This is a genomic window from Methanothermobacter marburgensis str. Marburg (genome assembly GCF_000145295.1).
GTDB lineage: Archaea > Methanobacteriota > Methanobacteria > Methanobacteriales > Methanothermobacteraceae > Methanothermobacter > Methanothermobacter marburgensis.
In genome coordinates, this window is record NC_014408.1 from 1 (window position 1) to 56379 (window position 56379).

Genomic DNA, 56379 nt, shown 5'->3' on the forward strand with positions numbered 1-56379 from the left:
GGAAACCTCAAAAACCTGAAATGATTATCATTCCAGTTTTGAGGACTTCATAATAAATTCAAGCAGCAGTTTTCTCTAAAGCCTTATTTGAAGTGGTACTATGAACATTTTTGATGAGATAGGGGACAAAGAATCTGTTTTTAAGGATAAAAAATATCTTGACCACAGGTTTCTACCTGACAGGCTGCCTCACAGGGAGGAACAGATACGTTCAATAGCCAAGTACTGGGTTGAAGCACTGAATGGAGTCACACCACCGGACATCACAATATATGGAAAAACAGGGACAGGGAAAACTGCGGTTGCCAAATTCGCCATGAAACAGCTCAAGGAGGCATCAAGGGACTGTGATGTTAACATAAGGACGGAGTACATCCGCTGCACAGATTACACAACAGAGTACCAGGTCATAGCAAGGCTCTGCCAGCAGCTTGGTCGTGATGTCCCCTACCGTGGCTGGACAAAGGCCGAGATAGTCAACACATTCAGGAACATGTTCAAGAAAAATGCCTTTGGCCAGGACATGATACTCCTTGTTGTCCTTGACGAGATAGACATACTCCTGAGGAATGATGGTGACGGCCTGCTCTACACCCTCACAAGGACAGATAACGTCTCTATACTATCCATAAGTAACTATGTTGAATTTAAAAAGTTCATAAAACCACGCGTGAGGAGCAGTCTGAGGGACAGGGAGATAATCTTTCCACCCTACGGCGCCCAGCAACTTGTTGATATACTTGAGGAAAGATCCAGACTGTCCTTTAAGGAGGGTGCACTTGATGACGATGTAATACCCCTCTGCGCAGCACTTGCAGCCAAGGAGGAGGGTGACGCAAGGTATGCCCTTGACCTTCTCAGGACAGCAGGTGAAATTGCAGATGAAAGGGATTCTGATATGGTTAAGGGGGACTTTGTGAGGGAAGCCAAGGACTACATAGAGCACAACAAAATCACAGACATCATACTGACACTGCCCAGCCAGCAGCAGAGGGTCCTTGAGGCAATACTCTACCTCACAAAGAGAAAGGAGGAGATAACCTCAGGAAGGCTCTATGAGGTCTACAAGGAGATATCAAAGGGCGATTCAGTTTCATACAGAAGAATATTTGACTTCATAAATGAACTCGAAATGCTTGGACTCATATCAACCAACACCGTCTCCAGGGGAAGGGGAAAGGGACGCACCAATATCATAGACCTCCAGTGCGAAACTTCACTCCTGGAGGACTCACTCTGGGGAGTCTGATCTTTCTCTTATCAGCATCTTAAGAAGAGCCATTCTCACAGGCACACCGTAGAACGCCTGCCTGAAATACATCGCCTGTGGAAGCGAATCAACCTCAGGGGATATCTCATCTATCCTTGGAAGTGGGTGCATGACGATGAGATCCCTACCGGCGACCATGTCCCTGTCTATATGATAGGCCCCTCTGATCCTTGAATATTCCTCAGGGTCAGGAAAACGTTCCTTCTGTATTCTTGTAACATAGAGGACATCCACATCATCTATAACATCATCTAGCCTCTCGGTCTCTGTAACCTCGACACCACTACCTTCAAGGTCATGTATGACACTGTCGGGCATTCTGAGCTCGGGGGGCGATACAAAACTCATTTTCACACCGAAAACAGCAAGTGCATAGGCCAGTGAGTGCACTGTCCGGCCATACTTCAGGTCACCCACAAGTGCAACATTGAGGGATTCTATTTTACCAAAGAACCTCTTCATTGTGTAGAGGTCAAGGAGGGTCTGGGTGGGGTGCTGACCTGCCCCATCACCTGCGTTGATAACAGGGACATCCACAATGTCTGAGATGTAACGGGCAGCCCCCTCAAGGTTATGTCTTATAACAATTGCATCGGAGTAGCCTGCAAGCATCATTGCGGTGTCAGTTAGGCTTTCGCCCTTGGCAGCGGATGTCGCGCCTGTATCTGCAAATCCAACCACACTGCCACCCAGTCTCTTCATTGCAGTTTCAAATGAAAGTCGTGTCCTTGTTGATGGTTCATAGAACATCATCCCAAGTATCTTTCCTGTAAGAACGCTGGAGGGCCTTTCTCCAGAGGCAACTGGCTCCATATTTTCTGCTTCCCTCAGAATGAACTCTATATCATCCTTTCCAAAGTCCTTTATTGAGATAACATTTTCAAACATCAAATCCCTCTAGACCTTTCTCATGAATGTGAGGTATCCTGTGTGTCCAACCATTCTGGTCCTGGGGCGCGTACCCTGCCTCCTGACCTCAATTTCACGCTCAATTATTTCGGATGTCCTCATATCTGCAAATCCCAGCTTTGAGCCGACCCTGTGCAGAATTTTTACCTGTTCAATGTATGGGTTGTAGAAAACAGCCCACCCTCCTCTAATAAGGGATTCATGCAGATCCTCCATCAGCTCCCAGGGCTGGGGAAGATCAAGGAATACCAGGTCAAGGTCATCCTCATCTATACCCTCCTTTATGTCCCTGTTTTTTACCTCAATATTTTTAAATCCAAAGTCCCTGATGTTCCTTTCTGCAACCTCTGCAAAGTCCTGCCGTATCTCATAGGTTGTAACATGCCCTGATTCACCCACCACATTTGCCAGGTACATTGCAACTGTACCCGCACCGGTACCTGCATCAACAACCCTTGAGCCGTTCACTATTCCTGTGTATGCACAGATCATCCCTATGTCCTTGGGAAGGAGTATGGAGCACCTCCTCTCCATGAGTTCAAGGTAATCGGAGAGGCTGGGTTTAAGGACATAAACCTCCCTTCCAAGGTGGGTTCTGAGAACATCCCCTGGTCTGGCCTCCTCTATCATCCGGGACTGGATGATCCCCATGTCAGTCTGAAAGTCCTCCCCTGCCTTCAGGAGGTACTTTTTACCCCTTTCATCCATGATTATACGCAATTGATCACCCTCTCATTTTTTCTGAATCCCTGAATTCTGCTTCAATAACCTTTCTGATCTCGGATGCTATCCTTTTACCGATTCCCTCCACTTCCATGAGCTCCTTCTCTGATGCGTTCATAACAGCTTCAACAGAACCGAAACTTTCAAGGAGCCTTCTGGCATACTTGGATCCAATGTAAGGAAGTGATTCCACAATGAAGAGCTGCTTTTCCTGGAGGGTGAGGGGTTTCTTGTCTGTCCTGATACGCATGTCAGGTTTTCCCTCCCTCTGTTCCCTAAGGGCTATCCTCCTTATCATTGCAGCCGTATCTGCAGGGGACCTTGTGGGGATTATGGGTATTCCAAAGTCCACCGCAACTGATGCAAGGGCACCCCTCACAGCATCGGGGTTCATGAAGCCCGAGTAGAGGTCCTCACCCTCTATTATCATCACAGGGTGCTTGAAGTTTTCCACCATATTCCTGGCCTGCCGGTAAAGTCTCTTATCCATAATTGACCCCAGGAAATCCTGGGTGGTTTTTCTTTCAATCACAGTGTCATCGCTGACCTGATAATCACCCACAGAGAGTGTTCTGAGTTCAAAGTCCACCCCCATCTTCCTGAGCTCCCGGAGAACCCTTGAGTTAACCTCACGTGAATCCACGTAGATGAATGGTCTTTCACCGTCAGTTTCAGGAAACCCAAGGGGCGTCAGTTCAATTTTCATGGAACCCCCCCTGAGGCTTTCCTTCATGGTTTTTTCCTTCCTGATACTTGAGTAATAGTAGGCCTCGTCCCGTGTCTTTTCTGTCATGAGGACCACCATTCTTCCTGATCTTCTTCTTCCTGTCCTTCCCCTCCTCTGTATCATCCTTATCTCTGATGGGACAGGCTCGTACATGACCACAAGGTCAACTGAGGGTATATCTATTCCCTCCTCTGCCACACTGGTTGATATGAGAACATCGTGGTTTCCCATCCTGAATGACTTGATTATATCCCGTTGCTGTTTCTGGGTGAGGCCCTTTTCACCGCTTCTACTGTTCTGCCCATAAAATTTAACGGCGTTTATCCCCTCACGTACACAGCGCTGGTATATTTCCTCAAGGGTGTCACGGAACTGGGTGAAAACTATTATTCTTGAGTCTCCCCCTTCAAGTTCCTTTCTGAGTATTTCAATGAGCCTGTCAAGTTTTGGGTGTTCAACCCCTGAAACAGAGGCCTTTCGGGTGAGGTACATGGCCCTTGTGAAGTCAGGGTCCATAATGAGGCTTCTGGCAGCCTTTGTGTTCTTCTTTTTAAGTCGGGTGAAGTATTTGTGAAGTGGATGGATCCCCTGGGTTTCAAGGAGTTCAAGGGCGTGCTCAACATTTATTGAGGCTGCTATGAGTGATATGGCCCTGTAACATGATTTTGGCGGATTTGATGAGCGCGCGATCCTGTTCTGAACACGGCCCCTGGCCTTCAGGAGGTCCCTTTTACCCACACTCACAGTCTCTATAACTCCAAGGTTCTTGAGCATCTTCAGTCGCGTCTTTAAAACCTTCTTCAGGAGGTCCCTTATCTCCTCAAGTTCAGGCTTCATCTTAACCCTGACCCATTCTATCCTGATGGGCTTGAGGTAGGGCCTGACGTCCGGGTCCTTTTCTGTCTTCACAACCACCTCGTTGAGGAAGAGGTTACTGCAGACGGTTTTTATTTTGTCCTCATCTGCACCGGGGGAGGCTGTCAATCCAAGTATAAGGGGATTTTTCGCGGTCTGCATGTAACTGGATGCAAGGAAGACATAGGAGTATGAACCAACGGCACGGTGGCACTCATCGAATACAAGGAGTGAAACGTCGCCTAGGTCGTACCTCCCGGTCAGGATGTCTGATTCTATTGTCTGGGGTGTTGCAGATATGACTCTGGACTCATCCCAGCGCCTCACCCTTTCCTCAGGGTTTATACTCCCTGTGAGTGAGGTGCATGGTGCGAGGAGGAAGTCCCTGAAGCTCTCCTCATGCTGTATGGCCAGCGGTTTGCTGGGTGATAAAATGAGCACCCTGGACCCCCTGTATTTCTGCAGTCTCTCTGCAGCCACCAGAACGGCAACAATGGTTTTTCCAAGGGCCGTGGGAGCCACTATCATTGAGTTGCCCTTCCTTAGGACGTCTGCTGCCAGTAACTGCTGGTAGGTCCTTGCCTCGACTGTCCCTGGTTTTATCAGTGGGTGCTCTATGTACCTTGCCATGGTCTTCTATCTGGTGATCAATTTATTTAATGATTTAATCATGGCATCCGCTGTTAATGCATATGCTGGAGCGAGATGTAAAAGTAGAATTAAATTTCCGGTACCCACATGGGGAAATAAAAAATAGAAATTAGGAGACTTAAAGTTATGCAAGGACCGATGCAGCTGCAAGCACCGCCGCTGTGGTCATGGTGCTGAGATGGCATGCGTATAGGGGAGCGGTCTGGAAGTTATCCCTGAGTACCGGGAAAAACTGGGTGTAGGCTGATATACCCGCCAGGATCTGGAGGGCCACAGCAAGATACATTAGATTCCCACCACCCATCACAAGGTTCAGTCCTGTTGCAATGAGCGCAAGGATGAGGACCCCAAAGTGGGGTGCCATCCTCATCCCCATTATACGGAATGTTATGAAACCTGAGGGGATCCCTGCAAGTAGCAGAGCAAACACAATAACCTGATACATCCTATCACCTCTAGAAGTTCACTACGGCGTACCTGGGGTCGCTCAGGAGTGTTATGAATGTAGCAGCCCCGGCGATTTTACATCCTTCTGTTATTTTATCTTCTGTGAGCCCCCTGAACTGAGCGCTCATCTCGCAGACATAAACTTTAGCACCCATTTCAATTACCTCCTCCATGAGTTCATTGAGGGTCGGGAAGGCCGGGTGTTTAACCTTTGCTGCCGCGCCCCTCCTGGCAAGGCTCACACCATCCATCAGAAGGAACACAGTGACGTCCTTACCCATGCTCAGGGCAGCCTTTGAGAATATAAATGTGGCATAGGCCCTCTCCGCATTACCTGTTCCATTGCTCTGAACAACCAGGACCCTGTCCCTTCCTGTGAATTCCTTTTTCTCAGTTTTTTCTATTTTTTCAAGTATAAGGTGGGTTTTTGATTTTTCTATCACCCTGGCGTTCATTTCAGGGGCTGAAACCGCAAGGTCATCGATAACGTCCTGACTTTCGGACTTTATTTTTATTCTCATCCCCTGTTTCATTGATGATAGTTTTTCGCCCACGATTATAAGGGGTCCAGGACAGGTTTCACCGGTGACGTCCACCTCTTCAATCTCTCCACGTGAAATATCAACCACCACACCATCAGGTCCTTTTTTAGCAGAATAATTCATTCCGTAACTGGCTGCAACCTTTTGAATCTCTTCATAGTTCTCCCTGAGTATTAACTGGATGTTTTCCTGGCCATTCTTCAGGATGTTGTCTGTGATTATGGCTGCAGCGTACCTGTTTATTCCTCTGAGGTTGATCCTCATGGTTACCCCCATTTCTCCCTGAATTTTCTGAGGGCATCCACTATTCCCTCAAGTTCCTCTGCAGGGACTCCAACTGCGAGTTCCTCTGGCTTTATTCCAGCATATTTTCTTGACCCGTTGCATCCCATTGTAATGTTTGGAAGGCCTCTCTGGATGACCGCAGCAACTGCATCTGCGCAGAGTGACTGTATACCTGAGTAGTCCCCTGTGATTCTGCCACCCCTCTCGTGGAGGTATGCCTGGCTCAGTCTCAGTGCCTGGGCAGGTTTGAGTATCAGCACAACCACGTCGGGTTCAAAGTCAGCATCCTCAAGTGGAGCGTACTCTGAGGCATAATATTCTTCATCTAGCATTGGCACAGCCTTCACGGTTTCATGGGCCGCTTCAGGGGTGCTGTAGTTTCCGAGTTTGTGGTACATGCTCCCATCTGCAACAGGTGCTGGAAGGCTGCAGAGGCCCATGGCGGCGGCGCCACCCTTACAGAGGTGTTCCTCTGCTGTTGCATGGCCCTTTAGCCCATTTAATCTGGCCTCCTGTATGAATTCGCAGTGCCTCCTTTTTTCAAGTCGGGGACCTGATGTTTCTTCCTCCGCCTTAACAAGTTTGACAGCCACGGGGCTGCCCTCCATCTGCAGGAGTTCCCTGAGTTCACCTGCAATCTTACGGTAATCCATACAACCACCTCAACATTATAGTATAACTATACAATAAAGTATAAAAAACTCATATTTAAATATTTCTATAAAATTATAATTCATGGTTATACCATAGGTAAATGGGGTGAGGTCGTGGAGAACCTTTCTGAAACCGAGAAGCTGATAATGTCCTACCTTGAATCGAACCCGCCAGAGGAGTGCATGCTGGATAAGATAACCAGGGGAATAAACCGCAGCAGGGCCACCGTACTCAAATACCTCCACATCCTGGAGGCAAGGGGCCTTGTGACCTACAGGATGGTGGGCAGAAGTAAACTATGGATGCCAACAAGGGATGCAGATGTTAAGACAGTGGAGTACCGGGACGACACCTCAAGGAACCCGGAGATCATAAAGAATGCCTCGGAGATTCACCAGACACTTCTCAGGCTCCTGGAACTTGAAAGAAAAATAGATGACCCGGATAAACTGGTTTTCACAGTGAACACACTCCTTGACATAGTTGTCGCCAATGAATCATTCAGGAGAATGTTCCCTGGCGCCAGAAGCCTTGAGGATATCATGGACAGGGAAAGTATAATACTTCTTGAAAGCAGAATGCATGCTCCTGGTAAAATACAGGCGGATCTCAGGGGAAGAGATGGTATAAGGAGAACCTACAGCCTCTTTATAAGCCCTGTAAATAACTTCTGGGTGATTATCGCAAAGGATATGGCAAGCTCATCATTCTCAAAGAATGAACTTGAAGTCCTCCTCACAATCACAAGGCTCAGGACATCATCCGATAGCCTGGAGGACTTTCTTGGGTCTGCAAGGGAGGAACTGGCAGGAGTTCTGGATATCAAACAGATATCAGTGGTCCTGAGAGACGCATCAGGTTTAAACCGGGTCTATGACCACCCATCAGCAATTAAACTTGAAGAATTTGATTATTTCATATACAGAAGCATCGAAACACTTGAAACTGTCTCATGGAGCTCGAATAAGGGCCTCATGTTATCGGTTCCCCTCATAACAGATGAAAGGGCAAGGGGGGCCATGATACTTGAGGTACCCGATGACTCCATATCATCCAGGGCACTTGAAATCGTGGAAATGTTTGCCGATGAGGTCTCAGAGTACATTGAACTTGAGAGGCTCAGAAGGGAGAACGAGGAATTTATAAGAACACTCCTTGCAATGAACAGGGTTTCTGAGATTATAAACAGCGATGAGGAAGAGAACAGGATACTTGAGAAATCAATTGAAGCGGTTATAGATACCCTTGAATTTGAAATGGGATGCATCTACCTCATGGAAGAGGAAATGGAACTCAAACTCAGGGTCCAGAAGAACCTGCCCGAGACCCTCAGCCGTATGTGCATGGCCGGGGTATTCACGGACCTCTTCAGCAGATCAATTGAGGATGAGCGGGTAATATATATAACCGCTGAATCCCCCGAATACCGCATGATACACGATTCAATACGTAAAAATAATATAAGAACTATTTTAATGATTCCAATCAGGTTTTCAGGGGAAATAATCGGGATACTGAACCTTGCAAGTTACAGTGTGAAGCCCTATAACAGGATAAGCCTTGAAAATATCTCATCCATTGGGCTTCAGCTTGGAAGTGCCATCAGAAAAATAAAGGGTTAGAGTGCCGGGCAGTTATTCCAGGCAGTTTACAATTTAAGGAGATTCATCCAGTCATCATAGACCGCATCAAGGCCGCACATACCCGGGACATAGTTGGCTGCCTTTGCAGAGTCAACACCAAGGACCTCATAGCCCAGTTCCTCCACAGGAGCCACAACCATGCAAGTGTCGGATACTACCATCCCCCCGGCAGCCTCTATCACATCTGTGTAGCCCATACGGTCCGCAGCACTTTTTATGGCGGCAGATGTGCATACCCAGAGATCACAGTCAGCGCCCTTCTTACCCACAAAGGATGCTATCCTTCTTATCTCATCAAGGGAGCAGTGGGGGCATCCAAGGCAGATTAAATCAGGACTATCAGAGGTGGTGGAAAGTTCCTCACGGGCCTCTGATATGTCACCGGCATCCACCCTGATCCTTTCATCCACCTCCTCCAGGGAAGCATCCCTGTACTCAGGTGTTATGCCATCAACATGGTAGAGTGCAACAGCACCTGATGACGCCATGGCGGCTCCAAGGGCCTTCAGATCCTCGGGTGCTGGCAAACCCCTTAGTTTGAAGTAAGGGACACCCTCCCCCGCAATCCTCCCTGCAATGTAACCGAGGGCACCGTAGTCTGCACCTGAGAGGTCACACTCCACATCAACCAGAAGGGTGGCTTTTCTGTTTTCATCAAGGTGGTAACCGTATTCAGGTGTCCTTCCACATATTGCAGCTGCAAGGGCCCCCGGCCCGCCCTCCCTGTTTGTTCTGGCACCGAGAACCGAGTTTGCATAGGAGACCGCAGATGACTCTGACCATGCAATATGGGACCCCTTGAGGGGCACGTTCCCTATGAGGTAAGGGGTGCAGGTGCAGGTGTTCATAACATCCATTGATGAGTAGGCTTCCACTATTCTGAGCTGTCTCCTGGCAAATTCCTCTGAAAAACCCATCTCCCTCCATCTCTCCAGGTCCATGCCGGCAGGGTTTAGTGTACTCTGGACCCTGACCCTGGCACCACCCTCACTCAGGTCCTCCAGGTATTCAAGGCCTGCGTCTCCTATGGTCTTGTAGGACACACCTGAGATCTGGGCAGATGATATTTCAACCATCCTCTCAGCCCCGTAGATGTCACCCAGGGCCACCAGTACTTCCATACTCTTCTGGATGGTTTCACCGAATTCGCCGTCATACATCTTCTCTTCGATTCCATCAAGGTACATAATCAACACCAATGGCAGCACTCACGATTTAATCTGTGCACCTGTTATTTCATCCACCAGCTGGAGGAAACTCTCCATATCCCTGTAGGGTACCATGGCACCGGCCGCTATATCATGCCCGCCACCTGTACCACCAAAACTGGATGCTGCATCCCTGAGGGCGGCCCCGAGATTAACACCCCTCTCAACAGCCGGTCTCGTGGTCCTTGCAGATACCTTCACATGCTGGTCCATCCTTGAAAGACCAAGGAGTGGAATATCAGGGTTCAGCAGTTTCAGGGAGAGTGATATGCTTGCTATGGTCCCCATTATCCCCTTAAAGACCCTGTCCTCACTGTAAATGTACTGTATATTCTCCATTACAGTGGAGCCCTCTCTCCTGATCCATGCAAGGCCCCTTATGAGCTCTTCACGGTAGTTTTTCTGGAGTTCAAGGCCCACTTCAAGGGCACCTTCACCCTCACCAAGGCATAGACCTATTCCAATGCCGTATTTACGGTTCTTTCCACAGGCATCAAGAATCCCTGCAAAATCAGACAGGTCACCAACGGCTGGCTGAAACTCCCTTGAAGTGAAAACCTCACCGAATATATCGGGGTTTATCCTTGATAGCTCATCCCTGAGGATGTCCTTCTCCTCTGGTGAGATGTCAGCGTATTTTATCCCATAGGAGACTCCTATACGCTCAAGAAAACCTTTTGAAGCCTCAATGTCCCCTGTTAATCCGGGGAGAGGGGGATTGAATGTGTATGCAATGGAACGGTAAAGGGGCTCGGTGTATCTTGATGCCAGTTTGAGGTCGCTGTGAACCTGCAGGACCCCTGCTTCAATCGCCTCATCCATTATGAAACGGTTTGCACCTGTGAAACCATCACTGTACTGCATATCGCCCAGGGCTCCAACCAGGGCCAGCTGCCCCGTATTTCTGCTGATGTTCCTGGTTGCCAGGTAGGCTGCACCCGAGGCGCTGAGGTCCCTGCTCCCATCAAGGCCATGAAGGTGGGGGTTCACGTGTACAACGTTGGAATCGGCCTCAAATTCAGAGGGCTGGTGATGGTCGGCAACTATGATATCGGCCTTGAGCCTTGATATCTCCTCAAGGTAGGCGCTTCCCATGTCACAGAAAAAGAAGAGGGAGTACTTCTCCCTTCCAAGCTTTTTTATGAACTCCTTCCTGAGTCTTGAAAGGATGGAGATGTGGAACTGGCCGTTTCTTGATGAAATGGCCCGTGCAACAACTCCTGCGGCCGACAGGCCGTCGGCATCGTTGTGGGATATGACCCGTATTATGCTCCCCTTCTCCAGGTGCTCCTCAAGGAGTTTTGAGGCCTCTGACCCCCTCTTTAAAATTGAGTCGGGGAGTTTACTTAACGAGTAGGGCTGCTTTCTGTGGGTCATATCTCCATCCTTCAGGCAGGACACCTTCTCTCACATAGTACTTCACAAGGCGCCTTATCTTTGATTCAACAATCTGCAGACCCCTCCTTGTGTGGAGGTCCTTGGGGTGCTCCTTGAGGTGGTCCCTTATGTTGACAGCCTTTCTTATGAGGTTCATGAGATCCTCAGGGTATTCAGGATTCATACCATGTTTTTCCAGTATCTGGGTTATTTTGAGTCCGGTGACGGCCTTAACGCTTGGTATGCCGTGCTGGTCCCTAAGTATGATTCCTATCCTGCTTGTGGAGTTACCCTCCCTGTATAACTTTACTATGAGATCCTCGATTTCCTCGTTTGAGTATTCAACCCATTCAGGTTTTAGAGCCATTAAATCACCTCATAATTTTCAGTATACCACTGTGCAAATTTCTTAAGGGCCCTGCTCCTGTGTGAAAACCTGTTCTTTTCGATGGTACTGAGTTCTCCAAAGCTCCTATCCATACCTTCAGGATAAAACAGGGGGTCAAATGCGAATCCCCTGGTTCCACGTTCCTCAGTACCTATACGTCCTTTCACTACGCCTAGAAAAACCTCGGGTTCGGATTTGGGGGCGCAGAACCCAACAGCCGACCTGAACTCAGCGTAGCGGTCTTCAACATTTTCCATGAGCTTTAAGATACCTCTGTTTCCAATGGTATCCTGTACATAGGCAGAATAGGGTCCTGGAAACCATTTAAGGGCCCTTATAAATAGTCCTGCATCCTCTACAATAACAGGACCGTCCATGATCCTGGCTGCATGCTCTGCACCGTACCGGGCCACCTCTTCAAGGGTTCCCTGAAGTTCAGGGTAGCCCAGATCAGCATGCTCAAGTTCTATTCCAGTATCATGGAAGATCTTTTCTGCCTCAGATAATTTGTGTTTATTGCCTGTTATAAATGTTACCTTCAATGGGAATCACCTTCAGGTTTTCTCTTATTTTCTAAGACTCACCCATCCCTGTCCCTGGTTGTGTATCTACCCCTTGCCTCTATTTCGCCTATCTTTGATGAGATATCAGCGTCTGTGAACTTCCTGTAGCCATCAAGCACGCTCCTGAAACAGTCTGATGCAAGCTGGTAGTGTGTGCTCTCCAGGGATTTTTTCAGTACAAGGAGATCCACCCCCATGTCCTCAATTTCATCCGAGAACATGCCCAGGCCAAAGTCTATGAGGACCACCTCATCCCCCCTGAGGATTATGTTGGACCCTGTGAGGTCTCCATGTATTATACCTGCACGGTGCAGTTTTCCAGTAGCCTCACCGATTCTTGAACAGATTTCCTTATTTTCAACAGCGTCCCTGAACCTTGTACCCTCAATCTCCTCCATGATGATGGTTCCCTTTTCTGTATCCACGTCAAAGAGTATGGGTGTGCGTACACCTGCGCTCTTTGCCTGGTTGATGAGGCGGGCCTCCCTCCTTGTCCTGGATGATCTGAGTTTATGGTCGATTTCAGGGATCCTGTAACCCTTTGATATTCTTTCCTTAACAATACACGGCCTTCCCATCCATTCACCGCTGTAAATATTGGCTTCGGCACCCCTGGCCCTGAGGTTTCCCTGAAGTCTGACCACATGTTCTGACTCCCGCATCCAGGGGACATCCACCTCATCTGTCCTGTAGCGCTGCACAACAGATGTTTCCTCTATCCTCTGGGGGCCCTGATGTTTGTGGACAAGATGTCCCAGCCAGGCTATCATGGCCCCGTTGTCACCACAGTATTCAGGGGGTGGCATATGGAAGTCCACACCGTGCTCCCTGCACATGGTCTCCATCATTTCACGGAGCCTTCTGTTAACGGCAACACCCCCACAGAGAAGGACCTCGCCCTTTTCTGTGTAGGCAAGAGCACGCTCACTGACCTCAACGAGCATGGAGAAGGCTGTCTCCTGCAGACTGTACGCCAGGTTCTCAAGTTTTTCACCGGCCTCCAGTTTCCTTATGGCCGCCGTTAAAAGCCCTGAGAATGAGATGTCCATCCCCTTGACACTGTAGGGAAGCTCCACGTAATCTGATGCCTTGGCTGCAAGTCCCTCAATGACGGGACCCCCGGGGTGACCAAGGCCGGCCTCCCTTGCGAACTGGTCCAGCATGTTTCCCACCGCGATATCAAGGGTTTCACCGAACACCCTGTACCTGCCCTGGTTGAAGGCGATGACCTGGGTATTCCCACCACTCACATAGAGTGAAAGAGGGTCTGATGCACCTGTTGTTAGCCTACCTATCTCTATATGGCCTATACAGTGATTCACACCCACTATTGGTATTTTAAGTGAAATTGCCAGGGTTCTTGCGGCTGTTGCAACTGTTCTGAGGGCTGGCCCCAGACCAGGGCCTCTGGAGAATGATATGAGTCCTATTTCATCCATATCCACCCCGGCATCCTCCAGCGCTTCCTCCACAAGCACCGGTATCCACCGGGCGTGGTGTTCAGCGGCCTCCCTGGGATGTATGCCTCCCCTTTCAGGTATGAGTGGCCTGCCCCTGAGCGAGAGCACCCTTCCACTGTCGTCAACGATACCAACACCTGTCTTCTCTGCGGTTCCCTCTATACCTAGACACAACATTTTATTGATCACCACCGGTTGAGGTGCTTGGTCCAAAACTGTAACTACTTTATTTATTCACGGTTATAACTATTGTATCGGTGAAAAGGTGAATGGAAATGTTTGATGGACTTAGGATTTATGGATCAGGTGATTACCTGGAGGGGGTTCTTGACAGGGAATCTCTCTTCATATGTGCAGTTGCAACAACCGAGACATCAAGGATTCCGGGGATAACAGGGGCCGGGGCCGGACCAGACCTGACTGAGTACACCCCTGCGGCTGATGTTGAACTAATAGTACATGACGCCCCAAGGTGTCTTCCTGAGATACCCCAGACAATTGTGGAGGGTGAATCTGCACCCACACCTGCGGTTATAACAAAGGCCTCCCTTGAACTGGCTGAGGTACCCTTCATGGTTGCGGATGCAGGGGCATCGGTGAAACCCGACGTGCCCTATATAAACATCAACTCAGGGCATGGGGGGGATATAAGAACAGGAAGAGCCGTGGATAATCCTGAGAGAATATATGAGAGGGGGTTCATGGTTGGCAGTACGCTCTCGAAACTTACAGAACACCTTGTGGTTGGCGAAAGCACACCGGCCGGTACAACAACCGCCCTGGGGGTCCTGACGGCCCTTGGGTATGATGCTGATTTCAGGGTCAGCGCAAGTCTCCCTGAAAATCCCCATAATCTCAAGAGGGATGTTGTAATGGAGGGCCTAAGGAACGCAGGCCTTAAAAAGGGTGATTGCCGTGAAGATCCATTCAGGGCTGTTGCTGCAGTCGGTGACCCCATGATACCCGCCGTTGCAGGTATGTGCATGGGAAGCAGTGTCCCTGTAACACTGGCAGGGGGGACCCAGATGACCGCGGCATGCGCCCTCATGAAGGCAATTGATCCTGAATTCGACTTTTCAGACACAGCAATTGCAACAACCATATTCGTTGCAGAGGATGAAACCTCAGATATAAACAGGATCGCTGAACAGATAGGTGAAATCGATATCTACGCAGTTGACCCCGGCTTTGAGAGGGCATCCCACAGAGGTCTTCACGAGTACCTCAATGGTTCGGTCAAGGAGGGCGTGGGTGCTGGGGGTGCAATGCTCCTGGCACTTCTTCATGGAATATCTGTTGAGAGCATAAGGAACAGGGTTGAGAAGCTCTGCAACACAATACTCTGATTATGGGGTGATATTCTGCTGGCCATGAGCAGGGAGGGTCTGGATGGGATGATACCGGGCCCTGCAATCCTCATGGTAGCAGTGCTCCTTTATATTTCAGGTTTTTTTCTGGACGCTTCTGGCATGCCACCGCCATATGGGTTTCTCAACGGGAATATGGTGGTTCATTTTTCCTCTTTTCCTGGCTTCAGGGAGCAGTTCATTGACTATCTGGGCGCAACGGCTTTCTGGATATTCGTATCAAATATCACCCAGGTACTGGTTTTCATATTCACACTTGCAACCACCATTCAGGTTTTGAAGGTAATTGTTCTATCAGGGGCGCTCCTCCACAATCTCGTATCTACGTGGGGATTCAGGGGGTTTCTGATCTATGCAGGTACGGTGCACCTCCACCTTGAGGTTATGGGATGTATATTCTCACTGCAGGCCGCAAGGGTTTTTATTGCTTCGATACTGGAGTCCATATCAAGAGGATCCGCAGAACCACTGATAGGCGCCATAAAAGAAAGGCTCCTGTTCCTGATAGTACTGATCGCTATCATATTCGCAATGGCGGCCATTATTGAGGTTTTCTGGAGCACCTGGTGGGTCTATATATTCACAGAGAGACAGGTTTCATGGACCTATTTCCACAGCCATGTTGCCTCTGTGGAGCTGTGACTTTAATTAGATCTGAAACCCTGGATCAGGAGAAAGCCGTGACTTTAATGTATATGTGAAACTGGTTGGGCGTCTGTGATTTTTCGGGAAAAAACGAGGATAGGATGTCCTATAACTCAGAGAATTGACACCCCGAGGATCAGGAGACCCAATGCGAAGCAGTAGTAGGCGAAAACATAGAGATCCCTTTCCCTTATGAGCTTCAACAGGAACTTTATTGCAATGTAACCCGATACAGCGGATGCCACGAAACCTGCAATCATACTGGCACCCAGTAGGTCCATACCTGCGCTGATATCCTTCACCTGGATGATTGCAGCCCCCAGTATGGCGGGTATTGATAGAAGGAAGCTGTACCTTGCTGCAAGCTCCCTTTCAAATCCAAGGAAGAGACCTGCAGATATGGTTGCACCGGAACGGGATATGCCCGGGGCTATTGCCAGTGCCTGTGCACCCCCTATTATGAGGGAATCCCTGACACCCAGTTTTTCAACAGGAAGTTTTTCCCTTATCTTTGCACTGATCCTCTCTGAACTCCACAGGAGAAGACCCGTTACTATAAGGAAAAATCCAACGGCTGTTATGCTGCTGAACAGGGATTCGAAGAAGTCCTTGAATAGCACACCGGCAAGCCCGGCGGGGATGGTACCTATGAGGACCATCCAGGCCAGCCTCTTATATGGATCCTCATCTATCCCATTCCTGAAATTGCCTCCGGGAATATCTGTAAGACTTGAGATGAATGACCTTATCATGTGGACTATATCACTCCAGAAGTAGGTGACAACAGCCACCAGGGTTCCCACATGGAGCAGGGTGTCAAATGCAAGGCTGGATTTAACACCCATTATTTCAGGTACGAGCACAAGGTGACCTGAGCTGCTTATTGGGAGGAACTCTGTGAGCCCCTGAACAATTCCGATTATTATTGCCTGAAGAACATCCATGGAAATCACTTATAACTTTTAACTTATAACTTCCAAGTTTTCACTTATAATGCTGAAATACTAGAGGTAGGTTAACCAGCCGAAGCTGTCCTCTGATTCGGCCCTGATTATCCTGAAGAACTCATTCTGCAGCATCTCTGTCACAGGCCCCCGTCGACCTGAACCTATCTCTATACCATCAACGGACCTCACAGGGGTTATCTCTGCGGCTGTACCTGTGAAGAAGATTTCATCTGCAAGGTAAAGCATCTCCCTTGTAATAGGTTCTTCACGGACAGGGACACCCTCAGCCCTGGCTATCTTCATCACAGAATCCCTTGTTATCCCCTTAAGGAGGGATGAGGATACAGGTGGGGTCTGAAGTTCACCGTCAGTTACGATGAATATGTTCTCGCCACTGCCCTCACTGACATAGCCATGGTAGTCCAGCATTATTGCCTCGTCATAGCCATGTCTAACAGCCTCCATCTTGGCCAGCTGGGAGTTCAGATAGTTTCCACCGGCCTTTGCAAGGTTTGGCATGGTGTTTGGGGCCATCCTCCGCCAGGTTGAAACACCCACATCAACACCCACCTCAAGGGCCTCTGCCCCCAGGTAGGCCCCCCACTCCCAGGCAGCTATGGCAACCTCAACAGGGCAGTTAACCGGGTTAACGCCCATCTCTCCGTACCCTCTGTAGACAACTGGCCTTATGTAGCACTCATCGAGTCCGTTCTCCCGGACGGTCTCAGTTATTGCATCGCATATCTGCTCCTCTGTGTAGGGGATCTCCATCCTGTATATCTTTGCAGAATCAAAGAGCCTCCTTACATGCTCCCGCAAACGGAAAATGGCGGATCCTTTCCTGTTCCTGTAACACCTTATTCCCTCAAATACTGAGGATCCATAGTGCACGACATGTGAAAGTACATGTATAGTGGCGTCTTCCCAATCAACCATTTCACCGTTGAACCATATCTTTCCACTGGCTTCGCATGACATGAGAATAACCTCAGAATGATATTCACTACCTTAGTTATACTCCAAGGTTTATATATTACCCCCATAACCGGAAAACTTTATATAGGGTAAGAATTTAAAGTCACACTGAGGGCCGGTGGTCTAGGGGTATGATACCTCGCTTACAACGAGGTGGTCACGAGTTCGAATCTCGTCCGGCCCATCTGATTATTGAAGGATCCTGGGGGGCCGGTGGTCTAGGGGTATGATACCTCGCTCACACCGAGGTGGTCACGAGTTCGAATCTCGTCCGGCCCACTGGATTTATTTCATGAATGCAGCAGCTAATTTTCCATGAGTTTCAATGTTTTATCATATTAAAACCCACACCTGAAATTTTTTTCAGAACATTTATCACCGGTGAAAAACATAAAACAAATAGAGTGTCGAATTTCTTTTCTTTGTCGATGCTGAACTGAGGGGGGGGTGAGAATGCACAGATTTTTTGTCCTTGCTCTGCTATTCATGGCACTGGGGACTGTGAGTGCCCAGGAAACAGAGGACAATGTACAGATCGCATCGGATCTTGCAGTGGATGCAGAATACCTTGATCTTGATGAAAATATTATAAACAGCGCCTCTGTTGGAGATGAGGTCTTTGAGGGAGTGGCAGTCACAAACAATTTACCATCAACTGCAACCGGAGTGAAGGTCACCATCACAAGGAGCAGCAATTATCCCTTTGAATACCTTGAACATGAGGTATCCTGGGACAATGGGGGCACATGGATCTACAATGATCCATCATACAATCCTTCAACCAGTGAGTGGACTATAGGGAACCTGCCAGCTGGCGCAGTCTATAAACTCGTTGTACACCAGAGGGCCGTGGCAACTGGAACAGCGCAGTTCACTGCAACCATATCGGGTAATCTACCTGATATAAATGTCAGCAATAACCAGGATACGGCAACCATCGACGTTACGGAATCATCTGAAAGGCCTGAACAGGTAACAGGAGCAAAAATGGTTCCCATGCAGGAGACAGGTGCATCCGCAGGATTACTCGTGGCAGGGATATTCATCCTTGGCGCGGGGCTGGTTATCTCAAGAAGATAACCATTTATTTTTTTGGATCAGTCAGCTAATCTTATTATTCAGTTTTAAGTTGCAGAGGTCGCTTATTCAGATTACTAGATCAGTATCAGTATGACAAGGAGGAGGAGAGAACTGAAGAACACTATTGTCCCCTTTATCATTATAACAGCGCCATCATCCTCAACAAGGTAGGGTATACCATAGGAGAGGGCGGCGGCAATCATTATCTTCACGATACCCGTGATGCTTGTCCCCAGGCCCGCGGCAATCTGCAGTATGGTTGCAATCAGGAAGGAAACCGCCACAACGGTTATTATGAGTATGATGGTGTTCTGCAGAAGACCCCTTATGATGGGGGTAATGGGCTGGCGTCTTTCCCTCCTTGATAGAAGTCCCCGCTGGGACCCTGTGTGCCCTGTGTGAAATATGGTTGAGGGGGGACCGTATACCTCAACCTCCTCCTCGTAGTATTCATCCTCTTCCTCTTCTTCTTCAGGGACCTGAATTTTCTTTGAAAACTCCTCAGCAATTTTTATGAGGCCATTTCTGTCTATCAACTTCATGTTTCTCTTGATGGCATAGTTTCTGGCCTGGGATGAGAAATCAGATGTTGTAACAATCACGACTTTGGAGGCCTTCAGGGTCTTTGCAGCCATTTCCATTTCCTTTAAAACGTCCATACCAACCTTCCAGTTTTCATCATAGTTCTTACAGGCCACCACAACCCCTATATCCCCGAGGGTGGTGGGGAGAATACCATATATGTCCACTATGTGCTGGGAGGTTCTGAAATCCTTGTAAACCTTGAAACCAGAATCCTCCATGACTTTGGCGATGAAATCCACGAGTTTCTGCTTCTTCAATTCCTCCACCCTCCGGGGTTAGACTTAATAGAGCTATGTTATAAGATATACTTAAAATTTGATATAAATGCTATTAAAGGATAGAGATGGTTACCGATGAAGATTCTCATAACAAATGATGACGGAGTGAACTCATCCGGGATTCTGGCGGCCAGGAAGGCTGTTGAAAACCTTGGAGAGACCATTATAGTGGCTCCAGCCACCCAGCAGAGTGGCATAGGCCATGCCCTCACCCTCTTTGAACCCATAAGGGTTAGCGAGGTCACACTCAGGGACGGTTCAGAGGCCTACGCGGTTTCAGGGACACCAACAGACGCCGTGATAATAGGGATATTCGAACTGATGGATGAAAAACCTGACCTTGTAATATCCGGCATAAATATGGGGGAAAACCTCGGAAAATCTGAACTTACAACATCAGGGACAATAGGTGCCGCAATGGAGGCTGCGGTTCATGGTGTACCCTCCCTTGCAGTTTCACTCCAGGTGAGGAGGGGGGACATCAAGTTTCATGATGGCCATGTGGATGTGGACTTTTCACTGGCATCTGAGCTGACGGAAAGGGTTGCATCCAGGATACTCAGGAAGGGCTTACCTGATGGTGTTGATTTTCTCAATCTTAACATCCCATCACACCCCTCAGGAAATGATATACGTATCACAAGACTCGGGGACAGGATGTACAATGTCCACATCAAGAAGAGGCTGGATCCAAGGGGGAGGCCCTACTACTGGATTGATGGTGACCCTGCAGGGAGGGACGCCCCTGGAACAGATGTCCATACCCTGAAGGCTGAAAACACTGCAACCCTCACACCGGTATCCCTTGACTGCACCGCGCCCCTTGACTCAATGAGGGAATGGCTTGATTAGTGGCTGGGGATCCTCGATAACTCCCTTTGACCATACATCCACGCTTTTGATCTCTGAATATCTCCTGAGTTCTGGATCTAAGAATTTCTTTTTGTTTTTTTGTTGAGCTGGACGTAATTGGAAGGATTTCTTTTTACTTTGGTCTCCATGAATCTGGTGGAGATCTGGGTGTAAATTCGGAAAAATTTCTTTTAAGAGAAGGTCCAATTTTAAAATAAAAGATTGGAGGACCTTAAAATGGAATACACTATTTTTAACGTGACCCTTCCATTAATAGGGCTTTATATATTAACCTATACGCTTTACAGGAATGGTAGAATACGAAGAAGTTTTCATGTGAACCTCTGGAACCTGATCATACTCATTGCGTTTTTGATATCAGGAATTGGAGGTTTCGTCCTACTTTTTCTTCTGGAGAACGGTATAAGGTTTTCCCTGAACTCACAGCTTCTCTACTGGCATGTGGAGGCTGGCCTGGCACTGGTGGTTGTAACGGTTTTTCACTTCCACTGCTACACAGGCAGCTTAAACAGAATCCTGGGGGTTGGTAGATGAACCTGAGGAAAGGATTTAAGTTTCTGACTGGAATTTTACCCTTCGTAGCTGCAATATCCAATTCTGGCATTTCATGCGCCGCTTCATGTCCCTATGGTCTTATAAACGACCCCTACCCCGGGCAGTGCCCACGGTTCACGGACCTCAACGGTGACGGCATATGTGACCTCTCACAGACATCAGTCTCAAACGATTACGCAGCATCTGAGGATCGGGAAGCTTCTTCATCTGACCAGAAGGATTCTTCATCCAGTGGTAGCGATGATTACAGTCCACCAGAAACTTCTGAAATCAACAGGACACAGAATCAGGCCCCTGAACATAACGTGAGCGGAGATGTTTCAGGCGGTACCAGTGGAGAGTTCAGCGGCCATGAAACAGATTACCATTTAATACCTGTGAGCCTCATTATGGTGGGGGCGTATCTCCTAACGCTTTACCTCATGCGCAGCGGCTACATCAAGGGTTCAGTGTACAGAAGGCTGTGGAACGTGCTACTGACCGCGGGATATGCCGGGACAGGACTTACAGGCATACTCCTCCTCATATTCATACGCCTTGGTATAAAAACTGCCCTGAATCCATCTGTGACCTACTGGCATGCTGAACTGGCAATTCTGATGGTTATAGGTACCCTGATACATGCCCAAATCTACTGGAAGCCGTTAAAGGGCATGTTCAGACAGCTGGTGAGGGGCGCATCCTGATGGTGAAGCAAATCACCACTGCAGGATCCTGACGGACTTCAGAATTCCCACCCCCACCATTAAAATTTAGGCATCATGTGTGGACTCTCATGTATTCAAAGGTAAATCACTGGATGGATCAGTGCCAAAAAATTATCCATAGTTACCACCATAGGTATAAGCGTGGTTCCATGAAGAGGCTCCTGTGGTGGCTTATTGCAGCGACACGTGGGGGGGTGAACCGTGCAAGGATAATCCGAATGCTGCATGAGAGGCCATACAACACCAACCAGCTGGCAGAGGCCCTTGAACTGGATTATAAGACTGTTCAGCATCACTTAAGTGTTCTTGAGAAGAATAAAATCATAGTATCGTCAGGTGAGAGGTACGGAAAGATGTACTTTCTTTCAGATGCAATGGAGGAGAATTACGACTTATTTGAGGATATACTGGATAGGATGCAGGGGGTTGATGTATGAGAGAAGTTCATGACCGTAATTTCATGGCAGATCCCGGGCTCACATTCCTGGCGGTTGTGGTTGGGATTCTGAATGTGTTCGTCCTCCTCATCCTTCTTGGGGTCTATGTTTCAAGCTACAGGAAGATCCGGTCCAGTTTCACACTGGGACTTATCGGGTTTTCGCTGCTCCTGCTCCTGCAGAACATCATATTCATAATTTTCATGCTGACACGGGAGGGCTTCAGGGGACATGGACTGGGATTTCCTGTTCTCAGTGTTAACCTCTGCCAGCTTGGCGCGCTTCTGGTTCTCCTCAGGATAACCTGGGAGTAGCCCTGCACTTTAACTGAAGGATGAGGATATGTGAAGTATATATAGGCGAATCATTATAGCATTACTAAATCTTTAAGGGGATTCTGATGAAAGGCAATAATAAGGAGTTCAGGGTTAACAAGCAGTTCCTGAAGTTTAAAAACAGGAATGTTCTTCTAACACTTAAAAACAATGAAGAGGCAAGGGGAAAACTCATATCAATAGATAATTACCTCAACACAGTTCTTCAGACTGAGGATGGCATCAGGTTCATTAAGGGAACCAAGATAGCGTTCATTGCAATGGAATAATTAAATATCAACCTCTATCCCAAGAATATCTCTTTTACCCCCGTGTATATCACGCGCTATCTGGGCACTTCCCATGGAACCGGAGGTTGCATCCAGCCTCTTCACAGGGGCCAGTTCATTCACCATAGCTGCAAGTTTTCCGTGGAAATCGTAGGGTTCCCTCATGGCACCCATCGATCCCGTGAGAACAATTCCATCAACACGCTCTGAGATGCCTGCAAGCCCCCATATCTCCATGGCTATAGTCATTATCATGGTCTCAAGTGCAAGAGCAGCTTCCTTCCTCCCCTCAAGGTACATATCAAGGAGTTCATCCCTTGCACGGGACACCCTTGTCTCTATACCGGCTATCTTAACAGCCCCGGCATGTGAAAAACACTCGTTGGCTGTTTTTTCACCGTCATCTATTTTCCTGAGCATTTCAAGGTCAAGAGGTCCATGTATAACCCCCATGGCACCTATACAGGCATCCATAGCACCTCTTATCTTCCCGTCCTGTATGAGCATGGTTACCGTATTGGAACTTATATCGGAAACTATCATGTTCTCCCACCCGGTCTCCAGGTATGCGTTGTAGCATATGCTCACCTTCTCGGGACTTGCGTGGTGGGAGTAGGCTGCCCGGAACCTCTTATCAAGGCAGGGGGTGTTGCGGTGAAGGCCAGGTATCAGTACAGTGGGTATTCCAGAGGACTCTATTTCACTGTAAACGGCTGTCCCACCACCTGTGACCTTACCGGCCCCTCCAATGGAGATGATACCCCTGTTCTTCACACGATCAATGGGCTTTATCCTGTTTATACCATCACCCATTGCATAGGTTATTGCCATAAGTTCTATATCTTCAATGGACACCCTTCCTTCAAGCTCCTCAAGGGCGGAAACCCTTCCAGCGGAAAGTTCCTCCCTCCCTATTTTGAAGTGCTCGGCCCCATCCCCAAGGATTGTGAAGGACACTCCTGTTGTCCCATGGTCCATACCCACAAATACCAAGCCAATCACCTTTTAAAAGAAAAATATGGGATTTATCGGCGGAGTTTATTTTTCAAGGCCGCAGAGTTTCCTGAGCTTTGAGCCCACCTTCTCTATCTCCAGTTCTCCCTCAAGTGCCCTCATCCTTTTAAGCATTGGGGCACCGGCCCTGTTTTCAAGAGCCCATTCCTTGGCGAATTTACCGTTCTGGATTTCCTCCAGTATTTTCTGCATTTCCTTCTCTGTTTCCTCTGTTATAATCCTCTTTCTCCTTGTAAGGCCCCCGAACTCGGCGGTGTTACTCACATTGTGCCACATTCCCTGGAATCCCCTCTCATAGATGAGGTCCACTATCAGTTTGAGTTCATGGCATGTCTCAAAGTAGGCGATCTCTGGCTGATACCCGGCCTTCACAAGGGTCCTGAATGCGGTGTTTATGAGTTCTGTTACACCACCACAGAGGACGGCCTGTTCACCAAAGAGGTCTGTCTCTGTTTCCTCCTTGAAGGTGGTCTCAAGGACACCTGCACGTGCAAGTCCGCATGCCTTGGCCATTGCAAGGGCCTGTTCAAGGGCGTCTCCTGTTGCATCCACCTCAACAGCCACAAGACCAGGTATGCCGAAACCCTCAAGGTAGGTTCTCCTCACCATTGCACCGGGACCCTTAGGGGCCACCATGGTGACGTTTACCCCTTCAGGGGCCCTTATGTAGCCGTAGTGTATGTTGTAGCCATGTGAAAAGGATATTGTGTTGCCCTCCCTGAGGTAGGGTTTTATGGACTGCTCAAATACTGTCTCCTGTATTTCGTCGGGTATGAGTATGTGTACGATGTCGGCCTCCCTTGAGGCGTCCTCAACTGTCATGACGTTCATACCATCATCATGGGCCTTCTTCCAGGATGCTCCGCCCCTTCTGAGCCCAACTATAACATCAAGTCCGCTGTCGGCCATGTTCCTGGCCTGGGCTTCTCCCTGACTGCCGTAACCTATGACGGCTATCTTCTTATCTGCCAGTATCTCCATGTCAATGTCATTTTCATAGTAGATCTTCATGAAAAACCTCCTCATCTCTAATTAACAGGGTCATTAAAAATAAATATTTGTGTTCATCTGGATTCAGATGGTTCTGCCACCACGGGACATTGCAGTTGGCCCGGTCCTTGCAAGTTCCTTGATTCCAAAGACCCTCAGGAGCTCAAGGAAGGCGTCTATCTTCTCTGAGTCCCCGGTAACCTCAACTGTAAGCGCCTCACTGCTCACGTCCACTATCCTCCCCCTGAAGATGTTGGTGTACTGTATTATCTCTGACCTCTCCTTCTCTGATGGGGCGTGTACCTTAACCATGCAGAGCTCCCTCTTAACGGTGGATGATGGTTCAAGGTCACGGACCTTTATGACGTCTATCAGCTTATTGAGCTGCTTGGTTATCTGTTCAAGTACACGGTCGTCGCCCCTGGCTATTATGGTCATCCTGGCGATTCCAGGGGTTTCAGATTCCCCTACAGTGATGCTTTCGATGTTGAATCCACGCCTTGTGAACAGCCCTGCAACCCTCTGAAGGACACCTGGCCTGTGCTCAACAAGGGCACTGATGATGTGTGTATCTGGTTTCATCTTAATCACCGTCCGCCTTCACTCCAGAGTATCTTATTTCCTGGGGATCCTCCCTTTCAACCCTGTACTCCCCCACTATTTCGGTCAGACCGCAACCTGGCGGGACCATTGGGAGTATCTCATGGGGGTCTATAACTATATCCAGCAGGGCAGGTTCACCTGATCTTATGGCCCTTGAAAGGGCTTCAGATGTTTCGCCCGGTTTTTCGACCCTTTCAGCTTCAATTCCAAATGATTCAGCCAGTTTAACAAAATCCGGGACCTCACCGAGGTGTGTATGGGACATCCTCTCATCATAGAAGAGGCGCTGCCACTGGGCAACCATACCAAGGTGGCGGTTGTCCATGACACATATCACAACGGGGATGTCGTATTCCCTTATGGTTGCGAGGTCCTGGCAGACCATCAGGAATCCGCCGTCGCCACAGACAGCCACAACGTCATTCTCTGGAAGAGCAACCTTTGCCCCTATGGCGGCAGGGAAACCGAAACCCATGGTACCAAGGCCACCTGATGATATGAATTTTCTGGGGGCCCTTGATGTGTAGAAATGGGCCATCCACATCTGGTTCTGCCCAACGTCTGTTGTTACAACTGTTTCATCATCCAGAACCTGGCTTATCTCCTTTATAACCTGCTGGGGTTTCAGAGGGACTTCATCATAACTCATCCTTGGCATACACTCCGCCCTGAATTTTTGAACACCCTTCAGCCACTTATCATCTCTTTCACCGTGTTTTTTGAGTTTTTCTATAAGCTCCCTAAGGACATTCCTGGCGTCACCGACGATGGGGACATCAACGGTCACGTTTTTACCTATCTCGGCTGGATCGATGTCCACGTGTATTATTCTGGCATTGGGGGCGAATTCTGCGACATTACCGGTTGTGCGGTCTGAGAATCTGCATCCAACTGCTATGAGGCAGTCGCACTCATCCACTGTGAGGTTTGCAACCTTGCGGCCATGCATCCCCAGCATACCCATGGCCGAAGGATGGTCCTCAGGGAAAGAACCCTTACCGAGGAGCGTGGTGGTAACAGGGGCCTTTATGAGTTCTGATAACTCCATGATCTCCTTTGAGGCCCCGGATATTATCACCCCACCACCCGCCAGTATAACGGGCTTTTCTGATCTCCTTATGAGCTCTGCAGCCCTCTTTATCTGGAGCGGGTGGCCCCGGAGGGTTGGCCTGTAGCCCTGAAGGTCCAGCTCATCAAGCGGGTCCTGGACCTCCTGTTCCTGTATGTCCTTTGGAAGGTCTATGACAACGGGGCCAGGGCGACCTGTCTTTGCTATGTGAAAGCTTGCCCTTACCATTGCAGGGATTTCACTTGCATCCGCTGGCTGGAAGCTGTGCTTTGTGATGGGCATGGTTATGCCTATCATGTCCACCTCCTGGAAGGCATCATTCCCGATGAGGTGGGTGGGGACCTGACCTGCAATTGCAACTATGGGTGAGGAGTCCATGTAGGCTGTTGCGATACCGGTTACAAGGTTTGTGGCCCCTGGCCCTGAGGTTGCTATGCAGACCCCCACCCTGCCTGAGGCCCTTGCATATCCATCTGCGGCGTGGGCCGCGCACTGCTCATGTCTTACAAGGATGTGTTTGAGTTCGGAATCATAGAGCATGTCATAGAGTGGCAGTAACTGTCCACCGGGGTATCCGAATACGGTGTCTGCTCCCTGATCCAGAAGTGATCTGATTATTGCCTGGCCACCTTTCATTGGAAACACCTTGAAAATCTATCATTATTATTAATGACATATTTCTTATAAATACATAATAAAGGTAAGTGGTAAGGTTATATAAAACAATAGGGAGATTTAAGTTTATCAATTTCAGGGAGGATTATCCGATGAAAATACTTGTTGTGGGAACAGGAGCAAGGGAACATGCCATATGCAGTGCACTGGCAGATGAGGCAACGATATACTCTGTGATGGGTAACAGGAACCCCGGCATATCAAGGCTTGCCAGTGAATTCATGGTTGCTCCTGAGGTTGACACAGAAAGGGTGGTCAATTTCGCATCCAGTAAGGGCGTTGATATGGCATTCATAGGTCCTGAGGCACCCCTCGAGGCAGGGCTGGTCAATGCCCTTGAGGAAGCAGGCATACCATCGGTGGGGCCCACCAGGGAGGCTGCCAGAATTGAGACAGACAAGTCCTTCATGCGCAGACTCTTTGAAGGTTACAGTATCCCCGGGTCAATAACCTACCGTGTCTTTGATGACAGGGCTGAACTCAGGGAGTTCATGGATGACTTTGAGGGCGAGGCTGTGGTAAAGCCGGTGGGACTCACAGGCGGAAAGGGCGTTAAGATAGTCGGTGAACACCTCCAGGACAACTCAGAGGCAATCGAATACGCCTGCGAGGTAATAGATAATCGTATAGGTGGCCATGCAAGCGTTGTTATAGAGGAAAGGGTTGTCGGGGAGGAATTCACCGTCCAGGCCTTTTCTGACGGCGACCGTATTGTGCCAATGCCTGCAGTACAGGACCACCCCCACGCATATGAGGGGGACCAGGGCCCAATAACAGGAGGGATGGGTTCCTACTCAGACTCAGATGGTCTTTTACCGTTCCTGACACAGAAGGACTATGATGAAGCAGTTGAGATAATGCAGAAGACGATCGATGCAATTAAAAGTGAGGCAGGGCCCTATAAGGGAGTTCTTTATGGACAGTTCATGCTCACAGCCGACGGACCGAAACTCATAGAGTACAATGCACGTTTCGGGGACCCTGAGGCAATGAATGTACTCCCACTACTTGAGTCCAGCATGCTTGAGATCTGTGAGGGAATCGTGGACGGAAATCTCAGCGGGGCAAGGTTCAGGAACCTTGCAACGGTCTGCAAGTACCTTGTACCCGAGGGCTACCCTGATAAGGGGATTGTAGGCTCTGAAATAAGGGTCGAAGAGGATAAGATCGAGGATATGGGGGTTATAACGTACTATGCAGCGGTTAACCAGGAGAACAGCACCATATACACCTCTTCATCCAGGGCACTTGCACTGGTGGCCCTTGCAGAGGACATATACTCTGCAGAGGAGCTCTGTGAGAACGCCACAGGATACGTGAAGGGAAGGCTCTACCACCGGAGGGATATAGGTACCAGGGAGCTTGTTGAGAAGAGGGTGAAGCACATGGAGGACCTCCGGTCCTGAGGAGTGGGGCAGATGAGGCATCTTCTATCTGTATGCGACATGGACGACGTGGTGGCGCTCCTTGACCTTGCAGATGACTACAAGGCAGGGGAAATCCCAGGAAAGGTCCTTGAGGGTAAGACCCTTGCAATGATCTTTGAGAAATCATCAACAAGGACCAGGGTCTCCTTTGAGGTTGGGGCATCCCAGCTGGGTGCACAGCCCCTCTATCTGTCTGCATCAGACCTGCAGCTTGGAAGGGGGGAGCCAATAGCAGACACCGCAAGGACCCTCAGCAGATACGTTGACGGGATCATGATAAGGGCCATAAGGCACTCAGACGTGGTTGAACTTGCATCAGAGTCTTCTGTACCTGTTATAAATGGGCTTACAGATCTTGAACACCCATGTCAGGCGCTGGCTGACATGCAGACTGTAAGGGAGAAACTGGGGGACTTCAGTGGTAGACTGGTATTTGTGGGGGATGGTAACAACGTCTGCAACTCACTGCTCCTCATAACAGCAATGCTGGGGATGGACATGGACGTTGCCTGCCCACCGGGTTATGAACCCGACACAGAAATCACTGGAATGGCAGAAAAAATCGCCAGAAAAAGTGGTTCAGAGATAAGGGTGCTCCATGATCCTAGGGAAGCTGTCGATGGCGCGGATGTTGTCTACACCGACGTCTGGGTCAGCATGGGCTATGAGGAAGAGACCGAGGAACGCCTCAAGGTATTCAGGCCTTACCAGGTGAACTCAGAGCTCATGAAACTCGCATCCCCTGATGCCATATTCATGCACTGTCTTCCGGCTGTGAGGGGGCAGGAGACAACCTCTGAGGTCATCGACGGGCCGCAGTCAGTTGTCTGGGATCAGGCAGAAAACAGGCTACATGCACAGAAGGCGATAATGCACTGGCTCATGGGATGATTGAGGGTGTTGCCTGGGTGGTGATGGACTGCTCAGGCAGTTATGAACTGGAGTCCAAGGAGGGCCTCTCTGTTCATAGCATCCTTCTTTTATCCAACGCCGACTGAATGCCAGACTTCAATACATTATGTGGCACACGAATTTTCTGAATACCAGTTTAACCAAAAATTAAATTTACATGGTCTCCGGGGCATGTATACCCAGAAGACCCAGGGCATTCCTGATTACGATTCTAACAGAATCAACGAGCCTCAGCCTTGCACCCTCAAATTCAGACCCGATGACAGGGGTGGATCTGTAGAAACTGTTGAAGGCATTTGCAAGGTCCTGCACGTACTGTGCCACGGGGTGAACCCTCCTTGCCATGGCGGCCTCCTCAACAACCACAGGGAAACGGGCAAGGAGACGGACAAGTTCTTTTTCATCGTTTTCAGGTTTCCAGGTGTCTTCGATGTCCTCATCACCATTGAAGGATGCCTTCTTGAGGAGCTTGCACGCCCTTGCATGGGCGTACTGTATTGATGCACAGCCACGTTCAAAGCTGAGGGCCTCATCCCACCTGAACACGATGTGCTTCTCGGGGGAAAGGCGTGCTATATAGTACCTTATGGCCCCGTTGCCGATGGCCTCGGCGATTTCATCTGCAACGTCATCTGGAAGTTCTCTCCTTTTTTCAACCTCCTCAAGGGCCCTTTTATGGGCCTCATCCATCAGTTCATCCACCGATATGAAGACGCCCCTCCTTGTGGACATTGAGCCCTCGGGGAGTGTTATGAACTCATAGAATATGACCTCGGGTTTCTTACCACCCAGGAGATCCACGGCGATTCCCACCTGCTCTGCTGCAAGTTTATGGTCTGATCCAAGGACGTCGATGAGAATATCCCCTTCACGGGATTTCTGGAGATGGTAGGCTATGTCCCTTGTTGAGTAGAGGGAGGTTCCATCTGAACGGGTGAGCACAAGCTCCTTTTCAATGCCGAAATCCTCAAGGTCAAGGTAGAGGACCTCATTTTCCCTGGTGAGCCCCGTTTTTCTGAGGGATTCTATAACCTCACCAACCGTCCCATCCCTCACCAGTTCCCCCTCCCACACGAACCTGTCGTGGTGGACATGGAGCCTTTGCATGGTCTCCTTCATCCCATCAAGGCAGTACTCCACAACCTCCCTGAAGGTGTCCTCGTTCTCACCGGCCTCGTATTGCCTCAGAAGTTCATCCACCTCCTCCTTTATACCAGGATCCTCTTTGAGTTTCTGGTTAACCTCAAGGTAGAGCCTTCCAACCCGGTGGTCCCTCTTATCCCCGGGGTAATCATCCAGGTTTTTCTGGAGGTTCAGGAGGCCCCAGACTATCATGGCTATCTGGCGCCCCATGTCATTGACATAGTACTGGGTTTCAACCTGGTATCCTGCCTTTCTGAGTATCCTTGCAAGCGAGTCCCCGATGATGGCATTCCTTATATGCCCTATGTGCAGTGGACCGTTGGGGTTTGCAGAGGTGTGCTCAAGGATTATCCTCTCACCCCTCTCTGGATGGGACCCGTAGTCGTCATCAATGATTTCAAGGAGTTTCCCTGAGAGCTTCCCATAGTCAACAAAGAAGTTTATGTATGGCCCCTTTGATTCTACTGCCTCAAAGATCTCAGGAGTTTCAATCACCGACATTATATCTGAGGTTATCTCCATCGGCGGCCTTTTGAGTTCACCTGCAAGTTCAAAGGCCACCGTGCATGCAAGATCACCCAGCTGGGGGTTTGGTGGTTCCTCCAGTTTGATCTCTGAGGGTACCGGTAGCTGGAGCTTCTCAAGCGCTTCAGTTATTGAATCCCTTGCACTGTTTTCAATGTATCTGAACAATTTCCTCACCTGCCTTCAGAGTCCCTTAAGCCAGAGGGTTATGTAGCCCACCTTGGGTATCATCAGCGGATTTGAACCCACCGTTATGACCCTTGCCTCAACCTGTGATGGGTACACAGGTGCGGGGTCAGGTGATGGGTTGTTGTCACCCTTTGTGATGTAGTATTTTTGACCTGCTTTATCCTTTTCGACGGCTATAACCCGGTGTATAACCGGTTCAGGGAACCATGTGGCGTCATAGATTATTATGTCACCCTTCTGTACGTTTTCAGGGTTCAGTTCCTTTATTCCGAAAAAGTTGCTCTTTTCGATTATCACTATGTCTCCCCTGTAGAAGACGGGCTCCATGCTTCCTGATACAACCACATTCATGTGCTGTGATGCAACAACAGCAAGTAGGAGGAGGAGAATGTATGCTGCTGCCTCAACCCATTCCCTTTTATCATCACTCATGCTTACACCTATCTCAGAATGGCACCTGTATCTGCTGAACCTGCGAGTTTCCTGTAGCGTGCAAGCCATCCCTTAACGTGGCGTTCCGGTTTTTCTGCAGATTCAATCCTTCTTCTGATCTCATCTTCCGTCAGATCAACCTCAAGTTTTCTTGAGGGTATATCTATCCTTATTGTGTCCCCATCCCTCACAGCTGCTATGGGTCCATCCTCCATTGCCTCGGGGGAGACGTGTCCCACACAAGGCCCCCTGGTACCCCCTGAGAACCTTCCATCGGTTATGAGGGCCACCCTTTCAAGCCCCATACCCGCAATTGCAGAGGTGGGGTTCAGCATCTCCCTCATACCAGGGCCCCCCTTGGGTCCCTCGTATCTTATGACGATAACATCTCCCTCGGCTATCTCCCCACCGAATATTGCCTCAACACATTCGTCTTCACTCTCAAATACCCTGGCTGGGCCCTCATGGACCATCATATCCTCTGCAACGGCTCCCTGCTTCACCACGGAGCCCCGGGGTGCCAGGTTACCCCTGAGTATGGCGAGGCCACCCTCATGGTGGACCGGATCATCCAGGGGCCTTATAACTGTGGTGTCCATCACCCTGGCATCTTTCATGTTCTCAGCTACGGTTTTTCCTGTGCAGGTGATGCAGCTGGTATTGAGGTGATTCCTGAGAGTTTTCATGACAGCCTGTATTCCCCCGGCCCTGTCAAGGTCTATCATCATATGCTCACCTGCCGGTGATATTGATGCTATGTGGGGTATTCTGCGGCTCAGCTCATCAAAGACGTCAAGGTTGATGCCAAGGCCCTCTATCTCGGCTGCTATGGCCGGGATGTGGAGTGCACTGTTGGTTGACCCCCCAAGTGCAAGGTCCACCATCACCGCGTTCTCAAATGCCTCCCTGCTCATTATTTTCCTGGATTTAAGGTCTTCCTTCACCATTTCCACTATCCTCTGACCTGAGAGCCGTGCAATCTGCCTCTTTTTTGAGCTTACAGCATGGGCAGTTGCGCATCCAGGGAGGCTCATACCCAGGGCCTCTGTGAGGCAGGCCATGGTGTTGGCTGTGAAGAGTCCTGCACATGAACCTGGACCTGGACAGGCGCATCTTTCGAGTTCGGCGAGTTCATCCTCACTCATTTCACCTGCACTCACGGCACCCACACCCTCGTATACATTTATGAGGTCGACCTTCCTTCCCTGGAACTCTCCTGGCAGCATGGGGCCGCCGGTGACCACTATTGATGGTATGTCAAGTCTTGCAGCGGCCATCAGCATACCGGGGACTATCTTGTCACAGGTTGGAAGAAGGACAAGTCCGTCAAGGGCGTGGGCCATTGCCATGCTCTCCACGGTATCTGCGACTATTTCCCTTGATGCAAGGGAGTACTTCATGCCCTCATGGTTCATGGCTATCCCGTCGCATATGGCCATGGTGTTGAATTCAAATGCAACTCCACCTGCAGCGTTGATTCCAGCCCTGACCTCATCTGCAAGTTCTCGAAGGTGGAGGTGGCCTGGCACGATATCCGTGTAGCTGTTGGCTATCCCTATGAATGGCTTTTCAAAGTCCTGGTCTGTCAGGCCACATGCCCTGAGGAGGGAGCGGTGGGGCGCCCTCTGTATTCCCCTTTTTATGGTATCACTTTTCATAGAATCACCGTTATTATCATCACCCTGATTGTTATTAATTATCATGGAATAAATAATATTAATTTAACTGTCATATATTATAACATGGATTTCCCGGTAATTAAGTTTTTGATAGCCCTTGCCATAGGAGCCCTGGTGGGTATTGAGAGGGAAAGGCGGACCCAGGGGACTGAATTTGCGGGTATAAGGACCTTCATCCTGATATCACTCATGGGGGCCCTTTCAGCGTATCTATCAGGGATTTTCCCTCTGATGCTTCCTCTTGCCTTTCTGGGTCTGGTTGCCATAGTATCTGCAAGTTACATTGTGAGCACGAGGGATGATGGGGATATTGGAATAACAGGGGAGATCGCAGCGTTTATAACCTTCATGCTCGGGGCCATGTCTTTTTCAGGTGATTACAGGCTTGCAGCCATGCTTGCCATCATTGTAACGGCGCTCCTTGCCCTCAAAAGGTACATTCACATTGCCGTAAGGAGGATAAGTGAGAGGGAGATGATAGATACAATAAAATTCCTTGTAATAGCCTTTGTGATTCTCCCTCTTCTTCCGGATACATCACTTGGCCCCTGGGGGGTTTTCAACCCCTATCAGGTGTGGCTGATGGTTGTTTTCATATCAGCCATAAGCTATGCAGGTTACATTGCAATGAAGATAGCAGGGCCAGACAGGGGCCTTAGCGCCACCGGAATAATAGGGGGCCTGGTGTCAAGTACAGCTGTGGTTACGGCAATGGCAGGGCGCGTGAGGGAATCTGATGATCTCATAAGGCCGGCGGTGTTCGCGGCGGTTGTTTCAAGTTCAATGATGTTTTTCAGGATCCTGCTGGAGGTCTCCGTTATAAACCCCTCACTGATGGGGTACGTTGCACCCCCAATGCTTGCCATGGGGGTAACCGGCATGGCCCTGGGCGTTCTCTTCATGAGGTCACCATCAAAGATTGATCACGATATTAAAATTCAAAACCCATTCTCTGTTAAGCCCGCACTCATATTTGGGGCGCTTTTCCTGGCAATTCTGTTCCTATCCAAGGCAGCGAACGTCTACCTTGGTCGTGGAGGTGTTCTGGCAGCTGCTGTGATTTCTGGGGTTGCTGATGTGGATGCCATAACCGTGAGCATGTCTTTACTGGCAGCAGGGGGTTCTTTAAGTTCATCAACAGCTGCAGCTGCCATAACCCTCGCAGGAGTCTCAAACACAATTATAAAGGGAGGAATAGCCTTTGCACTTGGCACAAAAATGTTCGGGAAAAGGGTGGGGACCCTCTTCCTTGTCATTGTGCTCACGGGCCTCGTGGCGGTTGGCCTTATGGGAATCTAGTTTTTCTTCTGGATGGGTTTTTTTGGCGATATAGATACTCTTGGGGATCTGGTTCCTCTGGATTTTTTAGGCTTTAGGATGTTGGTACTGTCTTAATCAACCGCAAACTCATGACCTTATCATGGTGAGGAGCATCTTGAAGGGTTCCACAGCCATCACCGCATGGGGCTCATTGGCCGGCATTATTATCATCTCCCCTGCGGCCACACGGTTCTTCTCTCCACTTATTGTAATTTCCGCCTCACCCTCAATCACCTGGACCATGGCATCAAAGGGCGCGGTGTGTTCACTGAGACCCTGACCACTGTCAAAGGCAAAGAGGGTCACCGTACCGGTGTCCTTTCTGATGATCTCCCTGCTCACCACTGAATCGTCCTGGTAGTCAATCAGTTCATTCAGTTTCAGAACCTTTCCCTTAATCTCCATTTTTCATCACTCCATCATTTTCTTTATATCCTCTTCAGGGTCACCTATTGGTGTGAGTTCATATTTATCAACGAGCACATTTATGATGTCATCGTTGGCCCATCCAGGCAGTATGGGACCTATGTACATGCCCCTGAGGTTAAGTGATAGGAGGCTCCAGAGTATTGCAGCGGCCTTCTGCTCCATCCAGCTGAGGACTATGCTGAGGGGCAGCTCATTCACGTCCATACTGAAGAGGTTGCTCAGTGCCTCCACAAGCTCCACTGCCACTATGGAGTCGTTGCACTGGCCCAGGTCTATTAGCCGGGGAATTCCATCTATGTCACCCAGATCCATTGAGTTGAAACGGTACTTGCCGCAGGCCAGTGTGAGAACCACGGTATCCTCAGGGAGCTTCCTCACAAATTCGGTGTAGTACTTTGCCTGTGGCAGGGGTGAATCACAGCCACCAACAAGGAAGAACCTCCTGATTTTACCCTCCTCCACCAGTTCCTTTATTTTATCTGCAAGTGAGAGGATTGTTGAGAGCCCAAACCCTGTTGTTAGTGTCGCGGAGTCCTCCTCTTTAAGGGGTGGAAGCTCAAGGGCCTTCTCTATCACCGGGCTGAAGTCGTAGCCATCCACATGTTCAACCCCCGGGAGCCGGGCAACACCACAGGTGAACATCCTATCCCTGTAGCTGTCACGTGGAAGGAGCACACAGTTTGAGGTTCCAAGCACCGCGGCGCTGTAGCGTGAGAAGGTCTCCCTCTGGTCGAACCAGGGGCCGCCGAGCTGCCCGGCAAGGTGCGGGTACTTCCTGAGGCCAGGGTAACCATGGGCTGGGAGCAGCTCCGAGTGTGTGTACACATTCACACCGGAACCCTCAGTCTGCTTGAGCAGCTCTTCAAGCGCCTTCAGGCTGTGGCCTGTTGCTATTATGGCGGGACCATCAAGGGCCCCAACCCTAACCTCTGCGGGTTCAGGTTCCCCGTAGGTATCCATGTGGGCCTTCTTGAGGAGCTTCATGGTCCTCAGGTTCATCTCACCAGCCTCAAGGGCTAGGCTTACGAATTCCTCTGCATCGAAGTTCACGTTGGTGAGTGTTGAGTAGAATCCCCTCTCAAGGAAGGCATCCACAACTTCATCGGTGTATCCAAGTTCCCGGGCATGGTAGAGGTAGGCCGAGATACCCTTAATTGCAAATAAAAGGTTGTCCTGGAGTCTTGCAACGGTCGCTTCCTTTCCACAGACTCCCTTTACTGTGCAGGCCCTTCCACGGACGGTCTGGGAGCACTGGTAGCAGAACATGTCTATATCCTCTGGCCTCACGCGCCTCACCTCACCCCTGAGGGGCTCAAACTGGTCCTTCCCCACATTGCAGACCGGGCAGAGCCAGTCCTCTGGAAGTTCCTGGAAGGGCGTTCCAGGTTTTATACCTGATGTGGGGTCACCCACCTCAGGGTCGTATATGTAGTCACATACCTTGCAGCGGTACTTCATTTCAATCACCATATTAAAAACTGACAGCAAATTATATATAGATTTTGTCACTATTTGAGTATAAAATGTAACAAACAGGTGTCTGGATGGAACGGAAGGTAATGAAAGCACTTAGACTCATGGGACTTACAGACTATCAGGCGGCTGCATACACCGCAATGGTATCATTGGTATCTGCAGGGGCCTCCGATGTGGCCGAGGCATCAGGAATCCCAAGGTCAAGGATCTATGAGGTGCTGAGGCAGCTTTCAGACAGGGGATTTGTGGAGGTGGAGCGCGGCAAACCCCTCAGGTACCATGTGGTTCCCCCTGCAGAGGTTTTCAGGAGGGAAAAGAAGAGAATAATGAAGGAACTGGATGAGGCCATGAACCAGCTCAGGCGAACCTACGAGGACCAGGTTGCGAGGGTACCGGCCCCGGTATGGCTCATACACGGACAGGAGAAGATAATGAAGAAGGAAATCGAGATCATATCAAGGACCAGGTCCGAACTCAAAATGAGGATGGGTTTCATATTCCGGGATGAGCTGAGGGAGCTGCGCCCTGCAATTGAGAGGATAGTGGATAGAGGTGCTGATGTAAGGATAATGGCCCCTGAGGACCTTGATCTGCCATGTGAGGTGAGGGTCGTGAGCATGCCGCCTGTTCGAATGTTTGTGAGGGATTCAGGGGAGATGATGTGGATATTCTCCAGGTTCACACCTGAAGGGTCCCCGATACCTGAGACTGCAATGGGTATATGGAACCAGTACCCTGAGATAGCAGAGAACTACTCGAGGATATTTGACAGCATATGGTATGGTGAATCCTATGGGGGGGCAGGAGGTATCTAGCCACACCATTTACGCAGTAATCTGCCGGGTCTTAAGCACTTAATCCCTGGATACAGTGTTGTGGAGTCTTCTATCATTCCCCTTCACATAGGCAATATTTAAAAACCTTCGCCCTTAAAACAATAACATTATATTATTCTTACAAGGTGATGGCATGAGGATACTGTTAATTCACTCTGATTACCTGGAATACGAGACAAAGAACAAAACAGGGATAGCGGAGGAAATACCTGAAGATAAAATGAAGGGACACTTCACCGAGTCCCTTGTGGTCTTCACAGCGGTGGAGGCTGAGGATGAGGAGAACCCGGATTCAGTCATTGAAAATGCGGTAAATGAAATAGTAAGGGTTTTTGGCGACGTTAAGGCTGATAATGTGGTTATATATCCATATGCGCACCTCAGCTCCTCACTGAGCTCCCCAAAGACAGCCCGCAGGGTTCTTGAGGGAATGGAGGAGGCACTGAGGGAGCGGGGACTTGAGGTCTCAAGGGTCCCCTTCGGCTGGTACAAGGCGTTCAGAATATCCTGCAAGGGCCACCCGCTATCGGAGCTCTCAAGGACCATAAGGCCGGAGCCCCTCAAAGAGGAGGAGGAATCAGAGGAATCAGAGTGGTTCATACTCCATAGGGGCCAGAAAATCAGACCGGAGGAATTCGACTTCACCAGCAGGGACCTTGAAAACCTTGTGAAGTATGAACTGGGTGAGCTTGAATCATCCGGCGAGGAGCCACCACACGTTAGACTCATGAGGGAGAAGGGCCTGGCGGATTATGAGCCATCAGCCGATGTGGGACACCTCAGATGGTACCCCCGGGGAAGGCTGATAAGGGATCTTCTTGCAGACTACGTTTACATGCTCGTAACCAGTGAGGGGGCCATGCCGGTTGAGACCCCCATAATGTATGACCTTGAGGACGAGGCCATCAGGGTCCATGCAGAGAAGTTCGGTGAAAGGCAGTACAGAATGAAGAACAAGAAGGAACTCATGCTGCGATACGCATGCTGCTTTGGGGCCTTCAGGATACTCTCAGATTCCTTCCTCACATGGAAGAATCTCCCCGCCTCAATATATGAGCTCTCCACCTACAGCTTCAGGCTTGAGAAGAAGGGTGAGGTGGTTGGCCTCAAAAGGCTCAGGGGCTTTACAATGCCCGACCTTCACACTGTATGCGCCGACCTTGAACAGGCCCTCACCGAGTTTGCAGGGCAGGTGGAGATGTGCATGAAGACCGGTGAGGACCTCCAGGTGAACTATGAGGTGATATTCAGGGCCACCAGGGAGTTCTATGAGGAGTACTCTGACTGGGTGCACTCAGTGGCCGATAGGATAGGGAAACCGATACTACTTGAACTTCTGCCCTCAAGGAAGCACTACTGGATTGCCAAGATGGACTTTGCAGCCATAGATTACCTTGGAAGGCCAATAGAGAATCCAACAGTGCAGATAGATGTTGAGAGCGGGGAACGATTCGGCATAACCTATGTTAACAGTGATGAGGAGGAGGTCAACCCCATAATCCTCCACTGCAGCCCAACAGGAAGCATAGAGAGGGTTATCTGCAGTTTACTTGAAAAGACGGCCATTGAGATGGATGAGAAACCACCCATGCTACCTGTCTGGCTTTCACCGACACAGGTAAGGGTGCTTCCAATTGCCGAGCGCCACCTTGAATTTGCAGAGTCCCTTGTATCAGAGATGACTGCAAATGATGTGAGGGCGGACCTTGATGACAGGGCAGAGACCCTTGGTAAGAAGATAAGGAACGCTGCCCAGGACTGGGTACCCTATGTTGTGGTTGTGGGTGACAGCGAACTGGAGGGCAAACTCACAGTTAACATCAGGAGCACAGGTGAAAAGGTTCAGATGGATCTCCAGGAGCTCATCGAACTCGTCAGATCAGAGACCCGGGGGATGCCATTCAGAAGGCTGCCCCTCCCTGTCAGGCTTTCAGAGAGAATCAACTTCTAAAAATATTTTTTGACCCATCTTCTTATAAGTTATAACTTATAAGATATAATTTATAAGTTCTAAATTCTAAGTTCCAAGTGATCATCCTAAATCAGGTGATTAAATGGGAGAGATAATTTCAATCATAAACCAGAAGGGGGGCTGTGGCAAGACAACAACCGCAGTGAACCTCTCGGCAGCCCTTTCACTACTTGAGAGGAAGGTGCTGGTGGTTGACATGGACCCCCAGGGTAACGCAACAACAGGGTTCGGTGTGAATAAATCTGAACTGGACTCAACCATCTACACAGTACTCAGCAGAAAGGCATCCCTCACGGATGTGATACTGCCCGCCGAACTTGAGGACCTGTACCTTGCACCGAGCAACATATCCCTCAGCGGTGCAGAAATCGAACTCAGCAGCGAGATAGGATACCACGCCATCCTCAAGGAGGCCCTGGGGGATGTGAGGGATGAATTCGACTACATATTCATAGACGCCCCGCCCTCACTTGGGATCCTCACACTCAACGCCCTAGTGGCATCCGACAGCGTCATAATACCGATACAGGCAGAGTACTATGCCCTGGAGGGAATGGCCGATCTCCTAAGGACAATGAACCTTGTTGAGGAACGTCTCCAGAGCCCCTGCCCCATAAAGGGGATACTCATAACCCTCTACGACTCCAGGACACGCCTTGCAAGGGACGTGCAGAGGGAGGTTGAAAGGTTCTTTGGTGAAAGGGAGAATATCTTCAGAACAAGGATACCGAGAAACGTACGCCTTGCAGAGGCCCCCAGCCATGGAAAACCATGCATCACCTATGACCCTGAAAGCACAGGAACGGGGGCCTACATGAAACTCGCAGCCGAAATACTGGATATGGAGTGATATGATGACACAGAAGAAGGGCCTTGGAATGGGACTCGATGCACTCATCCAGTCAAGGACAAGGAAGGAATTGAAGGAGACCTCCGACTCAGTGGGTGGAGATGTGCAGGTTGAGGCTGTTATAAGGGAGGTTAAACGCAACCCCCGCATAACCCTCTGGTCTGCAAGGTCTGCAGCGGTACTCAGGTACCTGAAAAAGACACAGCCAGAGTTCAGCATAAGCAGGGAGGCATCGGACCTCATAGAAAGGGCCGTGAAGGAGAAGTACCCTGAAATATGGGAGATGTTCTCTGAACTCCAGTAATTCAATCACTCTTATTCCAGCTGCTGAGGGTTGTCTGGGATCCGTCAAGGTATATGAAGGGCTCGGCCCTGCCCAGTCTCACCCCCATTCCCTTCAGGATATCCTGGGTGAGGTTAACCTTACCCCTCAGTTCAATTATTTTTCTGGCCGACCTTGGCCCTATTCCAGGGACCCTGATGATTTCATGATAGGGGGCGGTCTTGAGGTCCACCGGGAAGATATCCATCTCCATGGCTGCGGCGTACTTTGGATCCACAGAGGTGTCCAGGTAGCCCCCACTGAACCTCAACTCATCAACACCGAAACCATAGGACTTAATGAGGGAGTCTGTCTGGTAAAGTCTGAAGACGCGCCGGGGATCTGCTTCGGCCCTTTTCTCAAGCTCAGTCCCTTCAATGGGCTGAAAACCACTGAAGTACACCCTTCTGAGGGAATATTTATCGTAGATCCACTTAACACGTTTAACTATATCCTCGTCTGTTTCATCAACAGCACCAACCATCAGCTGGGTGCTCTGACCTGAGGGTGCAAGTTCAGGGTGTCTCCTCCTGAACCTGCTGATCCACCTCATTCTCCGAAGGATGTCAACACTGTAGTCCTTGGTGGATGAAAGTTCATCAAGACCATCCCTGGTCGCGGTCTCAAGGTTGATGCTCACACGACTTGCAAGTTCCATGGCCCTCCTTACAGTGTCCATGGATGAGCCCGGTATGATTTTGAGGTGTATGTAGCCTCCGTAGCCCTCAAGCCTAAGGATTCTGAGCGTCTCCAGGAGCTTCTCCATGGTTTCATCAGGGTCCCTGCTCACCCCGGAGCTGAGGAAGAGTCCATCAACGTAGCGCCTCTCATAGTAGTCAAGGAATATCCCTGCAATTTCCTCCGGCTTCAGCTCTACGGGCTCTTTCTCTGCACTGTTTATACAGTACCTGCAGTCGTTGCAGCACCTGTTGGTGAGCAGAACCTTGAAAAGGGGGACCCTGCAGCCCCTGTAACTGGTGTAGTAGATACCCGGCACCGAGGGGTTCCGCTGCGAGGGGTCTGCACTGTAGTCGCAGAGGTCAAACTGGGCACTGTCACTCAGAACCTGGACCCTTTCAGCAAGACTCATGGTGAATAATATGTCCATGATTCTATAACTAATTTTATCAGGGGACTCATGGGATCCGCAGTGATTCTAATGGGGAGATAGGGTGAATGATCTGAAAGGATTATAATTGATTTTAAGCCATAAAAAAGATTTAAATTAATTTTTAACCACAAAAAAATATTTAAAATTCAAAATAATCCATTTAATACCCTGATATGAAGACAGGTCTTTTTTCATGTTGCGTATACTCTAAGGATGGTGCCTATGCACCCCCTTAAATAAACCATCAGATCATTCAATTTAAAAAACGGTTTAATATGGCTTATTTTTTGAAAAAGGGAAACGGTATTGTCACAGTGATTTAAAGGAGAAATTAAAAGATCACATCCATCACTTCAATTTTTAAAAAGTAATTAGAAGGCTCTGATTGAAAAAAAGAGTTCTAAAACGTCTTATTTTTCAATTCTGAGGCAAAATATTTATATATGAGGTCACAGTTATATTCCTAACATCCAGAGGGAACATTAAATATCTTTCTGGATTGGAGGCGGTAAAATTAAGCGACTTTTTATTGCATCTTTATTTCTATTCTCCATAGCTGCAGCGGGTATAACCGCTTCTGAGGCGGAGGATAGAGGAACTGAGATCAGCGCAAAGCCCCTGAAGGTGGATGCGAAGAAGTATCATAAGAAGTACAGCAAAAAAAGAATCCACACAAAGGCATACTATAAAAAGAGGGTCCTCAAAAGGAAACATGTGAGGGCCTACAGACACACATCAAGGGATGTGGGGGCATCATTCCACACTGTAAACGCGGATTACGTTGAGGCCAGTGGCAGGTGTTCATGTTCACTCCATGGGGATTACAGGGAGCATAAATCACGTTTCAGGAATTACTGTCCCTTCTGTGGCAGGCACGGAACACTGAGGTATGAGGAGGGCTCCACATGTCCAGAGGGGATGTGGTTCTGCAGCAGATGCGACGCCGACTTCTGCCTTGTCCATGGAAAGTCACACACATCAAGGGCAAGGTACCTTCTCAGATGAAATTTCTGACAAATCCTTTTTTTATTTCTGGTAAACAGAAGAAAGCTGCTATTCTCCCAAAACTTAAATAAATGTAGCATCGAGTTTCATATATGAGACTTGTACTTGCAGGGACAGGGAGCGCAGTTGGCAAGACCACCATAGCGACCGGGATAATGAGGGCACTCTCAGATAGGGGCATCCAGCCCTTCAAGGTGGGTCCTGACTACATAGACCCTTCATATCACACCATGGCCACAGGCAACGTGTCAAGGAACCTCGACTCCTTCTTCATGACAGATGCCCAGATAAGGGAGGCCTTCACAAGGGCAATGAAAATATCCGGGGCCAGAATGGGCATAATAGAGGGCGTCAGGGGACTGTATGAGGGTATAAGTGCAACCGGTGACACTGGAAGCACGGCTTCAGTTGCAAAGGCCCTCAAGGCCCCTGTGGTTCTCATAATAAATTCAAGAAGCCTTGTTAAAAGCGCGGCAGCCATGGTGCTGGGTTTCAGGTCCCTTGACCCTGAGGTTAAAATCAGAGGGGTTATCCTGAACCAGGTTAAGAACAGGAGGCACTACCTCAAGACAAAGGAGGCTATTGAGAAACTCACAGGCACCGAGGTGGTGGGGGGAATACCAAGGAGTGCAGAACTGGAGGTTGAACAGAGGCACCTTGGACTTGTACCCGCCGTTGAAAGGGAGCAGATAGCATCCTACATTGAGAAATGGGGCAGTGCAATGGAGGAGTACCTGGACCTTGAGGCCCTTGAGGATATAATGGCGTCTGCGGGGAAAATTGATGGAGAAAGGGAACCCCTGTGGCGGAGGGAGAATAAAAGGAAGGTTAAAATAGGTGTGGCATTTGATGAGGCCTTTAACTTTTATTACAGGGAGAACATAGAGGCCCTTGAGGATAACGCGGCTTCGGTTGTCTACTTCAGCCCCCTCCATGATGAGGAGCTTCCTGATGTTGACGCGGTATACATAGGGGGCGGCTACCCTGAGGTCTTTGCAGGGGAACTCGAATCCAACAGATCCATGAGGATCTCGGTGAGGAAGTTTCACGCAGACGGCAGACCCATCTTCGGGGAATGCGGCGGCCTGATGTACCTGATGAACTCCATTGATGGGCATAAGATGTGTGGCGTGTTCCCCTACAGTGCTGAGATGACGAAAAATGTCCAGGGACTGAGCTACGTGATCTCTGAGGCGGTCTCTGACAACCTGATAACAGAAGAGGGGGATGTATTCAGGGGACATGAATTCCACTACTCAAGGGTCTCAGTCACCGGAGATGCGCAATTTGCTTTCAGGGTGCTCAGGGGAAGGGGTATAATGGATTCCATGGATGGAATAACCTCTGGATCGGCCCTTGCAAGTTACGTGCACATACATGCAGCATCATGCCCCACCTTTGCCGCGAACTTCACAAGGAATGCATGGGAGCTCCAGGATGAGGTTTGATATATTCTCCCCATATTCTGTCATTATAGCACTGCTCATATACCTTGTACTTGCCCTTTCAGGGACACTGATGGGCATCAGGGGCCTGAGACTTCCATCAGGGCTTTCAGTTCTCTATATAGCCCTGGGTGCCAGCATATTCATCCTTGGAGCATATATGTCTGAAAGGATACGAACAGAGAAACCTGCCAGCCCAGGAAATCCTAAGGAAACACTCCTGGTACTTCTTGTCACGTCTGGAATCATTCTACAGGCATTGAACCTTTATCTTCTGGGTGGAATCCCACTACTCAGCGGTTACCTCAAGGCAAGGGCGGTTACGAAGATATGGCTTCTCTCATACCTCATATTCCTCCCATCAATTAACATGCTTCTTGCAGCTTATCCCAGGAGGAGGTACTGCATTCCACTTATAATTGGCGCCACACTCTTTGCCTTCACAGGCTACAGGACAACGGTTGTGGTTATACTGCTGAGCGGTATGATAACCATCTACTACTCTGCAAGGCCATCCCCCCGCCAGATAGGCCTCCTGCTATCAGCTCTTGCCATTGTGGCAATATCAGTCGGTTACATTGCTGTTAAATCAATTGAATGGCAGACCTGGACCCTCAATCCACTGGAACTCCTCCTCTACAGGGCAGGCTACACCCTCATGGTATTTGACAGGCTTCTGGACCATCAGGGGGCAACTGCCGGTAAACTCCTCTATTACACCCTTACAGGATATCTGCACTCAACGGATCCACGGGCAATCGTTGGTGAGGTTGTGCTTGGCTACAGGCACTCAACAACATCACTCATATTCGGACCCCCTCTCCTGGACTTCGGGCTTCCTGCAATGGTTATCCAGATGTTCCTCCTGGGTCTGATTCTTGGATTAATGCACAGGATTCAGATGTCACTGAATGGAATCTTCACAGGTATCTATTCAGTAATTCTGGCCCATACCATAATCTGGGTCGAAACAGGCCCAACAGACCTTGTGGTCTGGTTGTTCTACATGGTGGCTGTCATATCAATTATATATGTCCTCTGGAGGTGTTATCCTGAAACTGGCAGTTGCAGCTGAACTGGCACCTGCAAAGACCTTCCATCCCCTGATGCAGGAATCTGAACATGAATACCACTGCCTGTGCCATGGTGGGGGGGTGAGGGAGGTCCTGGGAGACCTTTGCCAGGAATACTACTCAATGGGAACCAGCAGGAGCAGATCCGGGGGTAAGATGGAAATCGCATACCTCGTCCTGAGGGATATTGCAGCTACCTGGCGCCACCTTGGAAAAATAAACCCGGATCTCGTGCTCACATGCGGGAATGCAGGGGATGTGAGGAAGGCCATCGCAGCATCATATCTCAGGGGGAATGGTGTCCTTCATATTGAACAGGACATCTACAACCCCATTGAAATGATAGCGTTTGCAGACATTGTAACGGCACCATCCACCCGCTACAGGGATTACCTTGAGGATACGTACCTCCTTGAGAATGTTGAGGTCATAGGTGGCTATCCCCATGCCCTCTATGTGAGCCGCCTCCAGACTGAGGATCCAGGTATCGGGAATTACACTCTCCTGGTCCTTGGAGGCGACCTGCGAAGGGGGGATATACCTGACCTCATATCGAGAGTTGAAGCCCTTGGAAGACGCATTATCGTGGTACCCTTCCGCTTCAGTCCACATTATGTGAGGAGCTTCGCAGGTTCGGAGGAGACTGAGGTCCTTGAGGGGTTTGTTGATCTTCCATCCCTCATGGCCTACGCTGACCTTGTTATATACGGGGCAGGAATGGGTCTCACCATCGAGGCCGCGGTGCTGGGTGTTCCGGCAATTAAGCTCCGGGGTTTCCATGAGAGACACGCGAGCGTGGACCTTGCAGGTGAGGTGGGGATACCTGTGGTTGATTCTGCCAGCCTCAGTGAAGTGGCGGATGATGTGAAACCACCTGAGTCCTCAGGAATTGTAGGGAATGCTGAGCGGGCCGTCAGAAAATTGATAGGGCTCATTGATGATTTCCATGAGGTCGCAGGTCCCAGGGGTGGATTGAGGTCTATGAAGCGCATCTGGGATTCCCGGAAAAGTTTCAGGTAGCTGATGGATACCTTCAGGTCATTAATTCTTTGAGGAACCACTATTCTGGGTGATGGTCAGGGCATTTGCTCGCTGCTCGTTCAACCTCTTTTTCATTTGAAGCAAGACCGCCGTGAGTTATATAAGCTCATGGGTTCTGTTTCACTTCAATCATATACATTTATTAATAATAATTAATAATTTATTATGAATACTGGTATTAAAATGGAGGTTTTTGATATGAAATCGTTTCTGGGTGATGAGGTTATAGTGAGGCAGAGCAGCGGATACAGCTGCGGTCCGGCGGCACTTGCCACGGTTCTCAGAAACCTTGGAGTTCACTGCAGCGAGGCAGAACTGGCGGAGCTTGCAGGTACAGACGAATCAGGGACCACCATGTATGGGCTGATACTCGCAGCAACCTCGAAGGGGGTGAGTGCAAGGGGTGTCAGGATGGAAATATCGGATCTGAGAAGGAATCACATCGCATTTGTAAGGTACGGTGACACGGCACACTACACCGTTGTTCTTTCGGTTGATGATAGAAACATCACCCTGGCTGACCCTGCCATGGGGAGGATCAGGATAAGGAGGGATATCTTCTCAAAAATATTCACAGGCAACGTTCTTGTGGTTGAAAGGGAGGAGGATTAATAAACCTAATATTAAATTAAATGATTAAGATATTATCTATAATTTAAATTTTAATCATCATGATCCCAGAAAAGGTAAAAAATATACTACTGGTATAAAAGCTTAATCATAATCTTTAAATCATAAAATACTTAATAAGGCGCAAAATAATAAGATTCTGGTGATCTAATGGTTGTAAAAATTGGTATAATAAAATGTGGTAACATCGGGACCTCACCTGTGCTGGACCTGTTACTTGATGAGAGGGCAGACAGGCCAAACATAGATGTCTGTGTCGTGGGTTCAGGTGCAAAAATGAACCCCGATGAAATCGAAAGGGCAGTACCAACCATGCTTGAAATGGAGAGGGACTTTGTTATATTCATAAGCCCAAACCCCGGTGCACCTGGCCCTGCAAAGGCAAGGGAGCTCCTTTCAGCGGCTGATGTTCCAGCCATGATCATAGGTGACGCACCAGGCCTCAGGGTCAAGGATGAAATCGAGGAGCAGGGACTTGGATACATAATAGTAAAGGCCGACCCGATGATAGGGGCAAGAAGGGAGTTCCTGGACCCAACAGAGATGGCATCCTTCAACTCCGACGTTATAAAGGTCCTTGCATTCACAGGCGCATACAGGGTTGTGCAGAACACAATCGATGCAATGATTGCAGATGTTGAAGCCGGAAAGGCACCTGAACTTCCTCAGGTGGTAATAGACACAGATAAGGCGGTTGAGGCAGCAGGCTACACCAACCCATATGCAAAGGCCAAGGCCATGGCTGCATATGAGATAGCAACCAAGGTGGCTGACATAGACGTCAGGGGCTGCTTCATGGTACAGGACCCTGACCAGTACATACCAATCGTTGCCTCAGCACACGAAATGCTATCTGCAGCTGCCAAACTTGCAATTGAAGCAAGGGAAATCGAAAAGGCCAACGACACCGTGCTGAGAACACCACACGGTAAGGAAGGCAAAACACTTAGCAAGAAGGATCTTCTGGCCAAGCCAGAATAGATCTTCAACCACTTATTTTTTCTGATATATGAGCCTTTCAACGGGGATTTAATTCTCACCTTTGCAACGTTCCAGAGCATGGTTTATATTCCCGGATGCTTAATATCACTGGTCCAGCGGTCCATATAAAAAATAGATTGCATGGATCTTGGTTGAAATTGGCTGTCGTTTACCGTCGTCAGATGCTCTCCTCACTGACCCTGAAGATCAACTTCCCATCTCTGTAGACCCTCAATTCTCCTCGAAGGAAGGCCTCCCATTTTTCACTGGTCAGAGGTTTACTTGCGATTATGTAACCCTCCTGATCAGGCTTTTTCTCATGGGCGAGGTCTATCTGGTAATCGTCATCAAGGAGTTCAACAGGACCGTAGGGCGCCTTTCGATGCAACTGGTGGAGGCCCTTGTATCCCTCCATGTCATGATAGGAGAAGAGGTGCTTACCATCGGATAGGAGGCAGTTAAAATCTCCATAGCCGTTGATATCATTCAGGACGCTCCAGAGCCACAAGTAATCCTCGTCATCCCTGAATTTAACGCCCTCCTCACTGATGCGGTTCATGATGTGGCAGAATGCGATCTCGGAGTCAGTTGTCCCAACGGGTTTATACCTTCCAACCCCAGGGTTATCAATGTTGAGGGTACCGTTGTGGGCGAACACATAGTCCCGTCCGTCCCATTCCCTCTGGAAGGGGTGGGTGTTACTGTGGGACTTATCCCCGCTGCTTATCCGACGTATATGGGATATTATGATCCTAGAACCTATGGGTTCATAGTTCTCCAGGAACTGTGACAGCGGACTCTCCTTTGATGGGCAGGGCTCTTTGTAAACCTGTACCGATTCATCTGGATAGAAGGCCAGCCCCCAGCCGTGAGGGTTATCCTCTGACCTCATCCTGAAACCCTTGAGGGAAAAGGATGGTTTCACTTCCCGGTTAAAACAGAACCCCAGAAGTTCACACAAACCAATCACTCCCCTTAAATTTTGTAATGAGATCCTTCTGTGATGGATTGTGATGCAGCCTGAGGTCAATAGCATGTCTTAGACGGTAGATCCTTATGATTAATTTAGCGAAAAACTCTTAATAAATTGCATCCATTAACGTAACAACGCATATCTGCAATATGGTGTTCTGGACTCCCATATGCGAAAATACTATTCACTAATGAAATGACTTTAAGGTGCACGTCGCCATCCACAGATTCTCTACAATCTGCCCTTGGTGCTTGGAATCATATCGTGTTCAACCCGTACAGCATCCCTCAGTGCCATTGCAAGTGCCTTGAAGAGTGCCTCGGCCTTATGGTGGTCGTTACTTCCCCTGACAGATGCATGGATGTTAATGGCAGCAGAAGCCGCAAATGACTCAAAGAAATGCCCTATGTTATCTGATGAGACATCTCCAATCCTGGTACCTCTGAAATCAAGTTCAAGTACCGTGTAGGGTCTTCCACCCAGGTCCAGTGCAACGGTGGCCAGGGACTCATCCATGGGGACCATAGCATGGGCCATCCTCCTTATACCCTTTCCATCACCGAGGGCCTCCCTGAGGGCCTCGCCCAGTGTCAGCGCAACGTCCTCAACCGTGTGGTGGTCGTCAACCTCCAGATCTCCCCTTGCCTCCACCTCAAGGTCCATGAGCCCGTGACGGGCCAGCGATCCAAGCATGTGGTCAAGGAATCCAAGACCTGTATTCACATTTGACCTTCCACTACCATCAAGGTTCAGATCAACCTTCACATGGGTTTCAAGGGTTTCCCGGGTCTTCAGACTTCTTCTCATAGTTATCATCCCTTATGATCCTTATGGCGCCTTCAGGACATTTACTTGCACATATCATGCACTGGTGGCAGAATTCAAGGTTTGAGGCTCGGGCAGGGTTTCTCCTGTCTATGGTCCATATCCTTCCCCCCTTGGGACAGGCCTCACGGCACTCACCGCATCCGGTGCATTTATCTGGATCCACAATGATCTTCAATTAAATCACCACCAATCCGTCATATCTTAAGAACAGTAACAGCAACAGCCTTAAAACCAGCATATACATCGGATCCAGGGTTCAGTTTCATTTTACGCTGAGATTCACGTGTTATGCGGGTCTTGAGTTTAATGTCACCTGCATTGATCCTGACGGTCACGATGTCCCCATCCAGTTCAAGGCCTGTAACAGTCCCTGGAATGGTGTTCCTCATGCTGGTATCGTACCTTTTACCCATGAGCACAATGTCCTCAGGGTCAACGAGGAGTATGACCTCATCTCCAGGGGATAAACCCTCAACCATTGGTGCCTCAAGGAGGGAGTTTCCCACCCTTATCCTTGAACCATCTCCTGAAATCTCCTCAACAGTTCCCTTGATTTCGTTACTGGAAATCTGCCTTTCAAGGGCCCTCTTTAATTTAAGATACTCAAGGACGACCCTGATACCTGTTTCTGTGAGCCTGCTACCTCCACCCCCACCTTTTCCACCCCTTCTGGTTTCCACGACCTCTTCACCGAGGAGTTCCTCAAGGTTCTTTATATAGGCAAGGGCGCTGCGGTAGGGGATACCAGCCTCCTCTGCTGCTTTGCTTATGGAACCCCTGCTCTGGATCAGCCTGAGAAGTCTGAACCTTCTATCATCCACAGGGACTTCGGTTCCGTCAATGGCAATTCTGCAGCTGAAGCTCATTGTAGAACCTATGGATCTTGTTCTTTATATTCTTATGCCATCACCTTGCCCAGCGGTCCATAAGATCAGCCACCCTGTTCATGGCTCCTGAGAGGGGACCCATCCTTGACGCAGACTTCCTCACAAGCCTCACGTCACGCTTCTCAACACCCCCTATAAGGAGTAGGCTCGCACCGTAAACCAGGGGACTGAGGATTATTGCCAGAAGGAGCCCCATGATGGTCTGGGGAAGGAGCAGCATGAAGACCCCCATAACCCCTGATGAGAATCCTATCCTGAGAAGTGAGAGGCCCGGCGGCTTCACACCGGTTATCTCTGAGGTCTTCCAGAGGATGATGATCATTATAATGAAGGCCGCGATTGTTGTTGCAAGGGCTCCCCCCTCGATTCCAATTAAGGGTACAAGGGCAACGTTCAGTGCAAGGTTTATGACAGTTCCAGCAACCAGCACGTACATTGGAAGACGGGGGTAACCTATCCCCTGGGCGATACTTGATGATATCATGAAAAGGGTGTAGAAGCTCATCCCAACAACCAGTATGCTCAGAGCGCCAGCACCGAAGATGAAGTTGCTCCCAAAGAGGAGTTCAAGAAGGGGTTCTGAGAAGACGGCTATGCCAACACACATGGGAAGCACAAGGAGAGTCACGACCCTGTATGACTGTACAATGTAGGTTTCAAGGAGCCTCCTGTCCTTCAGTGCGAAGGCCTCTGATGCCGCAGGAAGAACAGCGGTTGCCACAGAGAGGGATACTACAAGAGGAAGCCTTGCAATGGGATCAGCCGCAGTGTAGTATCCCACAGAGGTTGTCGCCATGAACACACCTATCACAAATACACTTATATCATATATTGCCATCTCAGAGAGGGCGGTGATTATAACGGGGATGGAGAATGAGAGAAGCACTTTCACAAGTCCCAGTTCCTCCCTGATGGTCAGCCTTTTTTCTGGGGGAGCAGGTGGGAAATAGCTGTTCATCAGCCTTTTGAATATCAGGATAGCTGATATGGCCGAGGCGAGAAAACCCATGGCGGTACCCATAACCGCCCCTGCTGCATAGAAACCGGCCATCACAAAGACAACTGCGAGGGTTATCATGAAAACCTGCTCAACCGCCCTTGTAACCACGACGTACTCCATCCGGTATATGCCCTGAAATGCGCCCCTGAAGGCACCCACTATAACACTGAATGGTGTTATAAGTGCAACAGCCTGCAAGGGGTACTGGGCTGCTGGTTTATGGAAGAACTGGTTTGCAAGCCAGGGGGCTGTGAAGAACATTACGAGGGAGAACGTCAGACCAAGAAATATCATGACCTTCAGCGCGGTTATAACAACCTGCCTGGCCATTTCATCCTCCTTGAGGGCCCGGTGCTGGGCCACATACTTGGCTATTGCCGGCGGCAGACCCCCGGCGGCCAGTATCTGGAATATCCCCTGGAATGGGAGTGTCAGTCCCAGGAGTCCGTAGCCCTCGGGTCCGAGGAGACGTGTCATTAGAACGCGGTAGATGTATCCACCCACCCTGAAAAGCAGGTTGCCGATTATTATAAAGAAGCTGCCCTTTAAGAGTTTGGAGGTACCTGAAGATGCCATTGAATCACCGGAAAAATAGATCTGATAGCGCCTTAAATAAGCCTTTGGGTCGAAGTTGCCATGATAAAAAAATAAATTATGGGGTCTGGGAATTCAAAAATCTTTTAAACATTTTGAGGGTTTTATCAAGGGTTTTAAACCCATAGGAATCCTCCTTAACGCCCTCGATGGTGTCCCTTGACCAGAGACATGCCCCAAGGTTTGCTCCGAAGGACCCCCCGCTTACTGGTATTACTCCGTTGAGGATGTAGAAGGTGTGTATCTGCATGAGGGCAGGTTCCTGCCCCCCGCACCTGTCACCACCAACAGCTATGCCCATGCCCAACTTACCCCTTAGGGAGTCGTAGTCCTCTGCACCAAGCGCCCGGCAGCGGTCCATTATGGCCTTCACCTGGGCGCTGACACCGCCATTGTAGACAGGGGTTGCAATTATGATTCCCTGGGCCCCCCTAAGGAGGTCGTAGAGTGGGTACATGTCGTCCTTCAGCACACACTCCCTGTTCCTGAGGCAGTAGTCACAGTGCCTGCAGGGTGAGATGTTCTTACCCCTTACAGTGAAGAACTCTGTTTCAAACCCTTCATCCTCCAGTGTTTCAAGGGTCCTCTCAAGCACGTAATGGGTGGCCTGTTTCCTGGGGCTTCCACATATACCCACTATCATATGCAACCCCCTTCTCGGCTAGATTGACTCGTCCTCGTCAAGGGGCAGTCTCATGGTGTCGGGGTCCTGGGGCATGTGCTCCAGGAAGTCCTCGGCGGCCCTCCTCACATCCCTTGAGCCGATTATGTACCTTCCAACCACTATTATGTCGGCGCCGCTATCAAGGGCCTCCTGCATCTTGGATGGTGTTATACCTCCTGCAACGGCCACAAGGCCCCTGGGGCCAAGTATATCCTTTATTTCCCTGATGTTGCCCCATTCGCTCATTTCACCAATGTCCTCTCCACGCTCTGCTCTGAGGGTTTCAAGGTCTACATTCCTGTGGAGGAGGACGATGTCTGGCTTGTATCTGAGGCCCCTGAGTTTATCAACGAAGTTTTCAACATTCATCATGTCCAGTATGGAGTATATGCCCTGTTTCTGGGCCTCGTGGATGGCCTTCTCAATGGATTCAACGGTTCCGAGACCGGATATGGCCACTGCATCAGCCGTCTCATCTGCGGCCATCTTAACCTCTATCCTGCCAACGTCAAGGGTTTTGAGGTCAGCTATTATGAAGGCGTCCCTTCGAAGCTCCCTTATCCTGCTTACGACACCAACACCGAACTTCTTGACGAGGGGTGTTCCGGCCTCGAGGAGTATCCTTTCCCTGTTGGGGAGAGCGTCAATGATCCTCTCCATCTCCTCAATGCTGTCAAGGTCAAGGGCAACCTGCAGGTAGGGGGGGTTCCACAGTCTGACTGCCCTGAAACCCATGATTGGGTGGCTTCCCCGGTCCTTTTCACTGAGGACCTTCCTTGCTGAGGGGTAGTTCTCCATGGCCCTTCTGAGGGCCAGTTTGGTTGCCCCGTAGTTGTACTGGTATATCTTGCGGTAGTCCTCTGCCTCTGGGTGTATGAATACACTGACAATTACCACGAGGTCCTCAACCTTTTCCTCGGGGATTATTCCCTCCTCAACCGCATCGGCAACTGCACGGGCAACCGCTGTCTGAGCCGGCCCGAAGACCTTGTCGGCGTCCTCAAGGCAGCTCACCGTAACCTTGGGTACTATGAGGGTTGCGGGTTTTGTCATGAGGTTGGGCCTTATAACCGATAGAAGTGGTGTATGACCAAGGGAAAGGCTGGTGAGGCCATTTGCAAAGGCTGCCCCCGCGTTTCCCTCCTTATCACCTATGATGAGATCTATATGGGCAACCTCATTGCCGCTTCCTATGAGTGCTTCACCTATTCTGTACAATCTTTATCCTCCTTATGTGGTTTGATTTTGAGCCGGTGGTTCGGGTTCTTCAGGTGCTGTGGTGTTTCCTTCACCTGGTGTGATGTTTGTCCTGGTTCTCTTTGTGGTTTTTATGGTGTTGTCGGTGCTGACCGGTGCAGGGGATTCATTTGCAAAACTCATATCCGTTGTTGCGTTGTCAGCCCAGTCCAGCTGGGTCACGTTCTGTTCCTGGGCCCCCATGTACAGGGCAACATTGAAACCGACCATCAGTGCTATGATAAGGATCATGGCACCGATAACGATATTTCTGTAGTCCATCAGATCACCTTGATGAGATTGATATAAACTAATTTAGTGTAGGTGATGATGGTATTTATATGTATTGAAGAAGAAGATACGGGATTTTTCATGGCTGAAATCCAGTGGAGTTCCATGTATCATGGAGTTTCAGCCATAAATCCCCATGAATTCAATCGGGGCTATCAGATTTTGCCCTCAAGATAGTCCCCGTAACCCTTGAGGTCCAGGAGCCCGTGGCCAGAGAAGCTTACGACTATGGTTTTTTCCTCACCGGTCTCTCTGCACTTTCTGGCCTCATCCATGGCAACACTTATGGCGTGGCAGGTCTCTGGTGCAGGAACAACCCCCTCGGCCTTTGCAAATTTAACACCGCTCTCAAATATTTTATGCTGTTCTACGGCCCGGGCCTTGATGATGCCCTCCTTCACCAGCAGTGCAACCTGCGGTGACATTCCATGGTACCTCAGACCGCCTGCATGTACAGATGGGGGTACAAAGTCGTGGCCTAGTGTGTACATCTTGAGGAGTGGTGTCATACCAGCAGTGTCACCAAAGTCATACCGGTATTCTCCCTGGGTGAGGGTCGGGCAGGATCTTGGTTCAGCTGCTATGAATTCACAGTCGAGCTTACCATCAAGTTTATCCTTTATGAATGGAAAAACCGCCCCGCCAAAGTTGCTGCCCCCACCCACACATCCTATCATGACGTCAGGTGTTTCACCTGCTATTTCCAGCTGTTTCTGTGTTTCAAGACCTATCACGGTCTGGTGTAGCAGAACGTGGTTGAGGACGCTTCCAAGGGAGTAGTAAACGTTTTCATACTGGAGGGCCTCCTCCATGGCCTCTGATATGGCTATACCAAGGGAGCCCGGGTGTTCTGGGTCCTCACTGAGTATTTTCCTTCCGAATTCGGTATGGTCACTTGGTGATGGGACAACCTCGCCACCATAGAGCTGCATTATTGTTTTCCTGAAGGGCTTCTGGTTGAAGGAAACCCTGACCATGTAGACCTTGCACTGGAGGTCCATGAGTGAACATGCAAGTGAGAGGGCGGTTCCCCACTGTCCAGCGCCTGTTTCTGTTGTGAGCCTTTCAGCTCCATCTTCACGGGCATAGTATGCCTGTGCTATCGCGGTATTGAGCTTGTGGCTTCCTGTGGGTGAATAATCCTCCCTCTTGTAGTATATCCTGGCGGGGGTGTCAAGCATCTCCTCAAGGCCCTTTGCTCGAAAGAGTGGGGTGGGTCTTCCGATCATCTTGTAGACATCTCTGACCTCACGGGGGATCTTTATCCAGCGCTCCATTGACATCTCCTGCTCAAGAACCCCCCTTGAGAACACCCTTGGAAGGTTCTCTATGTTCTCTCCGCCCTCAGGGTTTCTGGGTTCTGGTAGTGGTGATGGCAGGTCCGGGTTGATGTTGTACCATTTTTTTGGTATTTCATTTTCGTCAAGAACAATCTTGTTCATGGTATCACCTTAGATTTCATGATAAGGTCATGTTATCATCAGCATTTACATGCATGATGTCTCTTTAAAGAACTATTTAAAACTTTACAGTACATATCTGTACATTTAGGAAATGGTTAATAAATGGGGGGAAGATATGATTCCCACATGAAGATACTTGCAGTTGATGTGGGGGCAGGGACCCAGGATATAATGTACCATGATACTGCAGTTGATAGAATTGAAAATTCCATAAAGATGGTACTGCCCTCACCCACAAGGATAATCGCAGAAAGGATCAGGGGAATCAGTGAGGACGTCTTCATTCATGGCCAGACAATGGGAGGGGGACCCGTGAGCAGGGCCATAATTGAGCACCTTGAGAGGGGTTACAGGGTTGTAATGACCCATGAGGCAGCAAGGACCATCAGGGATGACCTTGAAAGGGTCAGGGCGATGGGGATAGAGATATCAGACAGGGACCCTGGCCTGAGGAGGGTGAAGTTAACGGATGTTGATCTCGGGGCCATAGCAGGGGCCCTCGGACACTTTGACGTTGAACTGGAAATCGACTTCCTGGG

At 49.4% G+C, this 56379-nt stretch carries 58 protein-coding genes and 2 tRNA genes (1 of these 60 only partly in view); 27 read left to right on the forward strand and 33 right to left on the reverse strand.

What is annotated here, in order from left to right:
* The first annotated feature begins 100 nt into the window (after positions 1-100).
* Entirely contained in the window at positions 101-1249 is a 1149-nt protein-coding gene (cdc6-1, locus tag MTBMA_RS00005) for an ORC1-type DNA replication protein Cdc6-1 (protein ID WP_013294842.1), read from the forward strand.
* Here cdc6-1 and pyrB read toward each other — a convergent pair.
* The 6 genes from pyrB to MTBMA_RS00035 form a co-directional block, all read right to left on the reverse strand.
* Positions 1232-2158, reverse strand: a complete 927-nt coding sequence (gene pyrB, locus MTBMA_RS00010; RefSeq protein ID WP_013294843.1) for an aspartate carbamoyltransferase — start codon at positions 2156-2158, stop codon at positions 1232-1234. The two genes, cdc6-1 and pyrB, sit on opposite strands and share 18 nt — an antisense overlap.
* Before the next feature lie 9 nt (positions 2159-2167).
* Entirely contained in the window at positions 2168-2899 is a 732-nt protein-coding gene (locus tag MTBMA_RS00015; protein ID WP_013294844.1) for a tRNA (adenine-N1)-methyltransferase, read from the reverse strand.
* A 4-nt stretch (positions 2900-2903) separates the two neighbouring features.
* The gene (locus tag MTBMA_RS00020) at positions 2904-5114 is read right to left on the reverse strand and encodes a DEAD/DEAH box helicase (protein WP_013294845.1); all 2211 of its coding nucleotides are present in this window, start codon (positions 5112-5114) and stop codon (positions 2904-2906) included.
* 145 nt (positions 5115-5259) lie between these two features.
* Entirely contained in the window at positions 5260-5580 is a 321-nt protein-coding gene (locus MTBMA_RS00025; protein WP_013294846.1) for a DUF5400 domain-containing protein, read from the reverse strand.
* Positions 5581-5590: 10 nt separating this feature from the next.
* Entirely contained in the window at positions 5591-6388 is a 798-nt protein-coding gene (locus MTBMA_RS00030) for a DsrE family protein (protein ID WP_013294847.1), read from the reverse strand.
* 2 nt (positions 6389-6390) lie between these two features.
* On the reverse strand, positions 6391-7062 hold the full coding sequence (locus MTBMA_RS00035; RefSeq protein WP_013294848.1) for a DUF169 domain-containing protein: 672 nt from the start codon (positions 7060-7062) through the stop codon (positions 6391-6393).
* A gap of 114 nt (positions 7063-7176) precedes the next feature.
* On the opposite strand from MTBMA_RS00035, the gene MTBMA_RS00040 reads away from it, so the two are divergent.
* Entirely contained in the window at positions 7177-8685 is a 1509-nt protein-coding gene (locus tag MTBMA_RS00040; RefSeq protein WP_013294849.1) for a GAF domain-containing protein, read from the forward strand.
* A 26-nt stretch (positions 8686-8711) separates the two neighbouring features.
* Here the strand turns inward: MTBMA_RS00040 and MTBMA_RS00045 are convergent, their stop codons facing one another.
* The 5 genes from MTBMA_RS00045 to MTBMA_RS00065 are packed head-to-tail and all read right to left on the reverse strand — an operon-like array spanning position 8712 to position 13879.
* On the reverse strand, positions 8712-9893 hold the full coding sequence (locus tag MTBMA_RS00045) for an aconitase X catalytic domain-containing protein (protein WP_013294850.1): 1182 nt from the start codon (positions 9891-9893) through the stop codon (positions 8712-8714).
* A 21-nt stretch (positions 9894-9914) separates the two neighbouring features.
* Positions 9915-11291 (reverse strand): single-stranded-DNA-specific exonuclease RecJ, encoded by a 1377-nt coding sequence (locus MTBMA_RS00050; protein ID WP_013294851.1) that lies wholly within the window; start codon positions 11289-11291, stop codon positions 9915-9917.
* Positions 11257-11658: a 30S ribosomal protein S15 gene (locus MTBMA_RS00055; RefSeq protein WP_013294852.1), complete on the reverse strand. Its 402-nt coding sequence runs from the start codon at positions 11656-11658 to the stop codon at positions 11257-11259. The genes MTBMA_RS00050 and MTBMA_RS00055 overlap by 35 nt, the downstream gene beginning before the upstream one ends.
* On the reverse strand, positions 11658-12221 hold the full coding sequence (locus MTBMA_RS00060; protein WP_013294853.1) for an XTP/dITP diphosphatase: 564 nt from the start codon (positions 12219-12221) through the stop codon (positions 11658-11660). The genes MTBMA_RS00055 and MTBMA_RS00060 overlap by 1 nt, the downstream gene beginning before the upstream one ends.
* Before the next feature lie 38 nt (positions 12222-12259).
* Positions 12260-13879, reverse strand: coding sequence for a bifunctional N(6)-L-threonylcarbamoyladenine synthase/serine/threonine protein kinase (locus MTBMA_RS00065; RefSeq protein WP_013294854.1), 1620 nt, complete (start codon positions 13877-13879; stop codon positions 12260-12262).
* 98 nt (positions 13880-13977) lie between these two features.
* Here MTBMA_RS00065 and cobT point away from each other — a divergent pair, with 98 nt between their 5' ends.
* Complete coding sequence (gene cobT / locus MTBMA_RS00070; RefSeq protein ID WP_013294855.1) at positions 13978-15048, forward strand: nicotinate mononucleotide-dependent phosphoribosyltransferase CobT; 1071 nt, start codon at positions 13978-13980, stop codon at positions 15046-15048.
* Between the two features lie 24 nt (positions 15049-15072).
* On the forward strand, positions 15073-15711 hold the full coding sequence (locus tag MTBMA_RS00075) for a hypothetical protein (RefSeq protein WP_148215515.1): 639 nt from the start codon (positions 15073-15075) through the stop codon (positions 15709-15711).
* A 116-nt stretch (positions 15712-15827) separates the two neighbouring features.
* Here the strand turns inward: MTBMA_RS00075 and uppP are convergent, their stop codons facing one another.
* Both uppP and ilvE read right to left on the reverse strand, forming a co-directional pair.
* Entirely contained in the window at positions 15828-16658 is an 831-nt protein-coding gene (gene uppP / locus MTBMA_RS00080; protein WP_013294857.1) for an undecaprenyl-diphosphatase UppP, read from the reverse strand.
* 60 nt (positions 16659-16718) lie between these two features.
* Positions 16719-17639: a branched-chain-amino-acid transaminase gene (gene ilvE, locus MTBMA_RS00085; protein WP_013294858.1), complete on the reverse strand. Its 921-nt coding sequence runs from the start codon at positions 17637-17639 to the stop codon at positions 16719-16721.
* Between the two features lie 109 nt (positions 17640-17748).
* Between ilvE and MTBMA_RS00090 the strand changes: the two genes are divergently transcribed.
* The 3 genes from MTBMA_RS00090 (at position 17749) to MTBMA_RS00100 (ending at position 18716) form a co-directional block, all read left to right on the forward strand.
* Positions 17749-17820, forward strand: a tRNA-Val gene (locus MTBMA_RS00090).
* A gap of 23 nt (positions 17821-17843) precedes the next feature.
* A tRNA-Val gene (locus tag MTBMA_RS00095) sits at positions 17844-17915 on the forward strand.
* A gap of 174 nt (positions 17916-18089) precedes the next feature.
* Entirely contained in the window at positions 18090-18716 is a 627-nt protein-coding gene (locus MTBMA_RS00100; RefSeq protein WP_013294859.1) for a DUF11 domain-containing protein, read from the forward strand.
* Positions 18717-18790: 74 nt separating this feature from the next.
* On the opposite strand, the gene MTBMA_RS00105 is transcribed toward MTBMA_RS00100, so the two are convergent.
* Complete coding sequence (locus MTBMA_RS00105; RefSeq protein ID WP_147671318.1) at positions 18791-19567, reverse strand: restriction endonuclease; 777 nt, start codon at positions 19565-19567, stop codon at positions 18791-18793.
* An 87-nt stretch (positions 19568-19654) separates the two neighbouring features.
* Between MTBMA_RS00105 and surE the strand changes: the two genes are divergently transcribed.
* The 6 genes from surE (at position 19655) to MTBMA_RS00135 (ending at position 22755) form a co-directional block, all read left to right on the forward strand.
* A complete protein-coding gene (surE, locus tag MTBMA_RS00110) occupies positions 19655-20431 on the forward strand; it encodes a 5'/3'-nucleotidase SurE (RefSeq protein WP_013294861.1) in 777 nt (258 codons plus the stop codon).
* A 237-nt stretch (positions 20432-20668) separates the two neighbouring features.
* A complete protein-coding gene (locus tag MTBMA_RS00115; RefSeq protein ID WP_013294862.1) occupies positions 20669-20986 on the forward strand; it encodes a hypothetical protein in 318 nt (105 codons plus the stop codon).
* Complete coding sequence (locus MTBMA_RS00120; protein ID WP_013294863.1) at positions 20983-21693, forward strand: hypothetical protein; 711 nt, start codon at positions 20983-20985, stop codon at positions 21691-21693. Before MTBMA_RS00115 ends, MTBMA_RS00120 begins: the two co-directional genes overlap by 4 nt.
* A 170-nt stretch (positions 21694-21863) precedes the next feature.
* Positions 21864-22151, forward strand: a complete 288-nt coding sequence (locus tag MTBMA_RS00125) for a winged helix-turn-helix domain-containing protein (RefSeq protein WP_048901153.1) — start codon at positions 21864-21866, stop codon at positions 22149-22151.
* Positions 22148-22465, forward strand: coding sequence for a hypothetical protein (locus MTBMA_RS00130; protein ID WP_013294865.1), 318 nt, complete (start codon positions 22148-22150; stop codon positions 22463-22465). Before MTBMA_RS00125 ends, MTBMA_RS00130 begins: the two co-directional genes overlap by 4 nt.
* A gap of 86 nt (positions 22466-22551) precedes the next feature.
* The gene (locus tag MTBMA_RS00135) at positions 22552-22755 is read left to right on the forward strand and encodes an LSM domain-containing protein (protein ID WP_013294866.1); all 204 of its coding nucleotides are present in this window, start codon (positions 22552-22554) and stop codon (positions 22753-22755) included.
* On the opposite strand, the gene MTBMA_RS00140 is transcribed toward MTBMA_RS00135, so the two are convergent.
* From MTBMA_RS00140 to MTBMA_RS00155, 4 genes are all read right to left on the reverse strand, one after another.
* Positions 22756-23748, reverse strand: a complete 993-nt coding sequence (locus MTBMA_RS00140; RefSeq protein WP_013294867.1) for a methanogenesis marker 12 protein — start codon at positions 23746-23748, stop codon at positions 22756-22758.
* Positions 23749-23793: 45 nt separating this feature from the next.
* The gene (ilvC, locus tag MTBMA_RS00145; protein WP_013294868.1) at positions 23794-24780 is read right to left on the reverse strand and encodes a ketol-acid reductoisomerase; all 987 of its coding nucleotides are present in this window, start codon (positions 24778-24780) and stop codon (positions 23794-23796) included.
* Between the two features lie 63 nt (positions 24781-24843).
* A complete protein-coding gene (gene ilvN, locus MTBMA_RS00150; protein WP_013294869.1) occupies positions 24844-25341 on the reverse strand; it encodes an acetolactate synthase small subunit in 498 nt (165 codons plus the stop codon).
* A gap of 1 nt (position 25342) precedes the next feature.
* Positions 25343-27067, reverse strand: a complete 1725-nt coding sequence (locus MTBMA_RS00155) for an acetolactate synthase large subunit (protein ID WP_013294870.1) — start codon at positions 27065-27067, stop codon at positions 25343-25345.
* 131 nt (positions 27068-27198) lie between these two features.
* On the opposite strand from MTBMA_RS00155, the gene purD reads away from it, so the two are divergent.
* Positions 27199-28512 (forward strand): phosphoribosylamine--glycine ligase, encoded by a 1314-nt coding sequence (purD, locus tag MTBMA_RS00160; RefSeq protein WP_013294871.1) that lies wholly within the window; start codon positions 27199-27201, stop codon positions 28510-28512.
* 12 nt (positions 28513-28524) lie between these two features.
* The gene (gene argF / locus MTBMA_RS00165) at positions 28525-29424 is read left to right on the forward strand and encodes an ornithine carbamoyltransferase (RefSeq protein ID WP_013294872.1); all 900 of its coding nucleotides are present in this window, start codon (positions 28525-28527) and stop codon (positions 29422-29424) included.
* A gap of 174 nt (positions 29425-29598) precedes the next feature.
* On the opposite strand, the gene argS is transcribed toward argF, so the two are convergent.
* The 3 genes from argS to ilvD are packed head-to-tail and all read right to left on the reverse strand — an operon-like array spanning position 29599 to position 33392.
* Positions 29599-31281 carry an arginine--tRNA ligase gene (gene argS / locus MTBMA_RS00170; RefSeq protein ID WP_013294873.1) on the reverse strand — a complete coding sequence of 561 codons (1683 nt, stop codon included), beginning with the start codon at positions 31279-31281 and terminating at the stop codon, positions 29599-29601.
* Between the two features lie 15 nt (positions 31282-31296).
* Positions 31297-31734 carry a signal peptidase I gene (locus MTBMA_RS00175; protein ID WP_013294874.1) on the reverse strand — a complete coding sequence of 146 codons (438 nt, stop codon included), beginning with the start codon at positions 31732-31734 and terminating at the stop codon, positions 31297-31299.
* Positions 31735-31742: 8 nt separating this feature from the next.
* Positions 31743-33392: a dihydroxy-acid dehydratase gene (gene ilvD, locus MTBMA_RS00180; protein ID WP_013294876.1), complete on the reverse strand. Its 1650-nt coding sequence runs from the start codon at positions 33390-33392 to the stop codon at positions 31743-31745.
* Positions 33393-33476: 84 nt separating this feature from the next.
* Between ilvD and MTBMA_RS00185 the strand changes: the two genes are divergently transcribed.
* Positions 33477-34712, forward strand: a complete 1236-nt coding sequence (locus tag MTBMA_RS00185; protein WP_148215516.1) for an MgtC/SapB family protein — start codon at positions 33477-33479, stop codon at positions 34710-34712.
* 108 nt (positions 34713-34820) lie between these two features.
* Here MTBMA_RS00185 and MTBMA_RS00190 read toward each other — a convergent pair whose 3' ends face one another.
* Together MTBMA_RS00190 and hcp are read right to left on the reverse strand one after the other, a co-directional pair.
* Positions 34821-35138 (reverse strand): cupin domain-containing protein, encoded by a 318-nt coding sequence (locus tag MTBMA_RS00190; RefSeq protein WP_013294877.1) that lies wholly within the window; start codon positions 35136-35138, stop codon positions 34821-34823.
* 6 nt (positions 35139-35144) lie between these two features.
* The gene (gene hcp, locus MTBMA_RS00195) at positions 35145-36620 is read right to left on the reverse strand and encodes a hydroxylamine reductase (RefSeq protein ID WP_013294878.1); all 1476 of its coding nucleotides are present in this window, start codon (positions 36618-36620) and stop codon (positions 35145-35147) included.
* An 86-nt stretch (positions 36621-36706) separates the two neighbouring features.
* Here hcp and MTBMA_RS00200 point away from each other — a divergent pair, with 86 nt between their 5' ends.
* The 4 genes from MTBMA_RS00200 (at position 36707) to MTBMA_RS00215 (ending at position 40600) form a co-directional block, all read left to right on the forward strand.
* Complete coding sequence (locus MTBMA_RS00200; protein ID WP_013294879.1) at positions 36707-37453, forward strand: TrmB family transcriptional regulator; 747 nt, start codon at positions 36707-36709, stop codon at positions 37451-37453.
* 154 nt (positions 37454-37607) lie between these two features.
* Entirely contained in the window at positions 37608-39425 is a 1818-nt protein-coding gene (locus tag MTBMA_RS00205) for a threonine--tRNA ligase (RefSeq protein WP_013294880.1), read from the forward strand.
* Positions 39426-39528: 103 nt separating this feature from the next.
* The gene (locus MTBMA_RS00210; RefSeq protein ID WP_013294881.1) at positions 39529-40296 is read left to right on the forward strand and encodes a ParA family protein; all 768 of its coding nucleotides are present in this window, start codon (positions 39529-39531) and stop codon (positions 40294-40296) included.
* Between the two features lie 4 nt (positions 40297-40300).
* Positions 40301-40600, forward strand: a complete 300-nt coding sequence (locus MTBMA_RS00215) for a hypothetical protein (RefSeq protein ID WP_013294882.1) — start codon at positions 40301-40303, stop codon at positions 40598-40600.
* Between the two features lies 1 nt (position 40601).
* On the opposite strand, the gene MTBMA_RS00220 is transcribed toward MTBMA_RS00215, so the two are convergent.
* Positions 40602-41708 carry a radical SAM protein gene (locus MTBMA_RS00220; RefSeq protein WP_013294883.1) on the reverse strand — a complete coding sequence of 369 codons (1107 nt, stop codon included), beginning with the start codon at positions 41706-41708 and terminating at the stop codon, positions 40602-40604.
* Between the two features lie 645 nt (positions 41709-42353).
* Here MTBMA_RS00220 and MTBMA_RS00225 point away from each other — a divergent pair.
* The 6 genes from MTBMA_RS00225 to MTBMA_RS00250 all read left to right on the forward strand — a co-directional run bounded on the left by MTBMA_RS00225 (position 42354) and on the right by MTBMA_RS00250 (position 47904).
* Positions 42354-42734 carry a hypothetical protein gene (locus MTBMA_RS00225; RefSeq protein WP_013294884.1) on the forward strand — a complete coding sequence of 127 codons (381 nt, stop codon included), beginning with the start codon at positions 42354-42356 and terminating at the stop codon, positions 42732-42734.
* Between the two features lie 92 nt (positions 42735-42826).
* On the forward strand, positions 42827-44182 hold the full coding sequence (gene cfbB, locus MTBMA_RS00230) for a Ni-sirohydrochlorin a,c-diamide synthase (protein ID WP_013294885.1): 1356 nt from the start codon (positions 42827-42829) through the stop codon (positions 44180-44182).
* Positions 44172-45254 (forward strand): oligosaccharide repeat unit polymerase family protein, encoded by a 1083-nt coding sequence (locus MTBMA_RS00235; protein WP_013294886.1) that lies wholly within the window; start codon positions 44172-44174, stop codon positions 45252-45254. The genes cfbB and MTBMA_RS00235 overlap by 11 nt, the downstream gene beginning before the upstream one ends.
* A complete protein-coding gene (locus tag MTBMA_RS00240; protein WP_013294887.1) occupies positions 45211-46272 on the forward strand; it encodes a glycosyltransferase family 28 protein in 1062 nt (353 codons plus the stop codon). Before MTBMA_RS00235 ends, MTBMA_RS00240 begins: the two co-directional genes overlap by 44 nt.
* A gap of 219 nt (positions 46273-46491) precedes the next feature.
* A complete protein-coding gene (locus tag MTBMA_RS00245) occupies positions 46492-46905 on the forward strand; it encodes a cysteine peptidase family C39 domain-containing protein (protein WP_013294888.1) in 414 nt (137 codons plus the stop codon).
* A gap of 168 nt (positions 46906-47073) precedes the next feature.
* Positions 47074-47904 (forward strand): F420-dependent methylenetetrahydromethanopterin dehydrogenase, encoded by an 831-nt coding sequence (locus tag MTBMA_RS00250; RefSeq protein ID WP_013294889.1) that lies wholly within the window; start codon positions 47074-47076, stop codon positions 47902-47904.
* A gap of 178 nt (positions 47905-48082) precedes the next feature.
* Here MTBMA_RS00250 and MTBMA_RS00255 read toward each other — a convergent pair whose 3' ends face one another.
* The 9 genes from MTBMA_RS00255 to MTBMA_RS00295 all read right to left on the reverse strand — a co-directional run bounded on the left by MTBMA_RS00255 (position 48083) and on the right by MTBMA_RS00295 (position 55819).
* The gene (locus MTBMA_RS00255) at positions 48083-48940 is read right to left on the reverse strand and encodes a class II glutamine amidotransferase (protein WP_083772476.1); all 858 of its coding nucleotides are present in this window, start codon (positions 48938-48940) and stop codon (positions 48083-48085) included.
* A 168-nt stretch (positions 48941-49108) separates the two neighbouring features.
* Positions 49109-49684 carry an imidazoleglycerol-phosphate dehydratase HisB gene (hisB, locus tag MTBMA_RS00260; protein WP_013294891.1) on the reverse strand — a complete coding sequence of 192 codons (576 nt, stop codon included), beginning with the start codon at positions 49682-49684 and terminating at the stop codon, positions 49109-49111.
* Positions 49650-49880: a 4Fe-4S binding protein gene (locus MTBMA_RS00265; protein WP_013294892.1), complete on the reverse strand. Its 231-nt coding sequence runs from the start codon at positions 49878-49880 to the stop codon at positions 49650-49652. Before MTBMA_RS00265 ends, hisB begins: the two co-directional genes overlap by 35 nt.
* A 19-nt stretch (positions 49881-49899) precedes the next feature.
* Positions 49900-50571 (reverse strand): TOBE domain-containing protein, encoded by a 672-nt coding sequence (locus tag MTBMA_RS00270; RefSeq protein WP_013294893.1) that lies wholly within the window; start codon positions 50569-50571, stop codon positions 49900-49902.
* Between the two features lie 40 nt (positions 50572-50611).
* Positions 50612-52168 carry an oligosaccharide flippase family protein gene (locus MTBMA_RS00275; protein WP_013294894.1) on the reverse strand — a complete coding sequence of 519 codons (1557 nt, stop codon included), beginning with the start codon at positions 52166-52168 and terminating at the stop codon, positions 50612-50614.
* Between the two features lie 76 nt (positions 52169-52244).
* A complete protein-coding gene (locus MTBMA_RS00280) occupies positions 52245-52829 on the reverse strand; it encodes a flavodoxin family protein (RefSeq protein ID WP_013294895.1) in 585 nt (194 codons plus the stop codon).
* A gap of 18 nt (positions 52830-52847) precedes the next feature.
* Positions 52848-54068, reverse strand: a complete 1221-nt coding sequence (locus MTBMA_RS00285; RefSeq protein WP_013294896.1) for a bifunctional 5,6,7,8-tetrahydromethanopterin hydro-lyase/3-hexulose-6-phosphate synthase — start codon at positions 54066-54068, stop codon at positions 52848-52850.
* Positions 54069-54080: 12 nt separating this feature from the next.
* Positions 54081-54368 carry a hypothetical protein gene (locus MTBMA_RS00290; protein ID WP_013294897.1) on the reverse strand — a complete coding sequence of 96 codons (288 nt, stop codon included), beginning with the start codon at positions 54366-54368 and terminating at the stop codon, positions 54081-54083.
* A 164-nt stretch (positions 54369-54532) separates the two neighbouring features.
* Positions 54533-55819 carry a TrpB-like pyridoxal phosphate-dependent enzyme gene (locus MTBMA_RS00295; protein WP_013294898.1) on the reverse strand — a complete coding sequence of 429 codons (1287 nt, stop codon included), beginning with the start codon at positions 55817-55819 and terminating at the stop codon, positions 54533-54535.
* A gap of 147 nt (positions 55820-55966) precedes the next feature.
* Between MTBMA_RS00295 and MTBMA_RS00300 the strand changes: the two genes are divergently transcribed.
* Positions 55967-56379, forward strand: partial view of a DUF1786 domain-containing protein gene (locus MTBMA_RS00300; protein ID WP_048901250.1) — the beginning only. Its footprint extends 607 nt past the window's final position; only the first 413 of its 1020 coding nucleotides appear in the window; the start codon lies at positions 55967-55969; the stop codon falls past the right edge of the window.

What these genes read in the sequence shown, in the direction of transcription:
- MTBMA_RS00120 (WP_013294863.1), top strand. Translation starts at nt 20,983, where the DNA reads ATGAACCTGAGGAAAGGATTTAAGTTTCTGACTGGAATTTTACCCTTC.
- uppP (WP_013294857.1), bottom strand. Translation starts at nt 16,658, where the DNA reads ATGGATGTTCTTCAGGCAATAATAATCGGAATTGTTCAGGGGCTCACA.
- cobT (WP_013294855.1), top strand. Translation starts at nt 13,978, where the DNA reads ATGTTTGATGGACTTAGGATTTATGGATCAGGTGATTACCTGGAGGGG.
- MTBMA_RS00240 (WP_013294887.1), top strand. Translation starts at nt 45,211, where the DNA reads ATGTCCTCTGGAGGTGTTATCCTGAAACTGGCAGTTGCAGCTGAACTG.
- MTBMA_RS00065 (WP_013294854.1), bottom strand. Translation starts at nt 13,879, where the DNA reads ATGTTGTGTCTAGGTATAGAGGGAACCGCAGAGAAGACAGGTGTTGGT.
- MTBMA_RS00270 (WP_013294893.1), bottom strand. Translation starts at nt 50,571, where the DNA reads ATGAGCTTCAGCTGCAGAATTGCCATTGACGGAACCGAAGTCCCTGTG.
- pyrB (WP_013294843.1), bottom strand. Translation starts at nt 2,158, where the DNA reads ATGTTTGAAAATGTTATCTCAATAAAGGACTTTGGAAAGGATGATATA.
- ilvE (WP_013294858.1), bottom strand. Translation starts at nt 17,639, where the DNA reads ATGTCATGCGAAGCCAGTGGAAAGATATGGTTCAACGGTGAAATGGTT.
- ilvN (WP_013294869.1), bottom strand. Translation starts at nt 25,341, where the DNA reads ATGAAACCAGATACACACATCATCAGTGCCCTTGTTGAGCACAGGCCA.
- MTBMA_RS00215 (WP_013294882.1), top strand. Translation starts at nt 40,301, where the DNA reads ATGACACAGAAGAAGGGCCTTGGAATGGGACTCGATGCACTCATCCAG.
- MTBMA_RS00045 (WP_013294850.1), bottom strand. Translation starts at nt 9,893, where the DNA reads ATGTACCTTGATGGAATCGAAGAGAAGATGTATGACGGCGAATTCGGT.
- MTBMA_RS00210 (WP_013294881.1), top strand. Translation starts at nt 39,529, where the DNA reads ATGGGAGAGATAATTTCAATCATAAACCAGAAGGGGGGCTGTGGCAAG.
- MTBMA_RS00125 (WP_048901153.1), top strand. Translation starts at nt 21,864, where the DNA reads ATGAAGAGGCTCCTGTGGTGGCTTATTGCAGCGACACGTGGGGGGGTG.
- MTBMA_RS00115 (WP_013294862.1), top strand. Translation starts at nt 20,669, where the DNA reads ATGGAATACACTATTTTTAACGTGACCCTTCCATTAATAGGGCTTTAT.
- MTBMA_RS00200 (WP_013294879.1), top strand. Translation starts at nt 36,707, where the DNA reads ATGGAACGGAAGGTAATGAAAGCACTTAGACTCATGGGACTTACAGAC.
- MTBMA_RS00275 (WP_013294894.1), bottom strand. Translation starts at nt 52,168, where the DNA reads ATGGCATCTTCAGGTACCTCCAAACTCTTAAAGGGCAGCTTCTTTATA.
- MTBMA_RS00185 (WP_148215516.1), top strand. Translation starts at nt 33,477, where the DNA reads ATGGATTTCCCGGTAATTAAGTTTTTGATAGCCCTTGCCATAGGAGCC.
- purD (WP_013294871.1), top strand. Translation starts at nt 27,199, where the DNA reads ATGAAAATACTTGTTGTGGGAACAGGAGCAAGGGAACATGCCATATGC.
- MTBMA_RS00250 (WP_013294889.1), top strand. Translation starts at nt 47,074, where the DNA reads ATGGTTGTAAAAATTGGTATAATAAAATGTGGTAACATCGGGACCTCA.
- surE (WP_013294861.1), top strand. Translation starts at nt 19,655, where the DNA reads ATGAAGATTCTCATAACAAATGATGACGGAGTGAACTCATCCGGGATT.
- argF (WP_013294872.1), top strand. Translation starts at nt 28,525, where the DNA reads ATGAGGCATCTTCTATCTGTATGCGACATGGACGACGTGGTGGCGCTC.
- MTBMA_RS00050 (WP_013294851.1), bottom strand. Translation starts at nt 11,291, where the DNA reads ATGACCCACAGAAAGCAGCCCTACTCGTTAAGTAAACTCCCCGACTCA.
- MTBMA_RS00055 (WP_013294852.1), bottom strand. Translation starts at nt 11,658, where the DNA reads ATGGCTCTAAAACCTGAATGGGTTGAATACTCAAACGAGGAAATCGAG.
- MTBMA_RS00295 (WP_013294898.1), bottom strand. Translation starts at nt 55,819, where the DNA reads ATGAACAAGATTGTTCTTGACGAAAATGAAATACCAAAAAAATGGTAC.
- MTBMA_RS00030 (WP_013294847.1), bottom strand. Translation starts at nt 6,388, where the DNA reads ATGAGGATCAACCTCAGAGGAATAAACAGGTACGCTGCAGCCATAATC.
- MTBMA_RS00075 (WP_148215515.1), top strand. Translation starts at nt 15,073, where the DNA reads ATGAGCAGGGAGGGTCTGGATGGGATGATACCGGGCCCTGCAATCCTC.
- MTBMA_RS00280 (WP_013294895.1), bottom strand. Translation starts at nt 52,829, where the DNA reads ATGATAGTGGGTATATGTGGAAGCCCCAGGAAACAGGCCACCCATTAC.
- MTBMA_RS00100 (WP_013294859.1), top strand. Translation starts at nt 18,090, where the DNA reads ATGCACAGATTTTTTGTCCTTGCTCTGCTATTCATGGCACTGGGGACT.
- hisB (WP_013294891.1), bottom strand. Translation starts at nt 49,684, where the DNA reads ATGAGAAGAAGTCTGAAGACCCGGGAAACCCTTGAAACCCATGTGAAG.
- MTBMA_RS00035 (WP_013294848.1), bottom strand. Translation starts at nt 7,062, where the DNA reads ATGGATTACCGTAAGATTGCAGGTGAACTCAGGGAACTCCTGCAGATG.
- hcp (WP_013294878.1), bottom strand. Translation starts at nt 36,620, where the DNA reads ATGAAGTACCGCTGCAAGGTATGTGACTACATATACGACCCTGAGGTG.
- MTBMA_RS00235 (WP_013294886.1), top strand. Translation starts at nt 44,172, where the DNA reads ATGAGGTTTGATATATTCTCCCCATATTCTGTCATTATAGCACTGCTC.
- MTBMA_RS00255 (WP_083772476.1), bottom strand. Translation starts at nt 48,940, where the DNA reads ATGCTATTGACCTCAGGCTGCATCACAATCCATCACAGAAGGATCTCA.
- MTBMA_RS00155 (WP_013294870.1), bottom strand. Translation starts at nt 27,067, where the DNA reads ATGAAAGGTGGCCAGGCAATAATCAGATCACTTCTGGATCAGGGAGCA.
- MTBMA_RS00245 (WP_013294888.1), top strand. Translation starts at nt 46,492, where the DNA reads ATGAAATCGTTTCTGGGTGATGAGGTTATAGTGAGGCAGAGCAGCGGA.
- cfbB (WP_013294885.1), top strand. Translation starts at nt 42,827, where the DNA reads ATGAGACTTGTACTTGCAGGGACAGGGAGCGCAGTTGGCAAGACCACC.
- ilvD (WP_013294876.1), bottom strand. Translation starts at nt 33,392, where the DNA reads ATGAAAAGTGATACCATAAAAAGGGGAATACAGAGGGCGCCCCACCGC.
- MTBMA_RS00220 (WP_013294883.1), bottom strand. Translation starts at nt 41,708, where the DNA reads ATGAGTCTTGCTGAAAGGGTCCAGGTTCTGAGTGACAGTGCCCAGTTT.
- cdc6-1 (WP_013294842.1), top strand. Translation starts at nt 101, where the DNA reads ATGAACATTTTTGATGAGATAGGGGACAAAGAATCTGTTTTTAAGGAT.
- ilvC (WP_013294868.1), bottom strand. Translation starts at nt 24,780, where the DNA reads ATGAAGATCTACTATGAAAATGACATTGACATGGAGATACTGGCAGAT.
- MTBMA_RS00020 (WP_013294845.1), bottom strand. Translation starts at nt 5,114, where the DNA reads ATGGCAAGGTACATAGAGCACCCACTGATAAAACCAGGGACAGTCGAG.
- MTBMA_RS00130 (WP_013294865.1), top strand. Translation starts at nt 22,148, where the DNA reads ATGAGAGAAGTTCATGACCGTAATTTCATGGCAGATCCCGGGCTCACA.
- MTBMA_RS00175 (WP_013294874.1), bottom strand. Translation starts at nt 31,734, where the DNA reads ATGAGTGATGATAAAAGGGAATGGGTTGAGGCAGCAGCATACATTCTC.
- MTBMA_RS00135 (WP_013294866.1), top strand. Translation starts at nt 22,552, where the DNA reads ATGAAAGGCAATAATAAGGAGTTCAGGGTTAACAAGCAGTTCCTGAAG.
- MTBMA_RS00205 (WP_013294880.1), top strand. Translation starts at nt 37,608, where the DNA reads ATGAGGATACTGTTAATTCACTCTGATTACCTGGAATACGAGACAAAG.
- MTBMA_RS00025 (WP_013294846.1), bottom strand. Translation starts at nt 5,580, where the DNA reads ATGTATCAGGTTATTGTGTTTGCTCTGCTACTTGCAGGGATCCCCTCA.
- MTBMA_RS00190 (WP_013294877.1), bottom strand. Translation starts at nt 35,138, where the DNA reads ATGGAGATTAAGGGAAAGGTTCTGAAACTGAATGAACTGATTGACTAC.
- MTBMA_RS00290 (WP_013294897.1), bottom strand. Translation starts at nt 54,368, where the DNA reads ATGGACTACAGAAATATCGTTATCGGTGCCATGATCCTTATCATAGCA.